Raw genomic sequence first — 54,756 nt, forward strand, 5'->3', positions numbered from 1 at the left:
CCCGGGCGGTGTTTTATCCCCCGTCCCCGGGGCGGGCCCCCCCCCCCCCCCCCCCGGGGGGGCGGGGGGCCCGCCCCGCGCCCGGAGAGGGGGCCTTCATAGAGCGCGGTTCCCCTCTCCGTCTCGGCTTCGCCGAGCCACCTCTCCCCACTTCGTGGGGCGAGGAACCCAAGCTGGAATGAAGCCGCGCTCCACCCCTCTGCCCTGCCGGCCATCTCCCCCGCAAGGGGGGAGATCGGCAAATCGTCGAGGGTGCCACATTTTGTTCTTGCTTTGTGCCGGCAGCTATGCTTCTAATTTGGGTATGGTGCTAATTGGCTCCAACGACCCGCCCGCCGAGGCGGGTTTTTCATTTCCGGCTTCCGCCACCTCCCACCGACCAGCCTCAGCGTTTCCTGCCGACGCAGCCCTTCACATTAAGGCCGGAATTCGGCCTATAAGCGGTCGCACAGGGACATGCCAGACCGGAGCGCCCGTCCGGTCGACAATCAAGGACCCGCCATGCCTCGTTCTTTCCTCCATGCCCTGGTCGTGCTGTTGGCCGTCGCGCTGCCGACAACGGCTTCGGCCGATCCGCAATCCTTCACGGGCGAGTATTCGGTGTCGTTCCTCGGCCTCTCCGTGGCCAAGGCGAAATTCTCCAGCCATTACGAGGGCGACACCTATTCTATCGAGGGCAGTGTTTCCGCCGCCGGGCTCGCCACTTTGTTCGACGATACGAAAGGCACGATCTCGTCGAAGGGCAAGATTTCGGGCAAGAAGTTGCAGCCGCAGGCGTTCCACGCCGACTACACGTCCGGCAAGAAGGCATCGATGATCGACATCCAGTTTGCCAACGGCGTCGTCACCTCGACCAAGGTCGTGCCTGCGCCGAAGAAGCGCAATCCCGAGAATTGGATACCGCTGGTCGGCAGCCATCTCGTATCGGTCCTCGATCCGATGGCCGCGACCGTTATCCATGCCGACAGCCTCGACCAGGTCTGCGGGCGCACGGTGAAGCTCTATGACGGCGAAATGCGTGCCGATCTGAAACTGACCTACGAGTCCAAAGGCTCGATCTCCGTGGCCGGCTACCAGGGCGATACGGTCACCTGCAGGCTGGGCTTCGAGCCGGTGGCCGGCTACCGCAAGAATCGCAAGGCGCTGAATTACCTCAGGAAACGCAGCCGCATCATGGTGACGTTTGCACCGGTCGGCCAAAGCGGCGTATATGCGCCGATCCGCGCCACGGTCAGCACGCAAATCGGCCCGTTGACGATCAGCGCGGAGCGGTTCGAAGCGAACGAATAGGCGTGATGGTGCGCCGCCAACGGGCATGGGGGCGACGGGTATGGCGCGCGCAACACTGATCGGCTTCTCCGCAGTCGCCATGTGGGCGCTGCTGGCGCTGCTTACCGATGCTTCGGGCGCCGTGCCGCCGTTCCTGCTTTCGGCAATCACCTTCACGATCGGCACCTGCGTGGGGCTGGTTGCCCGGCTGTTCATGCCGGCAGCCGGCGGGGCCGCGAAGATACCGCGCCAGGTCAAAATACCACGCAAAGTCTGGGTGATCGGCATTGCCGGCCTGTTCGGCTACCACTTCTTCTATTTCACCGCGCTGCGCAATGCGCCGGCCGTCGAGGCCAGCCTGATCGCCTACCTGTGGCCGCTGCTGATCGTGCTGGGGTCGGCGCTGATGCCGGGCGAGCGGCTGGCCTGGAACCACGTCGCCGGCGCGCTGCTCGGCCTTGCCGGCACGGTCCTGATCGTCACCAAGGGCGGCGGGCTTGCCTTCGATGCGCGTTATGCCTTCGGCTACGCCATGGCCGGCGTCTGTGCGTTGCTGTGGTCGTCCTATTCGCTGTTGTCGCGGCGTTTCCCGTCGGTGCCGACCAGCATCGTCACCTGGTTCTGCGCCGCCACCGCGGCCCTTTCGCTGGTCTGCCATCTGTTGCTTGAACAGACGGTGCTGCCCGCCGGCGCCGGCCAGTGGCTGGCCGTGCTCGGCCTCGGTCTGATGCCGGTGGGGGCGGCGTTCTATGCCTGGGACATCGGCGTCAAGCGCGGCAACATCCAGGTGCTGGGGGCGGCGAGCTATGCCGCGCCGCTGCTGTCCACCCTGGTGCTGATCGCCGCCGGCTTCGCCGAGCCGTCATGGCGCATCCTCGCCGCCTGCGTGCTGATCACCGGCGGCGCGGCACTGGCGGCGAAATCGCTGTTCCTGGGCAAGAGGGCCACGAGCGAGGCAAACGCATGATGCCGTTTCCCGGCGGCATCGATGCCAATGCCAATGCGACGCTGGTATTTTCGCTGGCGGCGGCGGTGATTTACGCGTTCAGCCTCGGCATGCCGCCGCGCCTTTCGCGGTCGGCTGCAAGGACATTGGCGGTTGCGATGTTGGCGGTGCTGGTCGTGCAGCAGGGCGGCCCATGGCTGCTCGTCGCCGCGCTCGGCGCAAGTGCCATCGGAGACGCCTTCCTGTCGCGCGACGGCGAGAAGGCATTTCTTGGCGGCACGGCAAGTTTTCTTGCCGCGCATGTGCTTTACGTCGTGCTGTTCCTGCGTGCCGGCGGCGGCCCCGGGCTGCTTTCGGCCGAGCCGTGGCGGGCAACGATCGTGCTGGCGATGGTCGTGTCGGTGCTGGCCATGCTTTTAGGGCTCCGGCGCCGCGTCGGCCCCGCCTTGCGTTTGCCGATCGGTGTGCATGCCGCGGCACTGCTTGCCATGGGCGGTGCCGCGCTCACCTTGAACAATGCCGCGGTTATCGGCGGCGTCGTCCTGCTCATGGTGTCCGACGGGCTGCACGCCGCGGAAAATTTCATGCTGCCCGCCATCTCGCCGCACCGCATCTGGGTGCGCCATGCGGTCTGGGCGGTGTATTACGTCGGCCAGCTGGCGATCACGCTGGGTTTCCTGTTGGGCTAGGTGCCTAGGGCGTTCCCGGCAGCCAGCCTGGTTCGGCAAGTTCGAAGGCGGCGAAATCGAAACCCGGCGCCACGGTGCAGCCGACCAGGGTCCATTCGCCGAGGCTGCGTGCCGACTGCCACCAGCCTGCCGGCACGACGATCTGCGGCCGCTCGCCTGCGGCAAGCGCGGTACCGAGGATCTCCTCGATGACGGGACCGCCTTCTCGATGTATCGATAGCGCCAGCGGCGCACCGTCATAGAAATGCCAGACCTCGGCCGCGTCCTTGACCCGGTGCCAGGCCGACAATTGGTCCTTCTCGAGGAGAAAATAGATCGCCGTCGAATGGCCGCGGGCGCCTTCCGCCCCGTCGCGAAAGGTCTCGGCGTACCAGCCGCCTTCCGGATGCGGCTTCAGGCCGAGCAGGGCGATGATTTCGGCGGAACTGGTCATGGCCCTAGCTCCTGGCGCCGCTCAGAAATTGTCCTTGCGCTTGCGGATCTCGGCGAACACTTCGGCGTCCGAGGCCTTCTCCAGGCCGAGATGCCTGCGGATCGCCGGATCGTGCCAGCGCAGGAACGGATTGGTCGACAGTTCCTCGCCGATCGTCGTCGGCAGCGTCGGTTTGCCGTCGGCGCGCAGCGCCTCGACCTTGGCGGCGCGCTCTTTCAGCGCCGAATTGGTCGGGTCGACGGTCAGCGCGAAACGGGCGTTGGCCAGCGTATACTCATGGCCGCAATAGACGACCGTCTCGGCCGGCAGCGCCGCGAGCTTCTTCAGGGATTCGTACATCACCGGCGGCTTGCATTCGAGCAGCCGCCCGCAGCCGAGCGCAAACAGCGTGTCGGCGGCGAATGCCACTTTCGACGCCGGCAGATGATAGGTGACGTGGCCCGCCGTGTGGCCGGGTGTGGCGATGACCTCGATCCGCTCGTCGCCGAGGTGGACGACCGAGCCTTGCTCGACAGTTTCGTCGATGCCGGGAATCTTTGCCTTTTCGGCTTCCGGCCCGACGATGCGCAGCTTGAAACGCTCCTTCAGCGCCAGATTGGCCTCGACATGGTCGAAATGGTGGTGGGTGGTCAGGATCATCGTCGGGGTCCAGCCGGTGCGCTTGATCGCCGCCAGGATCGGCGCCTCCTCGGGCGCATCGATGAGCGCCGTCTGGCCGCTTTTCGGGTCATGCACCAGCACGCCGAAATTGTCGCTGCGGCACATGAATTGTTCGATCTCGACCGGCATCATATCTCTCCGTTTATAGGCGCAGACATAGGGCGCCTGCCAGCCGATGTCATCCGCCTTTGTTGAACTTGGACTGCTTCGAAGCTACCGTTCCGCCCATGCATTCAGACATTGTCGATCTCCGTTCGTTTTATTCGACCACGCTCGGCCGCCTGGCCGAACGCTCGATCACCATGGCGCTGTCCTCGATATGGGCCGTCGTGCCCAACGAGCGGCTGGTCGGCCTCGGCTACACCTTGCCGTGGCTGGAGCGCTTCGGCAGCGATGCCGAGCGTGTCTTTGCCTTCATGCCGGCAACGCAGGGCGCGGTGGTCTGGCCGGCGACCGGGCCGACGGCGACCGCCCTGGTCTTCGACGAGGAACTGCCGCTGGTTGATTCCTGCATCGACCGCATGCTGCTCGTCCATTCGCTCGAACATGTCGAGAACCCGCGCGAGACGCTGAACGAGATCTGGCGGGTGCTGTCGCCGGCCGGCCGTGTCGTCATCGTCGTGCCCAACCGGCGCGGCGTCTGGGCGCGCTTCGAGCACACGCCTTTCGGCAATGGCCGGCCGTTCTCGCGCGGCCAGCTGACCGAATTGCTGCGCGAAGCGAATTTCACGCCGGCGGCGTGGTCCGATGCGCTGTTCTTCCCGCCATCGCCGCGACGCTTCATGATGCAGTTCCACAATGTGCTGGAACGCGCCGGCCGGCGCTTCTGGCCGATCTTTTCGGGCGTTATCGTCGTCGAGGCGCAGAAGCGGCTCTATCAGGGCGTGCCGGTTGCCCAGCGCGCGTCCCGCCGCGTCTTCGTGCCGGTTCTCTCGCCGCATGGCGCGCCGACGCTTGGCCGGCTGTCGCGGACCGAACGTCCGGCGCCGCCAAGATGACGCGTTCGTGATCCGACGCAGGTTTTTTCTCACCTATCTGTCGCGAACGGGTTGGCTGCCCGATTGAAGGCATACGCGGTCGATTCTATGACCGGGTTTCAGCACCGCCTCCGAATGCAAGGATCCACCCATGGCTGATCTTCCGGATGTCGAGGCCAGCACCCAGAAGCTTGCCACCTCGATCGAAGCCAGCAGCCTGCGTGAGCAGTTGGCAACAATCAAATTGGCGCTGACCACCTCGCCAGTGCGAAAACAATTGTTTTGGGCCGCGATCGGCATCGTCGCCGTCATCGTGGCGAGCTCGATCGGGCAGGTTCTGCTCAATCGCTGGAACCAGCCTTTCTACGACGCGCTGGCGCGGCGCGACATGCCGGCTTTCCTGCATCAGCTTCTGATCTTTGCCGGCATCGCCGGCGGGCTTGTGGTGCTCAATGTCGGCCAGACCTGGCTCGACCAGATGCTCCGCCTGAAGCTGCGCGAGGCGCTGACGCTCGACCTGATCGACGAATGGATGCGGCCGGCGCGTGCCTTCCGGCTGACCCATGCCGGCGCCATCGGCGTCAATCCCGACCAGCGCCTGCAGCAGGATGCCGGGCATCTCTCCGATCTTTCCACCGGTCTCGGCATCGGCCTGCTGCAGTCCTGCATCCTGCTAGCCTCCTTTGTTGGGGTCCTGTGGTCGCTGTCTTCCGGCTTCGTCTTCCACATAGGTGGCCATTCGCTGGCCATACCCGGCTACATGGTCTGGGCGGCGATCCTTTATGCCGGCACAGCCTCCTGGTTGAGCTGGCTGGTCGGACGGCCGCTGATCCGCTTCAACAACGATCGCTATACGCGTGAAGCGGAGCTGCGCTCCTCGGTGGTTCGCGTTAACGAGAATGTCGATGCCATCGCGCTTGCGCATGGCGAGGCCGATGCCAGGCGCCGGCTCGAATTCGATCTCGGCATGGTGCTGGGCGCCATGCGGCGCATCTACAGCGCCCAGATCAATCTTTCCTGGGTTACCGACACCTATGGCTGGATCACTGTCGTCGCACCGATCCTGGTCGCCTCACCGGTCTATTTTGCCGGCGATATCAGCTTTGGCGGCTTGATGATGGCAGTCGGCGCCTTCAACCAGGTCCATTCCTCGCTGCGCTGGTTCATCAACAATATCGGCGGCATCGCCGATTGGCGCGCTACGCTGATGCGGGTCGCCGACTTCCGCATCGCGCTTGGCGACACCGACGCGCTGCACCACACGGAAAGGCGCATTTCGTTCGGCGAAAACCCGGACGGCAGCCTGACCTTCGAGAAACTCGAGATCGCCTCGCCGGAGGGATGCACCAAGCTTGCCGAGCCGCATGTCGAAATCCGCGCCGGCGACCGGGTGATGATCACCGGAGATCCGGGCGCCGGCAAGACGCTGTTCTTCCGGGCCATTGCCGGTCTGTGGCCATGGGGCAGCGGACGGATCGGCATTCCGGCCGGAGAAGCGCCGATCTTTGTTCCGCGTACCCCCTATTTCCCGCTCGGCAAGCTGCGCGAGGTGCTCAACCATTCAGACGGCGCGGCGGAGGCGAGCGATGCCGAGATCTCGGAGGTGCTGGCCGATGTCGGGCTGCAACGCCTGTCGTCCTCGCTCGATCGCTCGGCGCGCTGGGAGCGTGAGCTCAGCGACGACGAGCAGCGTCTGCTGGCCTTTGCCAGGCTGGCCTTGCGACGGCCGAAATGGGTGATCATCGACGAAGCGTTGGACGCGTTCGACGGCCCAACGCTGAGGCAAGTGCTGTCGATGCTGGAGAAGCGCCTTCCCGACGCCGCGATCCTCAATATCGGCCGCGGCCAGCACAATGCCCGCTTCTTCCGCCGGGCGTTGACCATCGTCAAGGATGCCGGCCAACCGCCCCTCAAGCCGGCCCGAATCAGGGCAGGTGCCATCGAACCGCCCCCGGCTTTCGCCTCGGGCGGCCGAAAGAAATAGAAGGTAAGCTTTATTTCGCCGCGATCGCGGCGAAAAACTGTCGCGATCGTTTCAGATGGGAACGTTCCGATCGGCCATGCTTGACGCTCTCGCCCTGCTCGCCTGGCTTGCCTGCACCCCGGCGGCACCTGCGGCCGCGCCGGCCAATGCAATTGTCGTCGATGTCGAGCTGGTGCTGGCCGTCGACATCTCGCAGTCGATGGATGAAAGGGAGTTTGCCCTGCAGCGCGCCGGCTATGTCGCGGCGCTGCGCCACCCCGACTTCATCAACGCCGTGCGTGCCGGCACCTCCGGCCGCATCGCCATCGCCTATTTCGAATGGGCCGGCACCATCCGCGACGATGCGGTCATTGCCTGGCAGGTCGTCGACAGCAAGGAGAGCGCCAACGCTTTCGCCGACAAGATCGCGGCCCGCCCGTTCAGGAGCTTTCGCGGCACCTCGATTTCCGGTGCAGTGGCCTTCGGCGCCGAGCTTTTCAACGGCACGGCCTTCGCCGGCAAACGCCGCGTCATCGACGTCTCGGGCGACGGCCCAAACAACACTGGCCTGCCGGTCACAACGGCACGCGATGCGGCGCTGGCTAAGGGCATCATCATCAACGGGCTGCCGATCCTGATCAGCCCGTCACCCACCTTTAGCCATCTCGACCGGTATTATGCCGAATGCGTCACCGGCGGGCCGGGCTCGTTCGTGCTGCCGATCTACGCGGCTTCCGAATTCGCCACCGCCACTCGCCGCAAACTGATCCTCGAGGTCAGCGGCATCGAGTATCCCGAGGTGGATCCGAGGACGATCCGCATCGACGCACCGATCGACTGCCTGCAAGGCGAGCGCGACCGGCGGTTTTTCTCGGACCCGTATTTCCCGGAACTTGACCGATAAGGCTGGCCAAGGGGTAAGCTAGGCTGGTGGCAGGCCGAAGGCCGGGAACAGAGATGGCCCGAGCGGCCCTATGAAGATCGTCAAGGAAGCGATCCCGCCCTCGGCTGCGTCGAACACATGCAGGGAATGGGCCCGCCATCCAGGACCATCGTGGCTGCGGGAATAAACCCCGACCGCCGGTTGGGCATTGGCCCGAGTGGCCAGCGTGCGGAAGCCGCCAAACTTCGGCCAGACGGTCTCGAAGAAACCGCGGATCGCTTCGCGGCCTTGATACCATTCGCGCCAGGGCGGCATGGTATAGATGGCGTCCTCACGCAGCAGCTCGATCAAGCTGTCGAGATTGGCGGCCTGCCAGGCATGCATGTAGCGTTCGAGCAGCAGGCCTTCTTCGGGGCTGGGCCGTGATCGGCTGGCCGGCCGTCCCTGAGGATAGCGCGCCGCCAGCGTTGCGCGGGCGCGCTGCAACGCGCTGTTGATCGAAGCCGTCGATCCACCCAGCAAACGCGCCGTCTCGACAGCAGACCATCCGAGGACGTCGGCAAGCAGCAGCGCGGCGCGCTGCCTGGGCGGCAGATCCTGGATGGCGGCGACGAAGGCGAGCTGGACGGCCTCGCGGCTCTCGTAACGGGCTTCCGGACCTGGCTCGCTGCCGGCAATGTCTGGAAGCTCGGCGTCGGGGTAGGGCTCCAGCCAGGCGATGTCGGCTACCGGCCCGCCTGTGGCCGCCCCGTGCGACGGCGGCCGTCCGGGTTCCCGGAGAATGCGGCGCGCCCTCGACCTCGCCTTGATGGCGTTGAGGCAAGCGTTCGTGGCAATCATGTAGAGCCAACCGCGAACCGAACCCCGCCCGTCGAATTCCGACCTGGCGCGCCAGGCGCGAAGCAACGTGTCCTGGACGAGGTCGTCGGCCTCGTGCAGCGAACCCATCATGCGATAGCAATGCAGCTTGAGCTCGCGGCGATGGGCGGCCGTGACCTTCTCGAAGGCCAGCCGATCGAGGATCGGTTGGCCGGCTGGTTCCAGAGGTGGCTGAGCGTCTGTCATGCGGCTTGTGCGGTTACGAGTGAGCGTTGCATTACGCGCGCCTCAGGCGGCCGGGGCAAGCCCGCTACCGCTCACCATGAAGGAACTGCCTTGCGGCTGACCGGTGGCAAGCGCGACCACCGCCCGTCCGACATCGGCCGGCGTTTGCATGTCGGTCATGGCGGCGATGAAGTCCGCCGGCTGGATGCCCATATAGGCCGCGATGCTGTCGATGCCGGCCTTGCCGACGCCGGTCTCCGGCATGATGCGCATCGGCGCGAGCGCCATGAAGCGCAGGCCGAGGCCAAGCCGGTCGGCCTCCTTCTGGCTATGACCGGCCAGGAACATCTGCATGCGTTTTGCGCCGGCATAGCCGCCGGCGTTCGGTGGTCCGCCGGTCAAGGCCGCGCCGCTGGAGATCAGAACGATCCGGGTTCCCGGCTTGAGCGGACGCCGCAGAGCGGCCCGGCAAAACAGAAACGACGCCTTGACGTCCGTGTCCCAATTTGCGGAGAAGGCCTTCCAGTTCTGTTCATGCACCGGCGCGGAAGGGGCCAGGGCGCCTGCGCAGATCACCAGCACGTCCGGCTCCAGCGCGGCGAAGACCTTGTCGGGGGCGGAGTCCACCGTCGCATCGACCGCGAGCGTCTTCACGCCCGAGACCTCCCAGGCAAATTGCGCCAGGGCCTGTTTTCCGCGGGCGACGGCCAGCACCGTCGCTTTCTCTTTGAGGGCGGCCTCCGCGATGGAGCGGCCGACACCACGGCTGCCTCCGACGACGACGACATTCTGATTTTGCAACGATCCCATGGATCACCTCTCTGTTCCCGGCCGCCGGACCATCCAGGCGCGCTCATCGATAAGGACAGCGCAGGTGGGTGGAAATCATCGGTGCCAGGCGGAAATATCTTTCAGCTGAGGGCAGCGGCGCGCCAGTTTTGTATTCAGTGTCATTACCTCGGGGGTAATCGACCTGTGCGCTACGTCTCGGCAAAACTGCGCCCATCAAGCCGGTTGTCCGGCCTTCGACCACAAGGAGTTACGCCATGACCGCCTACGCCGTCGCCCATATGCGCCAGGTCACGCCGGGGCCGCAGATCGTCGAGTACCTGCACAAGATCGATGCCACGCTGGAGCCGTTTGGCGGGCGCTTCATCGTGCATGGCAGCGAGGTGGAAGTCGTTGAAAACACCTGGCCGGGCTACCTCATAATCATCGAGTTTCCAGACAGGCAGCAGGCGCGCGCATGGTACGACTCGCCCGCCTATCAGGAGATCTTGCCGCTGCGCACCGGCAATTCCCAATCCGACGTGATCTTGGTCGACGGCGTCCAGCACCCGCACAGGGCCACCGACGTTCTCGAATAAGGGGGCGATCTGCTACGATTGGCTCTTATCGTTTCAACAGGAACACCGCCTGCTGGCCGAAAAAGTTCCAGAACCACCACGGCATCGAGAAGCCGATCCGCTGGCCGTTGGCGTCGAGCGCGGTCGCCTTTTCCACCGTCGCGCCAAGCTCGTCGCATAGATTGACGAAATCGCGAATGGTGCAGAAATGGATGTTGGGCGTGTCGTACCAGGAATAGGGCAGGTCCTTGGTCACCGGCATGCGGCCGTTGAAGAGCAGCGAAAAGCGCACCCGCCAATGGCCGAAATTGGGGAAGGAGACGATGGCGCGATTGCCGATCCGGAGTAACTCGTCGAGCACCAGCTTCGGATTGCGGGTCGCCTGCAAGGTCTGCGACAAGACGACGAAATCAAAACCCTTGTCGGGATAGAATTGGAGATCCTTGTCGGCATCGCCCTGGATGACCGACAGGCCCCGCGCCACGCATTCGTTGACGCCGCGCTGCGACAGTTCCAGCCCGCGGCCGTCGACCTTCTTGGTCTCCTGCAGCAATTCGAGCAGCAGGCCGTCGCCGGAACCGACGTCCAGCACCCGCGACTGCGGCGGGATGAGGTCGGCGACGACTTCGAGGTCGACGCGCTGGGCGCGGTTGACGCTCATGCGTTCGGCTCTTGCCTGGCGCATGGTCCTGATCCGAAAAGTCTGCAACTTTTCGGGGCCATGCTCTGATGCCTGGCGCATGGTCCTGATCCGAAAAGTCTGCAACTTGTCGGGGTCATGCGCTGATGCCTGGCGCATGGTCCTGATCCGAACAGCCCGCAACTTTTCGGGGTCATGCGCCGAGCCCTCTCGCCCGCGCGGCCGAGGCGATGAAGCCTCTGATGGCGGCGAACAGTTCCGGCTCGTCGAGCAGGAAGGCGTCGTGGCCGCGGTCGGTCTCGATCTCGACGAACGAGACCGAGGCGCCGGCCGCGTTCAGCGCGTGCACGACCGAGCGGCTCTCCTCGGTCGGGAACAGCCAGTCGCTGGTGAACGAAACCAGGCAGAAGCGCGTCTTGGTGCCGGCGAAGGCATCGGCCAGCCGGCCGCCATGGTCGGCGGCGAGATCGAAATAGTCCATCGCCCGGGTCATGTAGAGATAGGAGTTGGCATCGAAGCGATCGACGAAGGTCATGCCCTGATGGCGCAGATAGCTCTCGATCTGGAAGTCGGCATCGAAGCCGAAGGTCAGCGCTTCGCGGTCCTGCAGGTTGCGGCCGAACTTGCGGTGCAGCGCGGCTTCCGACAGATAGGTGATGTGGGCGGCCATGCGCGCCACCGCCAGGCCCTTTTCCGGCCGCTTGCCATGCTCGAAATATTTGCCGCCATGCCAGTCCGGGTCGGCCATCACTGCCTGCCTGCCGACCTCGTGGAAAGCGATGTTCTGCGAGGAATGGCGGGCACCGGTGGCGATCGGCAACGCCGAGAAGACGCGCTCGGGATAGCTAGAGGCCCATTGCAGCACCTGCATGCCGCCCATCGAACCGCCAAGCACGCTGAACAGCTGTTCGATGCCGAAATGCTCGACCAGCATCAGCTGCGCCCGCACCATGTCGCGGATGGTGATGATCGGCAAGTCGAGCCCGTAGGGCCTGGCGGTGGCGGGATTGGTCGAGGCGGGGCCGGTGGAGCCGAGACAGCCGCCGATGACGTTTGACGAGATGACGAAGAAACGGTCGGTATCGATGATCTTGCCGGGGCCGATCAGCACTTCCCACCAGCCCGGCTTTCCGGTCACCGGATTGGTGTTGGCGACATGTTGGTCGCCGGTCAGCGCATGGCAGACGAGGATGGCGTTGGAGCGGGCGTCGTTGAGCGTGCCATAGGTCTGGTAGGCGATCTGGAACGGCGACAGCAGCGTGCCGGCGTCGAGCTTGAGCGGCTTGTCGGCGCCGAAACGCAACACCGGGCTCGACGGCTGGTCGGCCTCGTTGTTGGTTTTTCGCGCGCGCAAAGCGACCATCACATCTCCTTGCCCGGCCTTCAGTTGTCCACCGGTCTGGGCAACAGCCAGTCAGGGCAACAAAAAACCGGCCATGCCTTCGCAAAGCCGGTTACAAGATGCAAACGGCCCTTTAGCAAGTTGTTTAACGTGGCTGCAAGCCGACCGGCCAAATCACCACGGAACTTTCGCTGCTCTTCTAGGACCGACGCATGGCTTCGTCAACGGCAAGTTCTTGATCCCGAATTGCCGGCCCTCGACATTCCGGGCCACGGCTTGTATTTCCGCTGCGGCTTCCGGATGGAGGCACTCTCGACGGATTTCATGAAATGAGCCAGACACCGGATCAGACACGTCCAAGGCCCCGCGCCGGCATCATGGACATCGAAGCCTATGTGCCCGGCAAGAGCGCGGCGCCTGAAGGTGTCGCCAAGGTCCACAAATTGTCGGCGAATGAGAACCCGCTCGGTCCTTCGCCAAAGGCGATAGAGGCCGCGCGCGCGGTCGCCGACAAGCTCGCGGTCTACCCCGACGGCAGCGCCAGGCGCCTGAGGGAAGCGATCGCCGAGGTGCACGGGCTCAACCCGGCGAACATCGTCTGCTCCAACGGCTCCGACGAGATTCTGGGCCTGCTCGCGCAGACCTATCTCGCGCCCGGCGACGAAGCCATCATCACCGAACACGGCTTCATGGTCTACAAGATCTACATACAGTCGGCCGGTGCCGTCCCGGTAACGGTCAGGGAGACCGATGAACGCGCCGATATCGATGCGATCCTCGCCGCGGTGACGCCGCGCACCAGGGCCATCTTCCTTGCCAATCCAAACAATCCAACCGGCACCTACGTGCCGTTCCAGGAGGTGCGCCGCCTGCATGCCGGCCTGCCGCGAAACGTGCTTCTGGTGCTGGACGCAGCTTACGCCGAATATGTCCGGCGCAACGACTATGAAGCCGGCGTCGAGTTGGTGGGCAGCGCGGAAAACGTGGTCATGACCCGCACTTTCTCGAAATTGGGCCTGGGCGGCGCGCGGATCGGCTGGATGTATGCGCCAATGCACGTGATCGACGCGATCAACCGCGTGCGGGGACCCTTCAACGTCAATGCGACGGCGATCGAGGCGGGCATCGCGGCGATCCGCGACCGCGCCCACATCGAACGCAGCGTCGCGCATAACGAGACCTGGCTGGCTTGGCTGAGCGAGCAATTGGAGGGGCTTGGGCTGCGGGTGACGCCGAGCGTCGGCAATTTCATCCTCATCCACTTTCCCGAGGACAAAAAGCATTCGGCGGCGGCGGCCGACGACTACCTCAGCCAGCGCGGCTACATATTGCGGCGCGTTTCCGGCTACGGTTTTCCCAACGCGCTGCGCATGAGCATCGGCACCGAAGAGGCCAATCGCGGCGTTGTCGCAGCACTCGCGACATTCCTGAAAAGCTAGACACCATGGCCTCACCTATGTTCGAAAAGATCGCGCTGGTCGGCATCGGCCTGATAGGCTCGTCGCTGGCCCGCGTCATCCGCCGCGAGGGGCTCGCCGGCCAAGTCGCGATTTCGACGCGCAGCGACGCGACGCTGGCACGGGCGAGCCAACTCGGCCTCGGCGACACCTACACGACGGATGCGAAAGAGGCGGTTCGCGACGCTGATCTGGTTATCGTTTCGGTGCCGGTCGGCTCTTCGGGTGCCATCGCAGCGGAGATCGCACCGGCGCTGAAAAAGGGCGCCATCCTCACCGATGTCGGCTCAACGAAGGCCTCGGTCATCGCGCAGATGCAGCCGCATGTGCCTGATGGCGTGCACTTCATCCCCGGCCATCCTTTGGCCGGCACCGAAAAATCGGGACCGGATGCCGGTTTTGCCGAACTGTTCGAGAACCGCTGGTGCATCTTCACGCCGCTGCCCGGCACCGATCCCGCGGCACTGGAAAAGCTCTCGGAATTCTGGCGCCGCTGCGGCTCCAACATCGACACGATGGACCCGCAGCATCACGACATGACGCTGGCCATCGTTTCGCACCTGCCGCATATCATCGCTTACAACATCGTCGGTACCGCCGATGATCTGGAGTCGGTGACCAAGTCCGAGGTCATCAAATACTCGGCTTCCGGCTTTCGCGACTTCACCCGTCTCGCGGCGTCCGACCCGACCATGTGGCGGGACGTCTGCCTGCACAACAAGGACGCCATCCTCGAAATGCTGGCGCGGTTCTCGGAAGATCTGTCCTCGCTGCAGCGGGCGATCCGCTGGGGCGACGGCGAAAAACTGTTCGACCTGTTCACCCGCACCCGCGCCGTCCGCCGCTCGATCATCGAGGCCGGCCAGGATATCGACGTACCGGATTTCGGCCGCCAGGCAGTCGAACACCCGCCGAAGGGATAAGCCGCGGCAGGCCGGTTGCAGGCCAGACCTCTAGTCGAGCGGCTTGATCTTGCCGAGCGGGATGAAGCCGAGCGAGGCCTTGCCCCTGACGATCTTCAGCGGCATCGACGGCTGGTTGCCGAGCAGCGCCAGTCCGGCAAAGCCGGTTTGGATCTCTTTCTTCTGCTCGGGGATGGCGGTGGCGAGGATTGCCGCCACGGCCTTTGGATCATCGAGCCTGATCGTCAGGTCGGCATTTATGAGACCGTCGTCATCGACCGACAGCGGTCCCGAAACGGTGATGCGCGCAGTTCCGGACGACAGATCGAGCTCGTGGATTTCGGCCGCCTGGCCACGCAGGCTCTTCGGATTTGCCTTGATCAGCGTCACGCCGTTCTTCAGCGTCACGTCGCCGCTGCCGTCGAGCGGCGGCAAGACGCGCCCGTCGATGGCCGCCGCGTCGATTTCAAGATCGGTGAAATTGCCGGCATAGTCGACGTCCGGGCCGTTTGGGCGCAATTGCCCTGTGGCGGTTCCGGCGCTGAACAGCGAGACGGGATCGGTGTCGTCTGCCGGATCGGTCTGGCCGGACAGGCCTTCTGCCTGCAGCGAGAGGCGCCTCGGCAGCGGCCAGGACAGCTTCATGTCGGCCCGCAGATCATCCCAGTCGATCCACAGCGGGGTCATGCCGGGAACAGAGGTCCTGAGCGGCCCCCTGAGCTCGGCGGCAGGCGACAAAAGCCGCGTGATCTGCGTGGCGGCGTTGATCTTGCCTGTCGATGCCGCGACGTTGCGGCTGTCGTCCTCGTAAGCCAGGCTGTCGCAGGAAAGGGTGAAGCTGAAGGGATAGCCGCTGACCGCGAGATTGGCGCAGTCGGCCTTGATGCCTTTGCCGTCGAGATCGGCAACCGCCTTTTCGGTTGCGCTCTCGACGAGGTCCGCCAGGTAAAACCAGCCCGCGCTGTAGATGCCGAACAGCACGAGAACGAAAGCGGCAAGCCACAACAGGCGGCGACGTTGGCTGGGCGGCGGGCGCTCGTCACTTGACGTCATGCTGCGGCTTTCGTTAACGCGGGTGGCACGGGCGGGCTGTCGCTTGCGGCAATAACAGGTAGACGGACTGAAACACCACCGGTGGGATGGTTCGTCACAATCAGGCTTGGCGATATGGGCGATTTTTGGGTTTTTGGCTACGGCTCACTGATCTGGCGGCCGGGTTTCGCGCATGTCGAGACGCGGCGCGCCCGCCTGCATGGCTACCGCCGTTCGCTCTGCGTCTATTCTTTCGTGCATCGCGGCACGCGCGAACGGCCGGGCCTGGTGCTCGGCCTCGACCGCGGCGGCTCCTGCATCGGGCTGGCGTTCCGGGTTCCAGGCGAGCTGCGCAACGAGGTCATCACCTATCTGCGCGAGCGCGAACTGGTGACCAACGTCTATCTCGAACGTGTGCTCAGTGTTCGCCTCGACAAGAGTGAAACGGATGGGGGCGAGACGGTCGAAGCCGTCGCCTATGTCGTGGACCGCAGTCATGAGCAATATGCCGGTGCGCTCGACCCGGCCGAGGCGGCGGCCGTCGTTCGCGGCGCCGTCGGCCAGTCGGGGAGGAATGAGGATTATGTGTTCAGCACGCTGGAGCACCTCGAGGCGCTGGGTATAAGCGATCACTGGCTGGAAGACGTGACGAGACGGATCGCGACGTAGCTTCGGTGTCGTGATGCGGACTACATCCTGAAAATCTGTTTACCAAGATCGGCGCGATCCAGGCTGTTTGCCACGGCAAGCTTGAACTCGGTCAGCGCGTGGAGACCGCCGACAGGAACGTGGAAGCCGGGCTGGCCGAAGGTGTCGATGATCTCGCGTAGGACAGGCCGGTCGGCTTCGACAGGCGGCGAAAAGAAATAGCGATAGATATTCGCCCTGATCTCGACGCCGCTCAGCAAGACATCGAAATTGTGCAGTTCGAAGCGCTCGGTACTCATGCCGCCATTGATCACCATCTGTCCGCCAAGCGCCAGGGTGCGGATCAATTCGCCGCTGACATGTCCGCCGACATTGTCGATAATCCCGTTCAATCCGGCGCCGCCAGTGATATCCATCACCGCTTCCCGGATACTTGCCTTCAAGTCCGAAAGGTCAAGAATGGCGGCGGCGCCAAGCGTCTTCAGATCGAAGCTTTGGTGCGAGCGCCGCACCAGCGCGATGACGTTGATGCCCCGTCGTTGGGCGAACTGCATCACCATTGTCGAAATCGACGAATAGCCGGCCGTGACAGCCAGCCACTGGCCGGGCCGCACGCGGGAATCCACCATCAGATCCCACGCCGTAATGGGGTTCACCATCTGCCCGGCGCGTTCGACTGGATAGCCGGCAGGCAACGGGATCAGCCATTCGGCGGGAATGGCCGCGTACTCGGCCCAACTGCCATAATAGCTGAACGCGACAAGCGTGCCCGGTTCCAGCAAGACGTTTGCGCCAACGGCTTCGACGATGCCGGCGCCGTGGTTTCCGGCGATCTGCCGGGGAAAATGCGGCTTCTTCGGTTCGGGGTAGAGGTTCTGGATAAACAGGAAGTCGCCCGGATTGATCGAGGCCGAGACCATCCTGACCAGCACATCGCCGTCGCCGATCCGCGGCATCGGCAGGTCATCCACGTAGAGCACGTCGCGCGGCGAACCGATGGCGTCAAATACAATTGCCTTCATGCCGTTCTCCATAACAAACGATCCGAGGCCAACAGTCTGAGCCCAGCCGACGTGCCGAGACTTGCGTCGGCGCGGCGGAACCTACGGCCGGCCGGCAAAAGTCAGAATTGGCAGATTTGACAATCTATATGCTAAATTTGCCAGATCGTTTCTTCAGAGGCTGCTGGTTTGGATATCCCGGACGTGGCGCGGCGGGTCGCGGTTTTGTGAAGCGCCGGCGGGTTGGAAAGGAGGCTATGCGTTTGACGTCGTCGCGGCGCGACATAGGTTAGCCCGGTCGGCGGCTCCCACCCGCCCCAGCATGAATCATCATGGAGATCAGCCTTGCAGAAACGTCGTCTCGGTCGCACCGACCTATCCATCGCGCCGTTGGTTCTGGGCGGCAATGTGTTCGGCTGGACCGCCGATGAGAAAACCTCGTTCGACTTGCTCGACCGCTTTGTCGACGCCGGTTTCAACGCCATCGATACGGCCGATTCCTATTCGCGCTGGATTGCCGGCCACCAGGGCGGCGAATCCGAAACCATCATCGGCAGATGGATGAAGAGCCGCGGCAACCGCGACAAGGTCGTCGTCATCACCAAGGTCGGCTCGGATATGGGGCAGGGCAAAAGGGACCTGTCCGCCGCCTATATCGAAAAGGCCATCGACGCCTCGTTGAAGCGGCTGCAGGTCGACAGCGTCGATCTCTATCTGTCGCACTGGCCCGACCCGGCGACCCCTTATGAGGAAACGCTCGGCGCTTACCAGAAACTGCTCGACAAGGGCAAAATCAGCTATGCCGGCGCTTCAAACCTCGACGCCGCCCAGTTGCGGGCTGCACTCGACGTAGCAAGCCTGCGCGGCCTGCCGCGCTACGAGGTGCTGCAGCCGGAATACAACCTCTACGACCGCTCGTCCTTCGATGGTCCGCTGCGCGATCTGTGCGTGGCCGAGGACATCGGCGTCATCACTTATTTCAGCCTCGCCAAGGGATTTTTGAGCGGCAAGTACCGCAGCGAAGCCGACCTCGGCAAAAGCCCGCGCGGCGGCGGTGTGAAAGCGTACCTCAATTCGCGCGGCATGCGCATCCTCTCAGCGCTCGATGCCGTGTCGGCCAGACATTCGGCCAAGCCGGCGGAAGTGGCGCTTGCCTGGGTAATGGCGCGGCCCGGCGTCACCGCTCCGATCGCCAGCGCGACGACGCTCGACCAGCTCGACAGCCTGGTGCGGGCCGCGTCGTTGCAGCTCAGCCCGGACGATATCGCCGAGCTCGACAAAGCCAGCGCATAGCCACGCACGATCGTTCAAGACCGGCGCGCTGCCTTGCCCTACCGTCCCTGCATCGTCGCAGGATGCAGGGACGCCGCATGGCCGGACAGGTTCTTCTCGATCAGCGGCTATGGCAGCAATTGCTGGCGCTCGTGCTGGCATCGGCCATCGTTATGGGCAGCCCGGGGCCGGCGACGATAAGCGTCACAGCGGTCGGCGCCGCGTTCGGTCTGCGCGATTCGCTCCGCTATGCCTCGGGGATCGTTGTCGGCACGGTCCTCGTGCTTTTGGTGGTGGCGACGGGCATCATGGCCGTTCTCATCGCGCTGCCGAAGCTCGCAGCGCTGTTGGCGGTCGCGTCAGCAGCCTACATCCTCTATCTGGCGTTCAAGATAGCGACGGCGCCGCCACTGGCGGCACGCGTCGGTGGGGCGGCGCTTCCCACTTTCCTGGGTGGATTCCTTCTGGCCGTTGCCAATCCGAAAGCCTATGTGGCGATTGCCGCCGTGTTCGCCGGCGCGTCTTCCGGCGCCGGCGGTCTTGGTATTTCAGCCAAGCTGGCGGTTCTCGCCTTGATGATCGTTGCTATTCATCTCTTGTGGCTTCTGGCCGGCGCGGCTTTTGCACGTTTGCTGCGCAAACCGCTGGCGTCGCGGATCATCAATCTGGTGTTTGCCGCGACGCTGATTGCAACAGCCGCCCTGGCTGCCTTACCCTGAGTCCTTCTGGCATCCGCGGCCGTTGCCTCAGCCTTTCAATTCAGGTTTCGCGTCCAGCTCACCAAGCCTTTTCACCGCCGTCGGCGGCATCGGCGGCGGGTTCGGCGTCTGCGACGCCTCGACGAGGAGCTGGTCGCAGGCGGCTTCCGTCTCGCCGATCAGCCGTTGCATGAATTCGTCCTTGCCGAGGCCGGGCGGGATCGGTGGCAGGAAGCGCGCCTTGATCGTGCCGGGATAGCGCAGGAATTTGCGGCGCGGCCAATAGAGGCCGGCGACGTGAGCGACGGGCACCACCGGAATGCCAAGTTGCGCATAGAGTTCGACGATGCCGTATTTGTAGACCGGTTCGTCGCCCGGCGCCCGGCGCGTGCCCTCGGGATAGATGATCAGCTGGCGCGGATTGCGCGCCAATTCCTGTTTGGTCGCGGCGATCACCGTCTTCAATGCCTTCGAGCGGCTGCCGCGGTCGACAGGAATCATCCGCATCTTCAAAATGTACCAACCGAAGAACGGGATCCAGGTCAGCTCCCGCTTCAATATGTAAACGGGATCGTCGAGATACGGCAGGAAAGCGATCGTGTCCCAGAAGGACTGGTGCTTCGGCGCCAGGATGAAGGAACCTTCAGGCAGGTTTTCCTGGCCGGTGATCTCACTTCTGGTGCCCGCGATCTTGTCGTAGAGCCACATGCTGGTGCGCGACCAGAATTTCGGCACGAACCAGGCGCGATGGCGCGGCGACAGGAAATAATACGGGGTCCAGAGAATCATCTGGACGATCAAATTGAGGTAGAAGGCGAGATTGAACGCCAGCGAGCGGAAATAGAGCATACAGCAAGTGCCCGGTGAGGAGGTGTGCGTTGGTTACACCAAGCGCCGGCAAAAAGGAAACGCTGCGAGGCGGGCGATCGGCCCGGTCTTGCGATGGGCCGTCTTCGTCACGTTTGCCACGCCGCCTGAAGCAGGCGCTGTCTCAGGCGCGGGGCGGCGAAGTCGAGGAATGCGCGCAGCTTCACCGGCAGTAGCCCCTGGCCGGCATGGACGAGGCTCACCGGCCATGGGTCTGGCTCAAACTCTTGCAGCACCGGGCGCAGCGTACCCGACCGGACTGCGGTGGCGATCTGGTAAGAAAGCAGCCTCGTCACGCCGACGCCGGCAATCGCCGCATCGATTGCTGCCTCAGCCGTGTTGACCCGTAACCTGGAGCGGACCGGCACGCTGAATTCGGTCTTGCCGGTGGCGAAGCTCCAGGCTGCGGCGGTGAGCCCTTCGAAGGTGATGGCACTGTGTCCTGCAAGCTCTTGCGGCGTTTTCGGTGTGCCGTGCTCGGCGAGATAGGCCGGGCTCGCGCAAACGACGCGGCGGATCGAACCCAGGCGGGTGGCGATCAGGCTCGAATCGGCAAGCTCGCCGATGCGGATGGCGAGATCGATGTGCTCTTCGACCAACTGGGTTATCCGGTCGGCGAGTGTCAGCCGCACACTTACCTCAGGATAGACGGAGAGGAAGCCGGTGACGACCGGCAGCACATGCAGGCGGCCGAAGACGATCGGCGCAGTGACGATCAGTTCGCCGGTCGGGGCGCTGTATTCCCCGGCGGCTATTCGCTCGGCCTCGCCGACCTCATCGAGAATGCGACGACAGGCGGCGAGATAGGCGTGGCCTGCATCGGTCAGCGACATCTGCCGCGCCGAGCGGTTCAACAGCCGTGTCTTCAGGTGCTTTTCCAGGTCCGAAACCTTACGGCTGACCGTCGTCAGCGGAATGCCGAAGCGGCGCCCGGCAGCCGAGAGGCTGCCTGTCTCCGCTGCGGCAACGAAAAGCGACATGGACTGGAGGCGATCCATAGTTCTCCCGAAAATTTTCTTTCCGAAAAATGGAAGGATAGCTTGCAGATATGGCATCTGCATCTCGAAGACGGAAGGCCCTATTTCGGGTCTGAACAATGCAGCGCGCGTCGGCGCGTAAGGAGAGTTTTCATGAACGCTCACACCAGCGATGTCGCCTTTACCCCGACGGTAAAGGCGATCCAGGCCCGCAAGGGCTCGCGCCAGGCCTATGCCCGTGTCGAGGAGCGTGGCGGCTGGCAGGCGGCAATCACGCCCGATCTCGCTGCCTTCATCGAGGCGCAGACCAGCGTCTTTCTGTCGACCGCCAATACGGACGGGCAGCCTTACATTCAGCATCGCGGTGGGCCGGCCGGTTTCCTCAAGGTACTCGACCAGCGGACGATCGGCTTTGCCGATTTTTCCGGAAACAGGCAGTTCATCACCCAAGGCAACCTCAGCGACAACCCGCAGGCTTTCCTGTTCCTGATCGATTATGCGCACCGGCAGCGCATCAAGATCTGGGGCAAGGCGCAAGTCGTCGAGGGCGATGCCGAGCTGACGGCAAAGCTGATGCCGCAAGACTATAAGGCGCGACCCGAGCAGGTCATCCTGTTTACGATTTCGGCTTGGGATTCAAATTGCTCGCAGCACATCCCGCAGCGTTTCGAAGCGGCCGACGTGGCGGCGGCGCTGGCCGAACGCGACAAGCGCATCGAACGGCTCGAACAGGAGATCGCACGCTTGCGATCGGATGCAGCAGCCAGGGAATAAGAGCCAGGGAATAAAAAGTGCCGGTGCCGTTCAGCTTCCGCCTGCGGCGTCGGCCAGCGTCACGCTGTCGGTTCGCTTCATCGGCATGATACCGCGCGCCAGCGCCAGCAGGTATTTGTTGTATTCGGTGAACAGCACGCGCAGCGCTTCGGGCTTGGTCAGCCAGCCGCCATTCTCGAGGTTGGTGTTGACCACCGGATAGGGCTCGAGCCTGGCGCCGTGCAGCAGCCGGCCCATTTCCAGCAGGCTGCGCGGCATGTGATAATTGTTGGTGACGAGAATGACGGTGCCGTAGGCATGGTCCTCGACCCATTTGGCGCTTTCCTCGGCATTGCCGATCGTGTCGAGCGCGGCGCGATCGATGTCGACGCAGCAGGAAAACAGCCTCTTGTCGCCGCCGGTCGCGGCCTGAAGCTGGCGCCGGCTGGCGGAAGGATGGACGCCGCTGATCAGCAGCCGCTCGCCCTTGCCTGATGCAAGCAGGCCCATTGCGGCGTCGAGGCGCGACTGGCCGCCGGTCAGCACGATGATAGCGTCGGCCCTTGCCGGATTGGCGGGCGTAGTCAGACGGCTGACGGTATTGGCGAACCAGCCGAAGCCGGCGACAAACAGCGCCATAGAGGCGAGCAGAAGGAGAGCCGAGATGCGCAACGAGCGGGCTGCCAGCAGCCGCCCGTGTTTGGCGAACTGATCCGGCTTGGCAAATTCATCAGGCTCGGCGAATACAGGCGGACGCGCAACCAGCACTGGCATGCACCCACCGGTATCGGTCGAGTCCCGAACGTCCATCATGAAATGGTTAATCCCGAAATACAGCCTTTGGTAGGAAAAAAATGCAATTTTCGTGACGATGCGTTTTCATCCGTGATCGATCTTTCCTTTAGCCGGCGTCCGGCTGGCGAATGTCGATGTCGCTGAGATAGGTAACCACGGTGAAATGGGAGGTTGCCGCCGTCAGCGCGCCGATCACCAGCACCATGACAGCGACCCCGAGATAACCCGCCGAGCCGATGGCGAAATTGCCGAACAGGGCGGTCGCCTGGTCGGCCTGCGGCGTTGCCATGTTGCGTGACGACCACCAGGAGAAGACGATGAAGACGAGGATCGCCGCGGCGCCGCCTGCCGCGGCGCCCTTCATGCCGGTGACCAGAAAATGCCGGCGGAATTCGCGCGCGATGAAGCGCGCCTCGGCGCCGACAAAATGCAGCACCTCGATGATGTGACCATTGCCGGCCATGGCGCCGCGCGTTGCGAACACCACGGTCAGCACCGTCGCAGACAGCATCAGCGCCAGCACTGCGATACCGATTGTTACCGTGGTGCGGGCCATGGCAACCAGCCGGTCGACCCAGGTGCGATGATCATCGAGCGAGGCACTCGGCAGCTTCGGCGTGATCGCCGCGCGCAGTGCGGCGAAATCGGGCGGGTTGTTCTCATCGATGGTGATGATGATCAGGCGCGGCACCGGCAGCTCATCGATGTTCAGGCCCGAGCCCAGCCAAGGCTCGAGCAGCCGGACCGTTGCTTCGCGATCGACGATCCTGGCGCTTTTCACGCCAGGGAATTCGCCGGCGATCTGCGAGGCCAACGCAAGTGCGGCCTCCATGTCGAGGCCGTCGACCGGCTTGATCTGGATGGTCGCTTCGCGCGAGATCTGGTTCTCCCAGACGGAGGCGGTGTCACGCACCAGCGTGACTGCGCCAAACGTCAGGCAGGACAGAAACGTCATGATGGCGATGACCAGCACCAGCGCCCGGCCGGCGATGTTCTGCGCCGGCACGATCGGCGCCATTTTGCGCTGGACGCGGGGCTTTGCCGCCGCGGCGTCCTGACCCTCGAAATGTTCGACGGAGAGCTCAGTCATAGATGTCCAGCCTTCCGCCGGCCAGGATCATTCGCCGTGCGTCGACCTGTTCCATCAGGCCGAGGTCGTGTGTGGCGATCACCACGGCGGTGCCTAGCCGGTTGAGCTCGATGAACAACCGCAGCAAGCGTCGCGCCAGCGGCGGGTCGACATTGCCGGTCGGCTCGTCGGCGAGCAGGATCTCGGGCTGCTCGATCAACGCCCGGGCGATGGCGGCGCGCTGCTTCTCGCCGCCAGACAGCACCGGCGGCAGCACATGCATGCGCTCGCCGAGGCCAACCCATTTCAGCAGCTCGGTGACGTCGGTGCGGTAGGTCGCCTCCTCGCGGCCGCGCACGCGCAGCGGCAAGGCCACGTTCTCGTAGGTGGTCATATGGTCGAGCAGGCGAAAATCCTGGAATACCACGCCGATGCGTCGTCTCAGATGCGGCAATTCGGTTCGCGAGATGCGCGAGCGGTCCTTGCCGAAAATGGTGATCAGGCCGCGCGTCGGCTTCAGCGACATGAACAAAAGCCGCAGCAACGTCGTCTTGCCAGCGCCTGAAGGTCCGCTCAGGAACTGAAAGGAGCGCTCCGGAATGTGCAAGGAGATGTCGCGGAGAATCTCCGGACCCATGCCATAGCGGAGGCCAACATTTTCGAAGCGGATCACTTTCGACGACCTGAAATTCTCGGCGGCAAGATGCCAGCCCTTTCTGTGGAAAGACCATCGGCCGGCATGGTTAACCGACGGTTAATTTGGGGGCTCTTCGAGCGAGTCACAGGGGTTCCGGTGGGGAAGCGTTAACCATTTCCGTTTACCCAAAAGAAACGAACAGCGAACAGGTGCGGTAGTGTTGGGCCATGATGGCTGAGGATCGAACCGCGCGCCCGGTTTCCGGCGAAATCATGACCGATCCGGCCGCCGAGCCGGAACGCATCGTGCGCGACGTGACCGCCGACGTCATCGATGCCGATTATGAGGTGCTGCCCCGCCATTTTATACATCCAGACTTTGCGCCGCCGCCTGCGCGCATGATTTCCACGCCTTCGATCGAAGGCATGGACATGTTGCGCAAGCCCGAAACCGCCGTCGACCGGCCGTTGTGGGTGCATGGTGGGCCGATCTTCTGGATTGTCGGCGTCGGTGCCGCCTTTGCCGCCTTCTGGATATCGGGCGGCCATGCGCTGGTTCGTTAGAGCGGCGCCAGAAAATCAACGGTCACCAGATAAGCGATTCGCGACGCGCTGGGATATCCGACCGTTCGCGGGCGCCCTGCGAAAGATTGGCCTTGCCAGATGGAACGACAGGCCTAGAAACGGGTTGAAGACCGTTTCGGTCGGCTTCGCCTGCAAAGGCGATCATTTCTGGAAAGGCAGCCAATGCCAGTTGTGCGCGGCAAGGACATCGAAGTCCTGTTTTCGGCGTCCGCCATCGCGCGGCGGAACCTGGAACTTGCCAAGGAGATCGCCGGGCACGACTATCACGACCTTCTGGTAATCTCGGTGCTGAAGGGATCGTTCATCTTCGCCGCCGATCTTATCCGTGCCATGCACGATGTCGGCCTGTCGCCGGAGGTCGAGTTCATCTTCATCTCCAGCTATGGCGCCGGCACGACCAGCGGTGAGGTGAGAGTGCTGCGCGACATCGACAACGAGGTCGCCGGTCGCGACGTGCTTCTCATCGACGACATTCTGGAATCCGGCAAGACGCTGAGTTTCACCCGCGACCTCATGCTGTCGCGCGGCGCGCGGAGCTGTGCCATCGCCGTGCTGCTCGACAAGCGCATGCGCCGCCAGACCACGCTCAACGCCGACTATGTCGGCTTCGACTGCCCCGATTATTTCGTCGTCGGCTATGGCATGGACGTCGCCCACGCGTTTCGCGAATTGCCCTTCGTCGGCATCGTCAAGGGCGACGCCTAGTTGGGTTGTCGCCGCTCGCGGTTCAGGAAACATCAACTTTTCCCCGCCAAATATCCTGCCCATGGCAAAGCTCCTGATCGTCGAGGACGATGAATCCGTCCGCACTCTCGCCGCCCGTGCGCTCGAACGCGCCGGGCATAACGTCACTGTTGCTGCCGACGGCGCGCACGGTCTTTCTCTGATCCGTGCGGCGCAAGGGAGCTACGACGTTGTGCTGTCCGATATCCGCATGCCGGAAATGGACGGCATCGAGATGGCCAAGGCGGCAGCGGCGCTGTTCCCGGTGATGAAGATCATGCTGATGACCGGCTATGCCGACCAGCGCGAGCGCGCAGAGGAATTGGACGGCATTATTCTCGACGTCGTGCAAAAGCCGTTCACGCTGGCTGAAATCCGCGCCCGCGTCGAACAGGCGCTCGCCTGCTTCGCCTAAATTAAAGCCCAAGGCCGGCCGCCTTCAGGCAGGGTCGCAGGTCGCCGCAATGGCTGGCGCGCCGCTCCGGCGCCGGCTGGCATTGAGGGCAAACAGGCCGGCGCCGATGATGAGGGCTGCGCCGGTCGCCGTCGCCGGCCGCGGCACTTCGGCAAAGAACAGAAAACCCCATAGCGGGGACCAGATGATACCGGTGTATTCGAAGGTGGCGACGCTGTTGGCGGGCGCCAGCCGATAGGCCTGCGACAACAGGATCATTCCGGCCGAGGCAACGAAGCCGCATGCCCCCATCTTGAGGAGATCCAGCGTCGTCGGCCAGACCCATGGCCGGACGAGGAATTCGAGGCTCGGATGCACAGCATGGTCAATGCCTGCCAGCCAAAACAATGCCGCCACCAAGGCGGCGCCGACCAGATAGGCGCCGTTCTGATAGAACGCCATGACAGTCGAGGATTCGGTGTCGCCGATCTTGCGTGCCATCAGCTGCGAGAAACCGTAGAGCAGAGCCGAGCCTAGCGACAGCAGCGCTGCCCAGTCGAACAAGCCGGCGCCCGGGCGCACCATCACCAGCACGCCGAGCATGCCGACCAGGACGGTGGCGAGCGCCTGCCAGGACACGCGTTCGCCGAGATAGGGGCCGGCCAACGCCATGATGAACAGCGGCGCCATGAAATAGAGCGCCACCGCGTCAGCCAGCGGCAGGGCGGCGATTGCCAGATAGTAGGCCGTATAGGAGGTGAACTGGATGAAGGCGCGCATCGTCAGCATGCCGAACCGCTTCGACAGGATCGCCTGCAATCCGACATCGGCGTGGACAAGGAAAACCAGGATCGGCAGGGCGACGATCGAGCGGATCGCCATCACCTCGGTGACCGGATAGTGGCTCGACACCGCCTTGACCAGCGGGTCCTGCAGCGAAAAGACCAGCACGCCGAGACAGAGGCTGAGGATGCCGAGCACAAGCCGATTCTGCATAGGCGCTCCTGTCTCCCGCGTGCGCGGCCGAAAGCAGGCCTGCATCCGGGTAAAAAGAACCCGCCACCGTTTCGGGCAGCGGGTACGAGTGAGGACTTTTGATTGGTCCGCAGCCGATTTCGCGGCCGCATATCCAATGGGTAAGGCGACTATCGTCCGCCGTTTGACATGTTGCAAACGAATTGGAATGATGCCAGCAATCAGATTTCGTTATGGTGGGCACATGCGACCCAATCTCGACAGCGACCTGTTGCGCACCTTCGTGGCGGTCGCCGACACCGGCAATTTCACCAAGGCGGCGGAGCGGGCCGGCCGCACCCAGTCGGCGGTCTCGATGCAGATGAAGAAGCTCGAAGGCATGGTCGGCGACAGTCTGTTCGAGCGCGGCTCGCGCGGTGTGGCGCTGACGCGGCGCGGCGGCGAGCTCGTCGCCAACGCCAGGCGCATCGTTTCACTGCTCGACGAGACGGCGGCATCGATGGTCGCGGCGCCGCTTGGCGGGCCGGTGCGCATCGGTATCCCGGAGGAATATGGCCACGCGATCCTGTCGCGCGCGCTCGGCGCCTTTGCCAAGCGCCATCCTCAGGTCGACATCACCGTTCGCTACGCGCATTCCGGTGCGCAGATCGCGGCGCTCGCCGCCGGCGATCTCGATTTGGCGGTGGTGTTCGAATGGCAGGATCTGTCGGGCGGTGAAGTGCTGATGCGTGACCCGACCGTATGGGTGACGTCGGAGCTGCATCACATGCATGAGGAGCGGCCGGTGCCGATCGCGCTCTACAACCGTGCCGGCTGGTGCAAGGATTTCGCGATAAAGTCGCTGGAACAGCGCGATCTCGCCTATCGTGTCGCCTACACCAGCGATACCAATGGCGGCCTGCGGCTCGCCGTCACCTCCGGGCTGGCGATTGCGCCGATCTCGCGCAGCAACATCCCGGCCGGCTGCCGCGAGCTTACGGCCGCCGACGGGTTCGGTGACATCGATTCCTCGAACGTAGTGCTGCGGCGCAATCCGAATGCTTCCGGCGAGGCCATTGACGGCATGGAAGAGGCGATCCGCGAAGCGTTCACCAACCGTTAAAACGTGCCGCTCAGTCCGGCGGTGGCGGCCACCCCGGACCGCGCGCAGCGATCTTCCGAATAGGCAGCCTTACTTCAGCTCCAGCAACCGCTCCAGATAGCTGCGCTCGATATCGGGGCTGAGCGCATTGCCGAGCCGCTTGCGGATCGCTTCGAGGATCTGGCGGGCACGCTGCACGTCGATCTCGTCAGGCACTCTCACCGAACTTCCGTCATCGGGACCCTCGCTGGTGCGGGGCCGCCCGAGCGGGTCACGGTCGGCATTCTGCTGGCGCCCGCCTTGCCCGTTGCCACCCTGGTCGCCTTGCATCGCCTGCAATTGTTTCATCATGTCCTTGGCGCCCCTGCGCAAGGCTTCCAATGCGCGGCCCTGGTGACCGACCGCCTGGTCGCCTTCGCCCTCGCCGAGCGCCTGTTCGGCATTGCCCATGGATTTACCGGCCTCGCCAAACCCTTCATTGGGGTCGAGGCCCATGCCTTCGAGGCTCTTCCTCAATTGATCGAGCTCGCTCTGCAGCTTGCCCTGGCCTTCCTGCAATTGCTTCAGCGCATCAGCAAATTCCTGCGGCGTCATCGGCTTCGGCCGGCCGAGCGGATCGCGGTCGTCACCCGGGCCGGGTTTGCCCTCTTCGCCCATCGGGCCTGGCTCACCGTTCTCGCCGAGCTGCTCGTCGCGGTTCTGCCCGCGCTGTTGCTGGCCGCGCTGCATCTGGTCCATACGGAAAGTGTCGTTCATCATCTCCTGCTGGCGCCGCATGATCTCGCCCAGCTTGTCCATTTGCTGGCGCATCTCGCTGTCTTGCTGGCCGCCTTGCTGCTGACGGCCTGCCTGCAGATTGTTCATCATGTCCTGCAACTCGGACAGCAATTGCTGCGCCTGGTCGCGATTGCCGGATTTCGCCAGGTTCTCGATCTGGTCCATCATGCGGTCGATGTCGCTCTGGCGCAGTTCCTGGCCGTTCTGCTGCATCTGTGGCGCATTCGGATTCTGCTGCGCCCGCGCCGCGAATTCCTGCAGGAACTGGTTCATCGCCTCGCGCAGTTCCTTCATCGCCTTCTCGATCTCTTGGTCGCTGGCGCCGTTCTTGATCGCGTCCTGCAGCGCCTGCTGCGCCTGGCGCAGCCGCTTCTCGGCCGCCGAAAGATTGCCTTCCTCGATGCCAAGCGCGATCTCCCAGAGGTAAGCGACCTCGTCGCGCAGCTGGTCGTCGCTGTCTGCCATCTTCAATCGGGTGCGGGCGCTCATGATGGCCAGGTAGTGCGCCATGTTGTCGAACGTGTCTTCGGGCCTGAGCGTGATCGCATCCATCAGGTCGAGCACGCGGTCCTTGGCATAAGCGTCGAGCGCCAGCAGGCGGCGCTGCTCGACCACAGCCCGCGCCAACGGGTTGGAGAATGGCCGCTCCGGCATCACCAGCGTCTTGGTTTCGCTGGTCGCCGTGTGTCCGGCACCGTCGGTGGCGACAAGCGACAGCTTGACATTGCCACCGGCCCAGACATGGTCGGTCAGGTCCTTCGTCGTCTTGGCAGCATTGGCCTTGCCGCCGCGGCGCGGCAATGTCAGCGGCATTTCCGGCGGGCCATAGAGCGGATGCACGTTGGGCACTTGCGGATCGGCCAGTGCGAAAACTGCCTTTGCGGAGGCCGCGCCATAGTCGTCGTCGATCTGGTAGTTGAGTTCGAAGGCGCCGTTGACGGCGCGTTTCGGCTCGCCGACAAAGCGGATCTGCGGCGGCTTGTCGGGAATTATGGCGAAGGCCCAGCGGCCGAGCTCGCCGTCGCCGGACTGCAGCGTCAGCGTGCCGTCGGCCGTCAACTTGCCGCTGAACTGGCGCACGGTGGAAGGCGTTGCCGGACTTGCATCAGTCTTGGCGGCTTGCGGCCCGGTCGGATCGATGGCGCGGGTGTTGCCGCCGGTGTCGGCGTAGCTCAGCGTTTCCTCGCCCGAACCGCCGGTGACGCGCAGCGACACATCGCTGCCTTCCGGAACGGTGAAGGTCGGCGCCGCTTGATTGGCGTTGTCGGCAAGGACCGGGGCGTTGAGGAATACCGGCGGCCTGCCGGTATAGGCCGGCGGCGTCACCCAGGCATCAATGCGCGGCGGCACGACGTCGCGGGCGGCACGGGCAACAAAACCGTCGCTCAGCCTGCCGCCCGATGGTCCGAAGGAGAAGGCAAAGGCAGTGACCAACAAAAGCGCCGCGACGGCGCGCAGCGCCCACGGGTCGCGTTCCGGCACGCGTGTGCGCGGCACGTCGCCGCCAAGCTCGCCCAGCCGGTCCGCCATGCGCCGCTGATGCTCGCGCCACAGGGCCTGCGAAAAAATGCTTTCCTTGCCGCTCGGGCGATCGGTCTGGACCTGCACCGGGCTGTGCAGCAATCGGTTGGCCGCCTCGATGCGGCGGTCGACCTCGGCACTGGATGGCGTGCGGAAGAAACGCAGCGGGTAGAGTGCGGCAAGCGCTGCGATGCCGAATGCCGCGATAAGACCGATCCGAGCCAGATCGGGCAAAAATGGGAACAGGCCGAGCCACGAAATGCTGAGGAACAGGCTGGCGACGATGATCAGTGGCAGCAGCAATGGCCAGCCGCGTTCGACGATTATCGAGACCTGCGTCCCCAGCCGGCTCAAGGCAAGGCGCCTGGCCAGACTGCGATTGCTGGTGAAGATGGGTCGTTGTGTCATCGGCCCTTCCTGGCCGGGCGGAATAGCCCGGGCCTCACGAGTCTATCGCACGGGCCCGAAAAGTCGATTTTCGGGAAGCACGATGCGAAGACCTAAAATCTAAGCGCGTACTTCGTGCGTCCAAGCGGATGCACATCGCCCTAAGGATACCAACAAACACGGCGAAGGCGAGGCGGTTCCCCAAAACGTGAACAATAATGCCCCGGATATTGTCAGAATTTCGCCGGATTGGCGTTTGCGCCGCAGACCAGTACGGCAACGCGCTCGCCTGCAGCCGGTGCGTAGCGGCCGGACAGTAGCGCCGCGAAGGCGGCCGCACCACCCGGCTCGGAGATGATTCGCACTCGGTCCCAGAGCGCGGCCTGGGCGGCGATAATGTCGTCGTCGCCGACCAGGATCGAGCGCTCGACGAATGCCTCGGCGATAGGAAACATCATTTCGCCGACACGCTTCGGCGCGAGCGAATCGGCGGCGATGCCCTCCGCCGGCGCGTCGACGGGCCGGCCCGCCTCGAAGGCGCGATGAAGCGTCGGCGCACCCTCCGGCTCGACAGCGATGATCCTGATGCGGCCGGCAAACCAGGCGGCGATGCCGCCGATCAGGCCGCCGCCGCCGACGGCGACCAGCAGGGTGTCGAGCTCCGGCAGGTCGGCCTCGATTTCGAGGCCGAGCGTGCCTTGCCCGATCAGCGTCTCCTCCTGGTTGAAGGCGTGGATTTGCAGCGCGCCGGATTTTTCGGCGAAGCTCTCGCTGGCGGCCAGCGCCTCGGCATAACGGGCGCCGCCGACGATCAGCTCGGCGCCGTAGCCGCGGATGCGGTCCAGCTTGGCCTGCGGGCTCACTTCGGGAACAAAGATGGTCGCCTTGTGGCCGAGCCGCATGGCGGCATAGGCGACGGCGGCACCGTGATTGCCGCCCGACGCGGCGACGACGCCGGCCGCAGGAACCGGCCGTTCGAGGAGATTGGTGAACGCACCACGCGCCTTGAACGAGCCGGAATGCTGCAAGCACTCAAGCTTCAGGTCGACAGGTAGAGGCGGGCGGCCGAAATCGGCCATGTCGACGCGCAGCACCGGCGTGTGGCGCACGTAGGACCGGATGCGCGGCTCCATTGCAGCGATGCGCTCGCGTGTGATCGTGTGGCCGTGCAGCATGCTTTCACTCCCCAGAGCTGACATTCAGAGTTGACATTACTTAGTAACTTGGCAAAGTACCTAAATGCAAGAGGTCGACGTCTTCAAAGCGATTGCCAACGAGCGCAGGCTGCAGATCCTCGATTGGCTCAAGGACCCGCGCGCGCATTTTCCGCCGCAGACGGACGGCGATCTGGTCGAGGACGGCGTCTGCGCGCTGCTGATCGCGGAAAAGCTGGGGATCACCCAGGCAACGCTCAGCGAGCATATGCGCGTGCTCACCCAGGCAGGGCTTTTGCGCAGCAAGCGCATCAAGCAGTGGATATTCTATCGCCGGAACGAGGACAGAATCGCCGAGACCAGGGCGCTCATTCAGCACCGGCTGTAGCTGCAGAGTTCTACTTCAACCAGTCCGGCACCGAATCCAGTCCGATCAGCTCGTCATAGGTCTGGCGCGGGCGCACAACGTGGAAGCGGTCGCCGTCGACCAGCACTTCCGGTACCAGCAGCCTGGTATTGTAGGTGCCGGCCTGGACGGCGCCATAGGCGCCGGCGGTGGAGACAGCGATCAGGTCGCCGGATTTCAGCCGGGGCAGGTCACGGTCGAGCCCGAGATAGTCGCCGGTCTCGCAGACCGGGCCAACGACGTCGACCTTCATGCGTGGTGCTGCGGCCGGCTGCTGCGCCACCGGCCTGATGTCGTGGAAAGCGTCGTAAAGCGTCGGCCGGATCAGGTCGTTCATCGCGGCGTCGACGACGAGGAAGCTCTTGGCGTCGCCCTCCTTCACGAAGATCACCTCCGAGACCAGGATGCCGGCATTGCCGACGATCAGCCGGCCTGGCTCGAACATCACTTTCAGCCCAAGTTTGGCAACATGCTTCCTGACGATCTGGGCATAGGCATCGGGCAAAGGCGGCGGGTTGTTGTCGACGCGGTAGGGAATACCAAGGCCGCCGCCGACATCGATGTGCTCGATGGCATGACCGTCGGAGCGCAAGGCGCCGACCAGTTCCACCAGCAGCGCGAAGGCGTCGTCGAAGGGCTGCAATTCGGTGATCTGGCTGCCGATATGGGTATCTATGCCGGTGATCTTGATGCCCGGCAACTCAGCCGCGCGGGCATAAACCTTCCGCGCCTGCTGCCAGGGAATGCCGAACTTGTTCTCGGCCTTCCCAGTCGAAATCTTCTTGTGCGTCCTGGCGTCGACATCCGGATTGATGCGCAGCGAGATCGGCGCGATCTTGCCCAGCGCGGTGGCGCGGGCCGACAGCAGCTCCAGCTCCGGTTCGGATTCGACGTTGAAACAGAGAATACCGGCCGAGAGCGCAAAATCCATTTCACGCGCGGTCTTGCCGACGCCCGAAAACAGGATCTTGCTTGCCGGGATGCCGGCCGCCAAAGCACGGCGCAATTCGCCCTCCGAGACCACGTCGGCGCCGGCGCCGAGCCTTGCCAACACCCTCAGAACGGCCTGGTTTGAATTCGCTTTCATGGCATAGCAGACGAGAGCGTCGAGCCCGGCAAAGGCCTCTGTGAAGACGCGAAAATGCCTGGTCAGCGTCGCCGTCGAATAACAATAGAACGGCGTGCCGACGCTGGCGGCGATGTCTGATATCGCCACGTCCTCGGCATGCAGCGCGCCGTCGCGGTAGTCGAAATGGTTCACGAGATTTGGTCCGAAAAATCAGAGCAGCGGGTCGAGGATGAATTTCTTGTCCTCGACAGGTTTTTCCGGCTCCGGCGGCAAAGGTTGCTTGGCCTTCTCGGCGTCCTTGCGGGCCTGCACGGCTGCCGCGTAGGGCGTATCGAGCGCAGCCTTCCTGCCGCAAGCCGCAACGGTGGCCATTGCTGCCAGCAGCGTCAGCGTCACCAAAATCCTGCTTCCGGTCATCGTGCCATCCGTCCGAAACTGTTGCCCGCAGCCGCTTCTAGCCGAGTTTTGCGGCCATTGCACCCCGCGTCTTACGCCTTGGCGAGCCGCTTTTTCCAGTAGCGGATCTGCTTGCGCACCTCGGACGGCGCGGTGCCGCCGAAGCTCGTGCGGCTCATTACAGAATTCTGCACGGCGAGAACCGAAAATACGTCGGCGCTGATACCGGGGTGAATGGACTGCAGGTCCTCCAGCGAAAGCCTGTCGAGCCCGATCTTCCTGTCCTCGGCCAGCGCCACCGCCCGGCCAGTGATATGGTGCGCCTCGCGGAACGGCAGGCCGAGCGTGCGCACCAGCCAGTCGGCGAGGTCGGTCGCAGTCGAATAGCCGGCGCCGGCCGCCTTCTTCATCGCCGCGGTGTTCACTGTCATGTCGCGCACCATGCCGGTCATCGCCGCCAGCATCAGGTCGAGCGTCTCTGCCGCGTCGAAGACGGATTCCTTGTCTTCCTGCATGTCCTTGCCATAGGTCAGCGGCATGCCCTTCATCACCGTCAGCAGACCGACCAGATGGCCGGTGACGCGGCCGGTCTTGCCGCGCACCAGTTCGGCAGCGTCGGGGTTCTTCTTCTGCGGCATGATCGACGAACCCGTCGAGAAACTATCCGACAGCCTGACGAAGCCGAATTGCGGCGTCGACCAGATGATGATCTCTTCGGCCAGCCGCGACAGATGCGTCGCGGAGATCGCCGCCAAGCCGAGGAACTCGAGCGCGAAATCGCGGTCCGAAACGCTGTCGAGCGAATTGCGCATCGGCTCGCGGAAGCCAAGCGCCTTCGCCGTCTGGTGCCGGTCGATGGGAAAGCTGGTGCCGGCGAGGGCGGCAGCGCCGAGCGGGCTTTCATCCATCCGCTCGATCGCGTCGCGAACACGTGACAGGTCGCGCGCAAACATCTCGACATAGGCCATGCAGTGGTGGCCGAAGGTCACCGGCTGCGCTGCCTGCATGTGGGTGAAGCCCGGCATGACCGTTGCCGCATGCTCCTCGGCCCGTTCCAGGAACGCCGTGATCAGGCCCTTCAGCGCCTCGGCGACGCGAAAGCACTCGTCCTTGACCCACAGCCTGAGGTCGACCGCCACCTGGTCGTTGCGCGAGCGGGCGGTATGCAGGCGGCCGGCGGCGGGGCCGATCAAATCGGCCAGACGGGCCTCGACATTCATGTGGATGTCTTCCAGCCTAGTCGAGAACTCGAATGTGCCGGCCTCGATCTCTGCCAGGATCGTGTTCAGCCCGTGAGTGATTTTTTCTTGATCGGCCGCCGAAATAATGCCCGTTTGCGCCAGCATCTGGCTATGGGCGATCGAGCCGCGAATATCCTGCGCATAGAGTTTGCGGTCGAACGAGATCGACGCGTTGATCGCTTCCATGATTGCGGCCGGACCCGAGGCAAAACGTCCGCCCCACATCTGGTTGCTGGCCTTCTTGTCGTTCATCGCTATAACCCGTGCTCCGGAGCAGTTTTTGAAAAATGGCAGACGGTAATAGATTTTTCCCGGCTTTGCGTCTCATCCTCGCCGCTTTGGTTGCGGGCGTGCTGGCCGGCGCGGTCGCGGTATATGTCAGGGAAAGCGGTTCTGGCAACAAGGCGCCCGCGCAAGTGGCCGCCGGCGGCGGCAAGGACGACGTCGACTGCGCCGCCAAGACCGACCGTGCCAAGAAGATCGCCGCCGCTGCTACCGGCCAGGTTGCCGCGCTTTTGCCGGCGGATCCGCCGCAATCGCTGAAAAGCCTTGCCTTCAACGGCCCTGACGGCAAGCCGACGACGATCGCCGATCATGCCGGCAAGACGGTGCTGCTCAATCTGTGGGCGACATGGTGCGCACCTTGCCGCGCCGAAATGCCGGCGCTCGATGCGCTGCAGAAGGAGATGGGCAGCGATGCGTTTCAGGTTGTTGCCGTCAACGTCGATGCCGGCGACGATGCCAAACCGAAGAAGTTCCTGGAAGATACCGGCGTCAAGTCGCTCGGCTATTATCGCGATGCCACCATGGCGCTGTTCAACGACGTCAAGACGCGCGGCCTGGCGCTGGGTCTGCCGGTCACCATGCTGATCGATGGGCAAGGCTGCCTGATCGCCCATATGAACGGCCCGGCCGAATGGTCGGGGCCGGATGCCAAGCGTCTGGTCGAGGCGGCGCTTCAGCCGGGATAGGCTCAGACCGTGCGCAGGCGCGGCTTGAGCACGGCAATGCTTGCGCCGCGTCGGCTGGCGGTGCGGATTGCCGGAGCGGCCACGCCCGTCAGTTCGCCGAATGTCTCGATCGGAGCCGGTTTGCCGAGGTAATAGCCTTGCCCGATCTCGCAAGCCTCGGCGTCAAGGAACTGCAATTCACCCGGCGTCTCGATGCCCTCCGCAAGGACCGGTAGGCCGAGACCGCGTCCAAGCCCCAGCACGGCGCGAACGATCGCCGCGAACTGGCCGTTCTTGTCGACCGACTTGATGAACGACCCGTCGATCTTAATCTTGTCGAAGGGAAAGGCGCTAAGGTTGGACAGCGAAGAATAGCCGGTGCCAAAATCGTCCATCGCCACATGCACGCCAAGCGCCTTGACCTGCCTCAAGGTTGCGAGCGCGCGCGGCATGTCCTTCACCAGGGCCGTTTCGGTGATCTCCAGTTCGAGCCTGCCGGGGGCCAGGCCGGATCTCGACAATGCGTCGTGCACCTTGCGGCTGAAGTTCGGATTGTGAAGTTGCACGGCGGAGACGTTGACGGCGACCATCAGCGGGTTTGTCCAGCGAGCGGCATCGTTACAGGCTGTCGTCAGCACCCAGTCGCCGATCTGCGCGATCGCGCCACTGTCCTCTGCCACGGGGATGAAAACAGCCGGAGAAATGTCACCCCGCTCCGGATGCTGCCAACGGACCAGGGCTTCGAAGCCGATCATCCTGCCGCCGCGGATCTCCTTCTGTGGCTGGTAGACGAGGTGGAACTCCTTGCGGGCGATCGCCTGGCGCAATTCATGCTCCATCACGCGTTTGTCGCGGGCCGCCGTGCCCATGGCTATCTCGAAAAACCGATAGGTGTCACGGCCCTCCGTCTTGGCGCGATGGAGTGCCGTATCGGCATGGCTGATCAGGCCGGCCTGGTCTTCCGCATCCAGCGGAAAGAATGCGATGCCGATGCTGGCCGAGACAAGGCCGGAGCCGACCGAAACCCTGTTTTCCTCCCGAATCGCCGCCAGCAAATCCTCGGCTATCCGGCCTGCGGCCAGGGGGTCGGGGAGGTTCGGAGCTATGATGGCAAATTCGTCGCCGCCGAGACGCGCGAGCAACTGCCCTTGGCGCGGGATGCCGGCAATGCAGTGCGCCAACTTCTGCAGCATGGCGTCTCCGGCGGCGTGGCCGTAGAGGTCGTTGACCTGCTTGAACCGGTCAAGATCAAGCAGCAGGAGCGCCAGATATCCATCCTTGCCGCCACGATCCATCGAGGCGAATTCTGCTTCCAGCCGGGAAGAAAAGCTCCGCCGGTTGGCAAGCCCGGTAAGTGGATCGAAATGCGCGAGGCGGAGGATCTCTTCTTCCGCCTTCTTGCGCTCACGGATGTCGCGAACGGCAAGCACCGTATGCGACCTGCCGCAGTAGGTGATCTTCCTGGTGATCAGCTCGACAGGAATTCTCGCGCCGTCGCTGCCCCTTAATTTCGCTTCCTGCGCCTGTTCGCCGAAGCCGGACATATCGGCTGCGCCCTGTCCGTCGAAAAGCTCGCCGAGTTGCATCGTGTTGAGGGTGGCTGTCGCTGTTCCGGTCAGCTTCGCCATACTGTCATTGGCGCTGACGATCCGGGTGCCATCGCAAACGATCAGACCTTCCACCGCGGCATTGGCGAGATCGTGCATGCGATCGGCCTCGAGCTTCTGGCGGCGAAAGCGCAGGTCGATCCACAGCGCGGCACCCGACAGCACAAGGATTACCAGGCTGGCGACCGCCGCTGCAAAGGCCTGGGAAATGGGCTCGATGGAATGTTGGGATATTTCAATCGAGGAATCCGGAATGATCGACACCGCGGCCATCGCGATGAAATGCAGGCTGCAAATCGCCAGCGTCAAAAGCGCGGCGCCGCCGAGAGTGGCGAGCGCTGACGGGCGGCGCAAGACGACAAGGAGGGCCAGTGCCGCGAGGATCACGCCGGCCAGAAGCGATATCGCGACAAGGAGCAGGTTCCATACGACCCGGCCTTCGACCTCGAAAGCGGCCATGCCGATGTAGTGCATCGTCGCGATGGCGCCGCCCAGGATGGCGCCACCGACGAGGAAATGGTCGATGCCGCGGCGCAAAGTGGCGACCCACATCCCAAGCGCGGTCAGGACGACGGCGGCGGCAAGCGAAAAGGCGGATAATCCCGGATTGTATGCGTTCGGTATTCCCGGCGTAAACGCGGTCATGGCGATGAAATGCGTCGCCCATATGCCGAACCCGGTCGAGGCCGCGGCAATCATCAGCCAGGCAAGCCGGTTTCGCTCGGTCGATCGGCCGACATGCTTAAGGAGATTAACCGCTGAGAAGCAAGAAATTCCACAGACGAGTGCGGCAAGCGCAACCAGTCTCGGATCGTGCTGACTTACAATACAATTATAGACCGTCAGCATCCTGGTTCACTCGGTCTGCCAAAACTAACAGGGGAGGTGTGACTGATTAGCTCTTGGAGATTTTAACGAATGGTTAACCCGCGGGCCATGAGGCGGGTCTTTTCGGGGGAAAACCGACGCTGCTGCGCCGAAAAGGCGGTGATGTAGTTTCTGACGCCGCGTTTCGGGGACTGCAGTTTAGTAGGAAATGATGTTCATTGATCCGCAACAAAACCGTTGTCCGATTGTCATCAGCGCCACATATTGGCTTTGCGGAAGTGCCCCTTTCGCCAATGACAAACGGGAGATGAAACATGAAGTTCCTCGGCTTCGCGGCCGGTATCGCCGCCACCTTGACCCTGCTTTCCACCACCTCCGCCTTCGCCGTCACGCAGATCAGCTGGTGGCACGCCATGACCGGCGCCAACGCCGAGGTCGTCGACAAGATCTTCAAGGATTTCAATGCCAGCCAGAGCGACTATGAGCTCGTTCCGGTGTTCAAGGGCACCTATCCGGAGACGCTGAATGCGGGCATCGCTGCCTTCCGCGCCGGCCAAGCGCCCGATATCCTCCAGGTGTTCGATGTCGGCACCGGCGTGATGATGGCGGCCGAGGGTGCGATCAAGCCGGTGGCCGATGTGATGACCGGTGCCGGGATGACCTTCGACAAGAGCCAGTATCTGCCCGGCATCGTCGGCTATTATTCGAAGCCGGACGGCACCATGCTGTCGTTCCCCTACAACTCCTCCTCGCCGATCCTTTACTACAACAAGGACATCTTCCAGAAGGCTGGCCTCGACGTGAACAATCCGCCCAAGACCTGGAACGAGGTTTGGGAGGCTGCCAAGAAGATCAAGACGAGCGGCGCCGCCTCTTGCGGCTATACCTCGACCTGGCTGACCTGGATCCACCTGGAGAATTTCGCGGCGTGGAATGACGTGCCTTGGGCCAGCCAACAGAATGGCCTGGCCGGCGGTGACGTCGAACTCAAGATCAATGCGCCGATTTTCGTCAACCACTTCCAGGCGCTCGCTGACCTGGCCAAGGACGGCACATTCAAATATGGCGGACGCACCTCCGAAGCCAAGCAGATATTCCTCGCCGGCGAATGCGGCATCTTCACCGAGTCGTCGGGCGGCCTCGGCGATATCGTCAAGTCCGGCATGAACTATGGCATCGGCCAGCTTCCTTACGACAGTGACGCCAAGGGTGCCCCGCAGAACACGACGCCGGGCGGTGCCAGCCTCTGGGTGTTCGGCAACAAGTCGGACGAGGAATACAAGGGCGTCGCCGCCTTCTTTGCCTATCTGTCCAAGACCGAGGTGCAGGAATATCTGCACCAGAAATCGGGATACCTGCCGGTGACGCTCGCCGCATACGAGGCGACCAAGAAATCAGGCTTCTATGACAAGAACCCCGGCCGCGAGACACCCATCCTGCAGATGATCGGCAAGTCGCCGACCGACAATTCGAAGGGCGTGCGCCTGCCGAATCTGCCGCAGGTGCGCGATATCCAGAACGAGGAGCTGGAGAAGATGCTGGCCGGCCAGCAAACCGCCCAGCAGGCGCTCGACAATGCGGTCGCGCGCGGCAACGCCGCGATCAAGGAAGCCCTGGACAACTAACGAGATCATCGCGGTTAAAGCGCGTCGCGTTTGAACGGCTACATGCTACGCGCTTTAAGCTCTTGTTCTTATGAATGTCGTTATCCCAAAACCGCTGCGCACTTTTGGGCGACATGCATTAGTCGGTTGGAATATCGCCCACGCGAGCGCGCGTGGGCGATGCCTGGATAGCGAGGGAAATCAGCCTGTCTGCACGCATTGTCTTTCCCAACAAGATACTGCCCTACCTGCTGGTGGCACCACAACTCGCCATCACCCTGGTTTTCTTCTACTGGCCGGCCGGTCAGGCGCTTTACCAGTCGATGCTCAGACAAGACCCGTTCGGGCTGAAGAGCAGGTTCGTCTGGTTTGCCAATTTCCGGAAGGTGCTGGCCGATCCGGCCTACCTCAACTCGATCAAGGTCACAGTGGTGTTCTCGCTTGCAACCGCGATCGTTGCCATGGTTGTGGCCCTGCTGCTCGCGGTCATGGCCGAGAAGGCCGTGCGCGGCAAAGGCCTCTACCGCACACTGTTGATATGGCCTTATGCCGTGGCGCCGGCGATTGCCGGCATGCTTTGGCTTTTCCTGTTCAATCCTTCGATCGGCTCGTTGGCCTATTTGCTGAGGAGCCTCGGCATCGCATGGGACCCGCTGCTCAACGGCACCCACGCCATGATCCTGCTGGTGTCGGCTGCTGCCTGGAAGCAGATCAGCTACAACTTCCTGTTCTTCGTCGCCGGCCTGCAGGCGGTGCCGAAAACGCTGATCGAAGCGGCGGCCATGGACGGCGCCGGCGAAACCAAGCGCTTCTGGACCATCGTCTTCCCGCTGCTTGCGCCGACAACCTTTTTCCTGCTGGTCGTCAACACCGTCTATGCCCTGTTCGACACGTTCGGCATCGTTCATGCCGTCACCGGCGGCGGGCCGGGCAAGACGACCGAGACGCTGGTCTACAAGGTCTACAATGACGGCTTCGTCAATCTGATCCTGGGCGACTCGGCGGCGCAGTCGGTCATCCTGATGGCCATCGTCATCGCGCTCACAGCGATCCAGTTCCGCTATGTGGAACGCAAAGTCCACTACGGCTGAGGGCAGCGATGATCGGCCAGTCCCCGCTCCGCACCTTCATCGCCCATGCCGTGCTCATCCTCGGCATATTGATCGTGGCTTTTCCGATCTACTACACCTTCGTGGCATCGACACACACGCTGCAAACGATCCTCAGGCCGCCGCTGCCGCTCTTGCCCGGCGGCCAGCTATTGAACAATTACAGCGAGGCGTTGTTCGGCGGCATTGGTCGTATCGGCGGGGTCAGCGTCGGCAGGCTGCTCCTCAACACCACGATCATGGCGCTCGGCGTCGCGGTGGGAAAGATCTTCATCTCGATCCTGTCGGCCTACGCGATCGTGTTCTTCCGCTTTCCGCTGCGCATGACCTTCTTCTGGCTGATCTTCATCACTTTGATGCTTCCAGTCGAGGTGCGCATCCTGCCGACCTACAAGGTGATGGTCGACCTCGGCATGATCGACACCTATGCCGGCCTGATCATCCCGCTGATCGCCTCGGCCACCGCAACGCTGCTGTTTCGCCAGTTCTTCATGACCATACCGGGCGAGTTGGTCGAGGCGGCGCGTGTCGACGGTGCCGGGCCATGGCGCTTCTTCTTTGATATCCTCCTGCCGCTGTCGCGGACTAACATCGCGGCGCTGTTCGTGATCCTCTTCATCTATGGCTGGACGCAGTACCTTTGGCCGCTTCTCGTCACCAACAGCAACGACATGAACACCATCGTCATCGCGCTGAGAAAGATGGTTTCCTTCGCCGATGCCGACACCCAATGGCACCTGGTCATGGTTACCGCGATGCTTGCCATCGTACCGCCGATCCTGGTTGTCGTGCTGATGCAACGCTGGTTCGTGCGCGGCCTGGTCGAATCCGAAAAGTGAGAAGCCGATGGCGACCGTGGATCTGAAGGATGTCAAGAAGATCTATCCCAGCGGCGTCGAGGCCGTGAAGGGCGTTTCCATCGCCATTCCCGACAAGGAGCTTTGCGTGCTGGTCGGCCCCTCCGGCTGCGGCAAGTCCACGCTGCTGAGGATGATCGCCGGGCTGGAGACGATTTCTGCCGGTACAGTCGCAATCGACGGCAAGGTGGTCAACGCCATTGGCCCGACCGAGCGCGACATCGCCATGGTGTTCCAGAACTATGCGCTCTACCCGCATATGAAGGTCTATGACAACATGGCCTATGGCCTGCGCAACCGCGGCACGCCGAAGGACGAGATCGACAGCAGGGTACGCTCGACTGCCAAGGTGCTGGAGCTTTCCGCGCTGCTCGATCGGCGCCCGCGCGAGCTTTCCGGCGGTCAGCGCCAGCGCGTCGCCATGGGTCGCGCCATCGTGCGCAACCCGAAGGTCTTCCTGTTCGACGAACCACTGTCCAACCTCGATGCGAAATTGCGCGGGCAGATGCGCATCGAGATCAAGAATCTGCAGCGCTCGCTTGGCGTAACCTCGGTTTATGTCACGCACGACCAGCTTGAGGCGATGACGCTGGCCGACATCCTCGTCGTCATGAACGCCGGACTGGTCGAGCAGACCGGCGCGCCGCTTGATGTGTACGAGAAGCCGGCCTCGACCTTCGTCGCTTCGTTCATAGGCGCACCGCCGATGAATCTGCTGGCGCTCACAGGGGCCTTCCCAAGCTTGGTATTGGCGGACGGTACTGTGATTGGCTTGGCGCCTCGACAGGGCAAGGCGGTGACACTCGGCTTTCGTCCGGAGGACGCCGACATCACCTTCGCGGCAGAGGCGCCGGCCGGCGCGCTCGCGCTGCCGGCGACAGTGGAAGCGGTCGAACCGGTCGGTGCCGAAAGCTTTCTCCATTGCGTGGCAGCCGGCAGCCGCATCGTGGTGCGCGTCTCGGGCCGCGCCAGCGCCAAGCCAGGCGACCAATTGCGCGTCGTGGCCAGGTCCGAAAAGCTGCATTGGTTCGATCTGGCGGGTAAACGGGTCGATTGAGACTGGTCTTTCATCCTGCCGAGTGGTGCTATGCGTGCCCAAAATCGTTCACGCAAACACATGCGCCTTGCCCGACACGGTCAGCCGCACGATCTCGCCGATCGCCGGCGCGTCCATGCCCGGCTTGCGCAGGATCAACGGCGTGTTGCCGATGGCCGCGGCGTCGGGCGGATCGGGGCTGTTCAACAGACGCACCGCGATGGTGCACATCGAGCCGGCGAACTCTGATTCCGTCACCTCGCCGAACAGCATGTCCGGCGTGCCCGACATGCCTTCACGCGATGTGCGTTTCAGCAACACCTGCTCCGGCCGCAGCATGATGCGGGCGACGTCGCGCCGCTCCGAGCTGTCGACGGCGATGCGGCCGAGCGGCGAGATGGCGAAGCCATCGGCGATCCTTGCCGGCAGGACGATGGCGTCGCCGAGGAACTCGGCGACCATCCTGTCCTTCGGCTTGAAATAGAGCTCGCGCGGCGTGCCTACCTGCGAGAAGTTGCCGTCGCGCATCACCGCGACCTGGCTGGCGAATGACAGCGCCTCGGCCTGGTCGTGGGTGACCAGGATGGTGGTGATGCCGGCTGTTTCGAGGAGCTCGGCCACGGCCTTGCGCATCGAGGCGCGCAGGCCGGTGTCGAGCGCCGAGAACGGCTCGTCGAGCAACATCAGCCGCGGCTTCATGGCCATGGCGCGGGCGAGCGCGACGCGCTGCTGCTGGCCACCGGAGAGTTCGTGCGGGCGGCGCTTCAGGATCCCTTTGTCCAGCCCGACGACATAGGCGAGCTCGGCGATGCGCTCGCTGCGCTTTTCCTCGTGACGCCCCATGCCGAAGCCGATATTGGCGGCGATGCTCAGATGCGGGAATAGAGCGCCGTCCTGCGCCACTAGCCCGATGCCGCGGCGATGCGCCGGCACGGCCGTGTCGCCATCGGCCAGCACCTCGCCATCGAGCACGATGCGGCCCCGGTCCGGCGCCTCGAAGCCGGCGATCAGCCTCAGCAACGTGGTCTTGCCGCAACCGGACGGCCCGACGATTGCCGTACGGCTGCCGCTGGCCACGCTGAGGTCGACGCCGGCAAGTGCTGCGACGGGCCCGTAGTGCTTGTGGATGCCACTCAGCTCGAGAAAGCTCATCGCCCGGCCATCCGCTTCGACTGGACGTAGAGCAGCCAGGTCAAAGGCAGCGACATCGCCACCATGATCAGGGCATAAGGCGCCGCCGACGCATAGTCGATCTCGCCGCTATAGGACCAGAACGCCATGGCCAGCGTGCGGGTGCCGTTGGGCGCCAGCATCTGGGTTGCGGTCAATTCGTTCATGATACCCAGGGCGACCAACGCCATGCCGGCTGCGGCGCCCGGCGCCGACAGGCGGATGGTCGTCGACCACAGCGCCTTGAGCGGCGACCGGCCGAGGCTGGAGGCGGCGCGCTCGAGCTCGACCGGCGCCTGTGCGATCGACGCCCTGAGGCTAATCAGGGCGCGCGGCAGGAACATCAGCGCATAAGCGACCAGGATGGTGAACAGGGTCTGGTAGAGCGGCATGGCGATACGCACGGCGATGGTGACCAGCGCCAGCGCGATGACAACGCCGGGCAACGCGCCGACGATATAGTTGCAACCCTCCAGGACGCGTTGCAGCCGCCCCGGCGCGCGGATCGAAATCCACGCCATCGGCATTGCCGCGACGGTGGCGAGCAGCGCGCCGGCAATCGCCAGGAACAGCGTCTGGCCAAGCGCCAGGCCGATCTCGTCGAGCCGCCAGACATCGGCGCCGCCGGCCACAAGCCAACGGCCGATAGTGACGAACGGCACGCCGAGCGCCAGCAGCGTGGTAATGGCGGGCAGCAGCAGGCAAGGAATGGTGGCGCGCCCTAGGTTCGTGCGCTGCTGGTGGCGCGCGGCACCCGAGCCGACGCGGGCATAGCGCTCCTCGCCGCGCACCAGCACCTCCAGCCCGAGCAGCACAAGGCAGCAGGTCACCAGCACGCCGGCCAGCATGTTGGCGGCGGGACCGTTGAAGGTCGACTGAAACTGGTCGACGATCGCGGTGGTGAAGGTGTCGAAGCGGATGAAGACATAGAGCCCGTATTCGGCCAGGAGATGCAGGCCGACCAGCAGGGAGCCGCCGCAAATGGCGAGCCGGAGCTGCGGCAGCACGACACGCCTGAACACACGCCACGGGCCGAGACCGAGGGCTGCCGCTGCATCCTCGAGAGCGGGATCGAGCCGGCGCAATGCCGCCGCCACCGGCAGATAGAGGAATGGGAAATAGGCGATGACCGACACAAGCACGCCGGCCCACAGGCCGTGCAGTCTGGGCACCATGGTGATCCAGGCGTAACTGTGGACGAAGGCGGGAATGGCGAGCGGCGCGACCGACAGCCAGGCCCACAAGCGGGCACCCGGCAGATCGCTGCGCTCGGTCAGCCAGGCCAGCGTGACCGACAGCACGATTGAGATCGGCACCGCCAGCACCACCAGCAGGCTGGTGTTGACCAGAAGTTCGCCGACACGCGGCCTGAACACCAGCGCCGCCACAGTTTCCCAGCCGGTCTGCACCGCCACCCAGACGATGAAGGCAAGCGGCAGCAGCGCGAACAGCGAGACAAAGACGGCGGCCAGCGAAATCCATGAGACCGACCAACGACGTGCCCGCACGGCCGTGGTATCGGCCGGCAAGCCTGAAGGCGCGAGATCGATCGCCGACTGCATCAGATCAGACGTTGTGCCGTTTCCGCCCGGAGGCGGAAACGATCGTCGGCCAATGCGGCGAGCAGCTTGCGGTCATGGACAGATGCCATCTTGAAAGCAGAGCGCTCCCGCGGAAAGCGAATTCCCACAGGAGCGCAGTCGGTTGCCCTTTTAGGACGAACGCCGGCTAAAGCAAGCCGGCCGCCGTCATCAGGTCAGTCACCTTTTTCGAGTTCAGTGCCGTCGCGTCGACTTTCGGCGCCTGCAAATCGGCCAGCGGCACCAGCTTCGGATTGGACTCGGCGCCCTTGCCGACGGCGTATTCGAACGAATCGCCTGTTTTCAGCACGTCCTGGCCGCCCTTGCCGGTGACCCATTTCAGGAAAGCCCGCGCTTCCTTCGGGTGCTTGCTCGAGGCGAGCACGCCACCGCCGGAAACTGAGACGAAAGCGCCGGGGTCCTGGTGCTTGAAATAGTGCAACTCGATGTTCTTGCTGTTCTCGCCGGTCTTGGCCTGATCACCGTAGTAATAATAGTGATAGATCACGCCGCCTTCGACCTCGCCGGCATTGACCGCTTTCATCACTGTGCTGTTGCCCTTATAGGCGGTAAAATTCTCCTTCATCGCCTTCAGCCAGTCGGCCGTCGCTGCCTCACCCTTTAGCTGCAGAAGCGCGCTGACGATCGCCTGGAAATCGGCGCCGGAGGGCGAAGCGGCCCAACGGCCCTTCCAGCTCGGATCGGCGAGATCGAGCAGCGATTTGGGCAGCTGGTCGCCGGTCAGCTTGGTCTTGTTGTAGGCAAAGACGGTGCTGCGCGCGGCGACGCCGACCCATTTGCCGCTCGCCGGCTGGTACTCCTGTGGAACCTGGGCCAGCGTCCCGGCGTCGACCGGTGCGAACAGGCCGGCCGCCTCGACTAATGCCATGGCCGGCGAATTCTCAGTCAGGAATACATCGGCGGGCGAAGCGGCGCCTTCCGCAACGATCTGATTGGAGAAATCGCTGTCGCCGCCATTGCGGACGGTAACCTTGATGCCGGTTTCCTTGGTGAATCCCTCCGCCCAGGCCTTGGTCAGGTTTTCGTGCTGGGCGTTGTAGACGACGATGCCCTCGTCCTCTGCTATTGCCGGGCCGGCGATCAGGCTGATTGCAAGTGCTGTCGCACCGGCAAGGGCGGAAAGAGCATACTTCATGGCGTCGTCCTCGATTTCGATGGTCTTTGGCTTGGCACGCTGCACCTATCAATACATGACTAGCGCAGTCAACATTGCTGGCCCACTCAATTGCTCAAAAGGAGCAAACTTTCGTGATGCTCAGCTAATTTGCCTTGGACATTATTTCGCCGGCCCCGTAACAAATCAGCGCCGAGACGCGAATATCGGGGAGTGAACTCTTGTGAGCGGCAAGGACGAGGCCGAGCTTTCACGGCTGCTGCGGGCCGCGATCGCCGGAGACGAAAGGGCCTATGCCGACTTTCTGCACCGGATCGCCGCGCTCGTTCGTGGCTTTGCCCGGCGTAAGATCGTGCAGGGCGGGGTGGATCCCGAGGATGTCGTGCAGGAAACCTTGCTGGCCATTCATGTGAAACGACACACCTGGCGCCGTGATGCGCCGGTGCTGCCTTGGGTCTATGCAATAGCCCGTTTCAAGCTGATCGATGCGTTCCGGCGGCGCGGCCGGCGGATCGAGGTCGAGATCGACGAAATCGCCGAGACCTTTGCCGAGCCGGAATCAGAGACGGTGAGCGAGCGCGACGTCAACCGGGCGCTCGACAGCCTGTCGCCGGCACAACGTTCCGTCGTCTCGGCCGTATCGGTCGAAGGCCGGTCAATCGGTGAGACCGCGGCCAAATTCGGCATCAGCGAGACGGCTGTGCGGGTGTCACTGCACCGCGGCCTTGCCGCCATTGCCAAACGGTTCAGGGCGGGGCGGGAATAACATGAGGACCGAAGATCTCATCAAGGCGCTCGACGCCGATGCCCGCAGCGAGGCGCTGCCGCTGGGCGCCGCCTGGTGGCTTGCCGCCGGCGCGGCCATCGTGATCGCGGCCGCGGTTTTCTGGTCGACGATCGGCCCGCGCCCCGACATTGCGATCGCCATGCACACGATGCGGTTCCTGTCCAAATTCGTCTTCACGATCGCTCTTGCCGCCAGCGCCTTTGCCCTGGTGCGTGCGCTGTCGATGCCTGGTGCATCGACCGGCCGGGTGGCGAGCTGGATGGTCGCCGCGCCGCTGCTGGTGATTGTGGCCGTGATTCTCGAACTCTTCGCCGTGCCTGCGTCCGACTGGGGCACACGCCTGGTCGGGACGAACATGGTCATCTGCCTGACCTTTATTCCGTTGATCGGCATCGGCCCGCTTGCCGTCTTTCTCGCGGTGCTGCGTCATGGCGCGCCGACACGGCCGGTGCTTGCCGGTGCGGCGGCAGGCCTGCTTGCCGGCGGGCTGGCGGCGACCTTCTATGCAGCGCATTGCTTCGACGATTCGCCGCTTTTTGTCGGCACCTGGTATACGATCGCGAGCGCCGGCCTTGCCGTGCTCGGGGCGGTCGGCGGACGACTTTTCGTGCGCTGGTAGTGACGCCGATCAACGCGTCGGAACGGGGTGCTCGCCGCGATAGTCGTAGAAGCCGCGCCCGGTCTTGCGGCCGAGCCAGCCGGCCTCGACATATTTGACCAGCAGCGGGCAAGGGCGGTATTTCGAATCCGACAGCCCGTCATGCAGCACCTGCATGATCGACAGGCAAGTATCGAGCCCGATGAAATCGGCAAGCTGCAGCGGCCCCATCGGATGGTTGGCGCCGAGCTTCATGGCGGTGTCGATGGCGTCGACCGAGCCGACACCTTCATAGAGCGTGTAGATCGCTTCGTTGATCATCGGCAGCAGGATGCGGTTGACGATGAAGGCCGGGAAATCCTCCGAGACGGTGATCGTCTTGTCGAGTTGCTTCACATATGTTTTTGCCGCTTCGAAGGTCTGGTCCTCGGTGGCGATGCCGCGCACCAGTTCGACCAGCTTCATCACAGGAACCGGATTCATGAAATGTATGCCGATGAAGCGTTCAGGGCGGTCGGTCTGCGAAGCCAGCCGCGTGATCGAAATCGATGACGTGTTCGTCGCCAGGATAGCCTCGGGGTTGAGCTGCGGGCAGAGCTGGGCATAGATCTTGCGCTTGACCGTCTCGTCCTCTGTCGCTGCTTCGATCACCAGATCGGCGCCAGCAAGGTCGGCCATGGCCGGTGCCGCCGAAATGCGCGCCATCGCCTCATTGCGCAGCTTTTCCTCGAGTTTGCCGGAACCGACCTGACGGGCCATGTTGCCGCTGATCGTAGCGATGCCCTTTTCGATGCGGTCGGGCGAAATATCGTAAACCAGCACCTTATAGCCCGCCAGCGCCGACACATGGGCGATGCCGCCACCCATCTGGCCCGCGCCGATGATGCCGATCGTCTCGATCTTACTCATTACCCGATCCCGTCGAGGCCTTTGCGGCCCGTTTTTTGTGCAGTGCAAACTAAAAGGGCGGGGCGACTTCGTCTACCCCACCCCTCAGAATTTAATACGCTTTGGCAGAAGGCGTCAAAGCGCCTTTTGCAGTTCCGGCAGAATGACGAAGAGATCGCCGACGAGACCGTAGTCGGCGACCTGGAAGATCGGCGCTTCCTCGTCCTTGTTGATGGCAACGATCACCTTCGAATCCTTCATGCCGGCAAGGTGCTGGATGGCACCGGAGATGCCGACGGCAATATAAAGGTCGGGCGCTACCACCTTGCCGGTCTGGCCGACCTGCCAGTCGTTCGGCGCATAGCCGGCATCGACGGCGGCGCGAGATGCGCCAACCGCCGCACCGAGCTTGTCGGCGACCGGCAGGATGACCTCCTGGAACTTCTCGGAGGAGCCCAGCGCACGGCCGCCCGAGATGATGATCCTGGCCGAGGTCAGCTCTGGACGGTCGGTCTCGGAGAGCTTGTTCTCGACAAAGCTCGACAGGCCGGGATTGGCCGCCGCCTGAACCGTCTCGACCGGCGCGGAACCGCCCTCGGGTGCTGCCTGGAAGGAAGCAGTGCGCACCGTGATGACCTTCTTGGCGTCACTCGACTGCACCGTCTGGATGGCGTTGCCGGCATAGATCGGCCGCTTGAAGGTGTCGGGCGACACGACTTCGATGATTTCCGATATCTGAGCGACATCGAGCAGCGCCGCCACGCGGGGCGCGACGTTCTTGCCCGACGAGGTCGCCGGCGCGATGATCGTCTCGTATGGCTCAGCAAGCGAAACGACGAGTGCCGCCAGCGGTTCGGCGAGACGCTCGGTCAGTTCGTCAGCGTCGGCGAGCAGCACCTTGGTGACGCCCTTGAGCTTGGCGGCGGCGTCCGCTGCCGGCTTGGCAGCTTTGCCGGCAACCAGCACATGCACGTCCGAACCGATCTGCAGCGCCGCCGAAAGTGCCTTGGCAGTCTGGTCGGAAAGCGCAGCGTTGTCGTGTTCGGCAATCAGAAGAATTGTCATCTCTTTATTCCTTGATCCACTTCAGTGGCGACGTTCGAATTCATGTCAGGCCGAGTCGAAAACGGTTGGGTTCGAGAACCGGAGCGGAGCGTACTTCAGTACGTGAGCACCGGAAGCGGAGAACCCTGCCGTTTGCAGGCCGGCATCACATGAATTCCTACAGCACGCCGGCTTCGTTTTTCAGCTTGTCGACCAGTTCGGCGACGCTCTTGACCTTGACGCCCGCCTTGCGGCCGCCCGGCTCCTCGGTCTTGATCACCTTCAGCCGTGGCTTGACGTCGGCGCCGTAGTCGGCAGGGCTCTTCTCATCGAGCGGCTTCTTCTTGGCCTTCATAATGTTGGGCAGCGACGCGTAGCGTGGCTGGTTCAGCCGCAAATCGGCCGTGACGATTGCCGGCATCTTCAGTTCCAGCGTCTGCAGGCCGCCATCGACCTCGCGCGTCACCGTGGCCTTGTCACCGTCGAGCACGATCTTGGAGGCGAAGGTGCCCTGAGCCCAGCCGAGAAGTGCGGCCAGCATCTGGCCAGTCTGGTTGGAATCGTCGTCGATCGCCTGCTTGCCGAGAATGACCAGGCCGGGCTGTTCTGCCTCTACGACGCCCTTCAGCACCTTGGCGACGCCGAGCGGCTCGGTCTGCTCGTCGGTCTTGACCAGGATGGCGCGGTCTGCGCCCATGGCGAGCGCCGTGCGCAAGGTCTCCTGTGCCTGCTGCGGCCCGATCGACACGACGATGATCTCTTCGGCCTTGCCAGCTTCCTTCAGCCGGATCGCCTCTTCCACCGCGATCTCGTCGAACGGGTTCATCGCCATCTTGACGTTGGCGAGTTCCACCGCCGAACCGTCCGCCTTCACCCGGACCTTGACGTTCGCATCCACAACCCGCTTCACGGGCACAAGGATCTTCATTTGCCTGTCACCTCTTTCACGATAGTCTCTTCACGCTCGTCGGGCGCGCTATAGCAGCGTGCACCTCTTCAGAGTTGTCGAAAGCCGACATTCCGGACGGAATTCTGGTCTTCGCCACGCCACTAGGGTGGCGCTTCCGTAGTTGCGGCGACCCCGCGCGTCAATATCCGGGCGCACTCGGATCCTCGGCGAAGCACTCAAATCGGTTCAGTCCGGACCGGAAACGCTTCCCCGGCCCCAGCGCGGCGCCGGCTGCGCAGGTTGTGGTTCGCTTGGCGCCGGCTCTGCGGCAGCAGGCACCTGGCCGGCGACCACCACAGCCTCTTCATCCGCAGCGGCGAGCAACGGTACGCCGCGGCTGCGCAAGATAAGCACCAGCACGGCTCCGGCGATGATGCCGCCGATATGGCAGGCCCAGGAAACCTGGTCCTCGCCACCCTGCGCGAACATGAAGATTTGGAACAGGATCCACAGGATGAGCGGGATGAAGGCCGGGATGCGCAACGGGATGCGGGCGAAGACCAGTACCCATACCTTCACCCGCGGATAAAGGATCAGATAGGCGGCGACCACACCGGCGATGGCGCCCGACGCGCCGATCAGCGGCACTTGCGAATCCCAGGCCACCAGACCCTGGAAGAAAGCGCCGGCGATGGCGCAAAGCAGGTAGAAGACGAGATAGCGGACATGGCCGAGTGCATCCTCGACATTGTCGCCGAACACCCACAGGAACAGCATGTTGCCGCCGAGGTGGAAGATATCCGCGTGCAGGAAGGAATAGGTCAGATAGCTCAGGCTCTCCGGAATGACGACAAATTGCGGAGCGAGCTCGACGCTGTCATGCACAACAGACGGGATGAAGCCGAGGCCCAGTACCGCGGCGTTGGCGAAGTCCTCCCCGCCAAGCGTTGTGACAAAGTAGATCAACACGTTTAGCGCGATCAGGCTGATCGTCACATATTGCAGCTTGATGTGCCGCAGCCGGTTGGTGTCGTAAAGCGGGATGAACATCGGACCTCTCCCGCTTCCGGCGGATTCAGCGGTTCTTGCCGGGAACCCATAGCACGTCGGCATTTCCATTGTCATTGACCGCGCGTGCGGCGACGAACAGAAAGTCCGAGACACGGTTGATGTATCTTATCGCCTCGCGGTTGACGTGCTCGTCTGGAGCTTGCGACAGTGCCACCATGATGCGCTCGGCGCGGCGGGCCACCGTGCGGGCGAGGTGAAGGGCAGCCGCTGCCGGCGTACCGCCGTTGAGCACGAAAGATTTGAGCGGCTCAAGGTCCTTGTTGAGGAGGTCGATGTCCTGTTCGACGCGGTCGGTCTGCGAGGCGATGATGCGCAGCGGCTCGTAGTCGAGCGGCTTGCCATTGTCGGGGACTGCCAGATCGGCGCCGAGGTCGAAAAGATCGTTCTGGATGCGGCCAAGCATCGCATCGATCGCCGGATTTACTGCCGCTGTATGGACGCGGGCCATGCCGATGCAGGCATTGGCCTCGTCGACGGTGCCGTAGGCGTCGATGCGAAGGTCGGATTTCAGCCGCCGCTCACCAGAGCCGAGGCCGGTGGTGCCATCGTCGCCAGTGCGGGTGTAGATCTTGTTGAGCTTGACCACGGGTTACCTCCCGGCTGGTGGCTGCTGCGTCACTTACGGGTGAAATACACCGCCAGCATGATCAGCACCAAGGCCACGAACTGCAAGAGCACGCGCGTCTGCATCAGCTTGTTGGAGGTCATGCTGGAGCCGCCGCGCATCATGTTGATGAGGCCGCGGATCAGCACGATCACCACGGCGACCATGACGAGAACGGCGAGGATGTTGAAGACGGTTGCCATGGTGTGTTCCAGGTTGGATTGCGTTCAGGCGCGTTTGGCGAGCAGACGATAGAGTACCGATGACGGCAGGATGCGTTTAAGGATCGCGCCGATCCTGGCAGGCACCGTTACCACATAATGCGGGCGCGGGCGCCGCGACAGAAGCGCATGGCGCAAGGCGGCATAAACCACCTCCGGCCCGGGCTTCAGCCGCGACGTGCTGCCGCCGGCCCGCAGCCGTTTGAGTTGCGCCGCATAGGCGACGCGATGAACCGAATTCTCGTGATCGATATTCGCCAGGAACCATGCGAGGCTGTTGCTGGCGATCTTCGATTTCACCGGCCCCGGCTCGATCAGCGAAACATTGATGCCGCTGCCGAGGAGTTCTTGATAGAGCGACAGCATCAGCCCTTCGATAGCGTGCTTCGATGCCGAGTAGGCGCCGCGGAAAGGCACCGGCGCAAGGCCGAGGATCGATGAGCAATGAACGAGACGGCCATGGCCCTGGCGGCGCATCACCGGTACGACGCGGCGAGTTAGATCATGCCAGCCAAAGACATTGGCCTCGAACTGCTGCCGCAACGCCTCGACCGGCAGGTCCTCGACGGCGCCGGGCTGTCCATAGGCGCCGTTGTTGAAGAGCGCATCGAGCCGACCGCCGGTCCGTTCCAGCACCGACGCCAGCACCGCCTCGATCGATCCGGGCTCGGTGTAGTCCAGATAAAAGGCCTCGATGCCGTCGGCCTCGAGCGCGGCGATATCCTCGGGCTTTCGGGCCGTTGCGAACACCCGCCAGCCTTCCTTCTTAAGAGCATGGGCGCAATAGGCGCCTATACCGGAAGAGGCACCTGTGACAATGATGGTGCGCAACTCTTCTCCGGAAGGAATGGTGGTTTGACCTAGGGTTGTCATTTACCGCAAACCCTTCCCATATTCGCGGCGTCGGGACAATCGAAGGGAACGCGGTTCTTGTTGCGGAAGATCGTAGCCCTCAAACGCGTCCTCTACGACGCGCTCGGCCATTTCAACACCGACGACGGCTGGGCAATGGCCAGCCATCTGGCAATCACCGCGCTGATGGCGCTTTTTCCTTTCCTGATCTTTGCCACGACGCTGGCGAGTTTTTTCGGCGCGCAGGCTTTCGCCGACACCGCCGTGCACCTTGTGTTCGACACATGGCCCGAGCAGATCGCCAAACCGATCGCGCGCGAAGTGCTCAACGTGCTTACCGTCCGGCGCAGCGACCTGTTGACCTACGGTATCGTGCTTGCCGGATACTTCGCCTCGAACGGCATCGAGGCGCTGCGCACCTCGCTCAACCGGGCCTATCGTGTCTCGGAAACGCGCGGCATCATCTACCGGCGGGTGCAGAGCATCATCTTCGTGCTGATCGCGACGGCCGGGTTTTTGGCGATCAGCGTGCTGCTGGTCTTCGCGCCATTGCTGGCACGGCTGGCCGAGTCGCATTTCGAATGGATAAAACCCTATATGGGCACGATCACGCTGTGGCGTTACGTCATCGCCTCGGTCGTCATCATCGGCGGTCTGTTCGCCGTGCATTTCTGGCTGCCGGCCGGCAAGCGCCGCTTGGTTTCGATCGTGCCGGGCATCATCTTCACGCTGGTAGGCTGGCTCATCGGGTCGACCATCTTCGCCGCCTATCTCGATCATTTCTCGTCCTATGTGACGACCTATGCCGGCCTCGCCTCGATCATGATCGCGGTCGTATTCCTGTATATCGTCTCGGCGATCTTCATCCTCGGTGGCGAGCTCAACGCCGCGATCAGCCGCTATTTAGAGGCACGTGCG

At 63.5% G+C, this 54,756-nt stretch carries 57 protein-coding genes and 1 riboswitch (2 of these 58 running past the window's edge); of the genes, 26 read left to right on the forward strand and 31 right to left on the reverse strand.

The genetic code is table 11. The annotated features are described in order from the left end of the window. Window positions 1-501: 501 nt before the first annotated feature. Genes AC0L2Y_RS08000 through AC0L2Y_RS08010 form a run of 3 tightly spaced genes read left to right on the forward strand, consistent with a single transcriptional unit; the run spans window position 502 to window position 2,904 of the window. Window positions 502-1,290, forward strand: a complete 789-nt coding sequence (locus AC0L2Y_RS08000) for a DUF3108 domain-containing protein (RefSeq protein WP_473555128.1) — start codon at window positions 502-504, stop codon at window positions 1,288-1,290. Between the two features lie 40 nt (window positions 1,291-1,330). Beyond that, on the forward strand, window positions 1,331-2,236 hold the full coding sequence (gene yddG, locus AC0L2Y_RS08005) for an aromatic amino acid exporter YddG (RefSeq protein ID WP_473555130.1): 906 nt from the start codon (window positions 1,331-1,333) through the stop codon (window positions 2,234-2,236). After that, complete coding sequence (locus AC0L2Y_RS08010; protein WP_473555132.1) at window positions 2,233-2,904, forward strand: lysoplasmalogenase family protein; 672 nt, start codon at window positions 2,233-2,235, stop codon at window positions 2,902-2,904. The genes yddG and AC0L2Y_RS08010 overlap by 4 nt, the downstream gene beginning before the upstream one ends. Before the next feature lie 4 nt (window positions 2,905-2,908). On the opposite strand, the gene AC0L2Y_RS08015 is transcribed toward AC0L2Y_RS08010, so the two are convergent. Both AC0L2Y_RS08015 and gloB read right to left on the reverse strand, forming a co-directional pair. After that, window positions 2,909-3,337 carry a cupin domain-containing protein gene (locus AC0L2Y_RS08015; RefSeq protein ID WP_473555134.1) on the reverse strand — a complete coding sequence of 143 codons (429 nt, stop codon included), beginning with the start codon at window positions 3,335-3,337 and terminating at the stop codon, window positions 2,909-2,911. Window positions 3,338-3,358: 21 nt separating this feature from the next. Then, window positions 3,359-4,126 (reverse strand): hydroxyacylglutathione hydrolase, encoded by a 768-nt coding sequence (gloB, locus tag AC0L2Y_RS08020; RefSeq protein WP_473555136.1) that lies wholly within the window; start codon window positions 4,124-4,126, stop codon window positions 3,359-3,361. A gap of 98 nt (window positions 4,127-4,224) precedes the next feature. Here gloB and AC0L2Y_RS08025 point away from each other — a divergent pair, with 98 nt between their 5' ends. The 3 genes from AC0L2Y_RS08025 to AC0L2Y_RS08035 all read left to right on the forward strand — a co-directional run bounded on the left by AC0L2Y_RS08025 (window position 4,225) and on the right by AC0L2Y_RS08035 (window position 7,841). Then, window positions 4,225-4,995, forward strand: coding sequence for a class I SAM-dependent methyltransferase (locus AC0L2Y_RS08025; RefSeq protein ID WP_473555138.1), 771 nt, complete (start codon window positions 4,225-4,227; stop codon window positions 4,993-4,995). Window positions 4,996-5,125: 130 nt separating this feature from the next. Then, the gene (locus AC0L2Y_RS08030) at window positions 5,126-6,958 is read left to right on the forward strand and encodes an ABC transporter ATP-binding protein/permease (protein WP_473555139.1); all 1,833 of its coding nucleotides are present in this window, start codon (window positions 5,126-5,128) and stop codon (window positions 6,956-6,958) included. A gap of 76 nt (window positions 6,959-7,034) precedes the next feature. Continuing rightward, window positions 7,035-7,841 carry a DUF1194 domain-containing protein gene (locus AC0L2Y_RS08035; protein ID WP_473555142.1) on the forward strand — a complete coding sequence of 269 codons (807 nt, stop codon included), beginning with the start codon at window positions 7,035-7,037 and terminating at the stop codon, window positions 7,839-7,841. Between the two features lie 18 nt (window positions 7,842-7,859). Here the strand turns inward: AC0L2Y_RS08035 and AC0L2Y_RS08040 are convergent, their stop codons facing one another. Both AC0L2Y_RS08040 and AC0L2Y_RS08045 read right to left on the reverse strand, forming a co-directional pair. Next, the gene (locus AC0L2Y_RS08040) at window positions 7,860-8,885 is read right to left on the reverse strand and encodes an RNA polymerase subunit sigma-70 (protein ID WP_473555144.1); all 1,026 of its coding nucleotides are present in this window, start codon (window positions 8,883-8,885) and stop codon (window positions 7,860-7,862) included. 42 nt (window positions 8,886-8,927) lie between these two features. Further along, entirely contained in the window at window positions 8,928-9,674 is a 747-nt protein-coding gene (locus tag AC0L2Y_RS08045) for an SDR family NAD(P)-dependent oxidoreductase (protein WP_473555147.1), read from the reverse strand. Between the two features lie 236 nt (window positions 9,675-9,910). On the opposite strand from AC0L2Y_RS08045, the gene AC0L2Y_RS08050 reads away from it, so the two are divergent. Further along, window positions 9,911-10,231, forward strand: a complete 321-nt coding sequence (locus AC0L2Y_RS08050; protein ID WP_473555148.1) for a DUF1330 domain-containing protein — start codon at window positions 9,911-9,913, stop codon at window positions 10,229-10,231. 25 nt (window positions 10,232-10,256) lie between these two features. On the opposite strand, the gene metW is transcribed toward AC0L2Y_RS08050, so the two are convergent. Both metW and metX read right to left on the reverse strand, forming a co-directional pair. After that, on the reverse strand, window positions 10,257-10,871 hold the full coding sequence (metW, locus tag AC0L2Y_RS08055) for a methionine biosynthesis protein MetW (RefSeq protein WP_352489406.1): 615 nt from the start codon (window positions 10,869-10,871) through the stop codon (window positions 10,257-10,259). A gap of 172 nt (window positions 10,872-11,043) precedes the next feature. Then, the gene (gene metX / locus AC0L2Y_RS08060) at window positions 11,044-12,213 is read right to left on the reverse strand and encodes a homoserine O-acetyltransferase MetX (protein WP_473555151.1); all 1,170 of its coding nucleotides are present in this window, start codon (window positions 12,211-12,213) and stop codon (window positions 11,044-11,046) included. A gap of 92 nt (window positions 12,214-12,305) precedes the next feature. Beyond that, window positions 12,306-12,383: riboswitch (SAM riboswitch) on the reverse strand. Window positions 12,384-12,521: 138 nt separating this feature from the next. On the opposite strand from metX, the gene hisC reads away from it, so the two are divergent. Both hisC and AC0L2Y_RS08070 read left to right on the forward strand, forming a co-directional pair. Continuing rightward, window positions 12,522-13,631: a histidinol-phosphate transaminase gene (hisC, locus tag AC0L2Y_RS08065; RefSeq protein WP_473555153.1), complete on the forward strand. Its 1,110-nt coding sequence runs from the start codon at window positions 12,522-12,524 to the stop codon at window positions 13,629-13,631. A gap of 5 nt (window positions 13,632-13,636) precedes the next feature. Further along, window positions 13,637-14,572, forward strand: coding sequence for a prephenate/arogenate dehydrogenase family protein (locus AC0L2Y_RS08070; protein WP_473555155.1), 936 nt, complete (start codon window positions 13,637-13,639; stop codon window positions 14,570-14,572). Window positions 14,573-14,602: 30 nt separating this feature from the next. Here AC0L2Y_RS08070 and AC0L2Y_RS08075 read toward each other — a convergent pair whose 3' ends face one another. After that, on the reverse strand, window positions 14,603-15,604 hold the full coding sequence (locus AC0L2Y_RS08075; RefSeq protein WP_473555158.1) for a DUF2125 domain-containing protein: 1,002 nt from the start codon (window positions 15,602-15,604) through the stop codon (window positions 14,603-14,605). Between the two features lie 114 nt (window positions 15,605-15,718). On the opposite strand from AC0L2Y_RS08075, the gene AC0L2Y_RS08080 reads away from it, so the two are divergent. Then, window positions 15,719-16,252: a gamma-glutamylcyclotransferase gene (locus AC0L2Y_RS08080; RefSeq protein WP_473555342.1), complete on the forward strand. Its 534-nt coding sequence runs from the start codon at window positions 15,719-15,721 to the stop codon at window positions 16,250-16,252. Window positions 16,253-16,272: 20 nt separating this feature from the next. Here the strand turns inward: AC0L2Y_RS08080 and AC0L2Y_RS08085 are convergent, their stop codons facing one another. Further along, window positions 16,273-17,253 (reverse strand): quinone oxidoreductase family protein, encoded by a 981-nt coding sequence (locus tag AC0L2Y_RS08085; protein WP_473555161.1) that lies wholly within the window; start codon window positions 17,251-17,253, stop codon window positions 16,273-16,275. A gap of 324 nt (window positions 17,254-17,577) precedes the next feature. On the opposite strand from AC0L2Y_RS08085, the gene AC0L2Y_RS08090 reads away from it, so the two are divergent. Then, entirely contained in the window at window positions 17,578-18,525 is a 948-nt protein-coding gene (locus AC0L2Y_RS08090; protein ID WP_473555164.1) for an aldo/keto reductase, read from the forward strand. 77 nt (window positions 18,526-18,602) lie between these two features. Then, window positions 18,603-19,223: a LysE family translocator gene (locus AC0L2Y_RS08095; RefSeq protein ID WP_473555166.1), complete on the forward strand. Its 621-nt coding sequence runs from the start codon at window positions 18,603-18,605 to the stop codon at window positions 19,221-19,223. Between the two features lie 27 nt (window positions 19,224-19,250). Here AC0L2Y_RS08095 and AC0L2Y_RS08100 read toward each other — a convergent pair whose 3' ends face one another. Further along, entirely contained in the window at window positions 19,251-20,051 is an 801-nt protein-coding gene (locus AC0L2Y_RS08100; protein ID WP_473555169.1) for a lysophospholipid acyltransferase family protein, read from the reverse strand. Window positions 20,052-20,158: 107 nt separating this feature from the next. After that, the gene (locus AC0L2Y_RS08105) at window positions 20,159-21,067 is read right to left on the reverse strand and encodes a LysR family transcriptional regulator (RefSeq protein ID WP_352489415.1); all 909 of its coding nucleotides are present in this window, start codon (window positions 21,065-21,067) and stop codon (window positions 20,159-20,161) included. Between the two features lie 132 nt (window positions 21,068-21,199). On the opposite strand from AC0L2Y_RS08105, the gene AC0L2Y_RS08110 reads away from it, so the two are divergent. Then, window positions 21,200-21,820, forward strand: coding sequence for a pyridoxamine 5'-phosphate oxidase family protein (locus AC0L2Y_RS08110; protein ID WP_352489416.1), 621 nt, complete (start codon window positions 21,200-21,202; stop codon window positions 21,818-21,820). A gap of 30 nt (window positions 21,821-21,850) precedes the next feature. On the opposite strand, the gene AC0L2Y_RS08115 is transcribed toward AC0L2Y_RS08110, so the two are convergent. The 3 genes from AC0L2Y_RS08115 to ftsE form a co-directional block, all read right to left on the reverse strand. Continuing rightward, a complete protein-coding gene (locus AC0L2Y_RS08115; protein ID WP_473555344.1) occupies window positions 21,851-22,438 on the reverse strand; it encodes a YdcF family protein in 588 nt (195 codons plus the stop codon). A gap of 262 nt (window positions 22,439-22,700) precedes the next feature. Continuing rightward, the gene (locus AC0L2Y_RS08120; RefSeq protein WP_473555172.1) at window positions 22,701-23,684 is read right to left on the reverse strand and encodes a cell division protein FtsX; all 984 of its coding nucleotides are present in this window, start codon (window positions 23,682-23,684) and stop codon (window positions 22,701-22,703) included. Further along, a complete protein-coding gene (ftsE, locus tag AC0L2Y_RS08125) occupies window positions 23,677-24,336 on the reverse strand; it encodes a cell division ATP-binding protein FtsE (protein ID WP_023677923.1) in 660 nt (219 codons plus the stop codon). Before ftsE ends, AC0L2Y_RS08120 begins: the two co-directional genes overlap by 8 nt. A gap of 236 nt (window positions 24,337-24,572) precedes the next feature. Between ftsE and AC0L2Y_RS08130 the strand changes: the two genes are divergently transcribed. The 3 genes from AC0L2Y_RS08130 to AC0L2Y_RS08140 all read left to right on the forward strand — a co-directional run bounded on the left by AC0L2Y_RS08130 (window position 24,573) and on the right by AC0L2Y_RS08140 (window position 26,022). Continuing rightward, window positions 24,573-24,863: a hypothetical protein gene (locus tag AC0L2Y_RS08130; protein ID WP_352489419.1), complete on the forward strand. Its 291-nt coding sequence runs from the start codon at window positions 24,573-24,575 to the stop codon at window positions 24,861-24,863. Between the two features lie 183 nt (window positions 24,864-25,046). Beyond that, a complete protein-coding gene (hpt, locus tag AC0L2Y_RS08135; protein ID WP_254816654.1) occupies window positions 25,047-25,589 on the forward strand; it encodes a hypoxanthine phosphoribosyltransferase in 543 nt (180 codons plus the stop codon). A gap of 61 nt (window positions 25,590-25,650) precedes the next feature. Next, window positions 25,651-26,022 (forward strand): response regulator, encoded by a 372-nt coding sequence (locus AC0L2Y_RS08140; RefSeq protein ID WP_473555174.1) that lies wholly within the window; start codon window positions 25,651-25,653, stop codon window positions 26,020-26,022. A gap of 24 nt (window positions 26,023-26,046) precedes the next feature. Here the strand turns inward: AC0L2Y_RS08140 and AC0L2Y_RS08145 are convergent, their stop codons facing one another. Further along, window positions 26,047-26,997, reverse strand: a complete 951-nt coding sequence (locus tag AC0L2Y_RS08145; protein WP_473555176.1) for a DMT family transporter — start codon at window positions 26,995-26,997, stop codon at window positions 26,047-26,049. Between the two features lie 223 nt (window positions 26,998-27,220). Between AC0L2Y_RS08145 and AC0L2Y_RS08150 the strand changes: the two genes are divergently transcribed. Then, on the forward strand, window positions 27,221-28,078 hold the full coding sequence (locus AC0L2Y_RS08150; RefSeq protein ID WP_473555178.1) for a LysR family transcriptional regulator: 858 nt from the start codon (window positions 27,221-27,223) through the stop codon (window positions 28,076-28,078). A 69-nt stretch (window positions 28,079-28,147) separates the two neighbouring features. Here the strand turns inward: AC0L2Y_RS08150 and AC0L2Y_RS08155 are convergent, their stop codons facing one another. Together AC0L2Y_RS08155 and AC0L2Y_RS08160 are read right to left on the reverse strand one after the other, a co-directional pair. After that, window positions 28,148-30,763 carry a TIGR02302 family protein gene (locus AC0L2Y_RS08155; protein WP_473555180.1) on the reverse strand — a complete coding sequence of 872 codons (2,616 nt, stop codon included), beginning with the start codon at window positions 30,761-30,763 and terminating at the stop codon, window positions 28,148-28,150. A gap of 212 nt (window positions 30,764-30,975) precedes the next feature. Beyond that, window positions 30,976-31,917 (reverse strand): threonine/serine dehydratase, encoded by a 942-nt coding sequence (locus tag AC0L2Y_RS08160; protein WP_473555183.1) that lies wholly within the window; start codon window positions 31,915-31,917, stop codon window positions 30,976-30,978. Between the two features lie 64 nt (window positions 31,918-31,981). Between AC0L2Y_RS08160 and AC0L2Y_RS08165 the strand changes: the two genes are divergently transcribed. After that, entirely contained in the window at window positions 31,982-32,284 is a 303-nt protein-coding gene (locus tag AC0L2Y_RS08165) for an ArsR/SmtB family transcription factor (RefSeq protein ID WP_023677929.1), read from the forward strand. Window positions 32,285-32,294: 10 nt separating this feature from the next. Here the strand turns inward: AC0L2Y_RS08165 and lysA are convergent, their stop codons facing one another. The 3 genes from lysA to argH form a co-directional block, all read right to left on the reverse strand. Further along, window positions 32,295-33,563 (reverse strand): diaminopimelate decarboxylase, encoded by a 1,269-nt coding sequence (gene lysA / locus AC0L2Y_RS08170; RefSeq protein WP_473555187.1) that lies wholly within the window; start codon window positions 33,561-33,563, stop codon window positions 32,295-32,297. A gap of 18 nt (window positions 33,564-33,581) precedes the next feature. Next, on the reverse strand, window positions 33,582-33,788 hold the full coding sequence (locus tag AC0L2Y_RS08175) for a hypothetical protein (protein WP_023677931.1): 207 nt from the start codon (window positions 33,786-33,788) through the stop codon (window positions 33,582-33,584). 71 nt (window positions 33,789-33,859) lie between these two features. Beyond that, on the reverse strand, window positions 33,860-35,260 hold the full coding sequence (argH, locus tag AC0L2Y_RS08180) for an argininosuccinate lyase (RefSeq protein ID WP_473555190.1): 1,401 nt from the start codon (window positions 35,258-35,260) through the stop codon (window positions 33,860-33,862). A 35-nt stretch (window positions 35,261-35,295) separates the two neighbouring features. Here argH and tlpA point away from each other — a divergent pair, with 35 nt between their 5' ends. Further along, entirely contained in the window at window positions 35,296-35,979 is a 684-nt protein-coding gene (gene tlpA, locus AC0L2Y_RS08185; protein WP_473555192.1) for a thiol:disulfide interchange protein TlpA, read from the forward strand. A 2-nt stretch (window positions 35,980-35,981) separates the two neighbouring features. Here tlpA and AC0L2Y_RS08190 read toward each other — a convergent pair whose 3' ends face one another. Then, window positions 35,982-38,414, reverse strand: a complete 2,433-nt coding sequence (locus tag AC0L2Y_RS08190; RefSeq protein WP_473555195.1) for a putative bifunctional diguanylate cyclase/phosphodiesterase — start codon at window positions 38,412-38,414, stop codon at window positions 35,982-35,984. Between the two features lie 293 nt (window positions 38,415-38,707). Between AC0L2Y_RS08190 and ugpB the strand changes: the two genes are divergently transcribed. From ugpB to ugpC, 4 genes are all read left to right on the forward strand, one after another. Continuing rightward, window positions 38,708-40,018 (forward strand): sn-glycerol-3-phosphate ABC transporter substrate-binding protein UgpB, encoded by a 1,311-nt coding sequence (ugpB, locus tag AC0L2Y_RS08195; RefSeq protein WP_473555197.1) that lies wholly within the window; start codon window positions 38,708-38,710, stop codon window positions 40,016-40,018. Window positions 40,019-40,203: 185 nt separating this feature from the next. Next, window positions 40,204-41,088, forward strand: a complete 885-nt coding sequence (gene ugpA, locus AC0L2Y_RS08200; RefSeq protein WP_292656843.1) for a sn-glycerol-3-phosphate ABC transporter permease UgpA — start codon at window positions 40,204-40,206, stop codon at window positions 41,086-41,088. A gap of 8 nt (window positions 41,089-41,096) precedes the next feature. Continuing rightward, window positions 41,097-41,945, forward strand: a complete 849-nt coding sequence (gene ugpE / locus AC0L2Y_RS08205; RefSeq protein ID WP_473555199.1) for a sn-glycerol-3-phosphate ABC transporter permease UgpE — start codon at window positions 41,097-41,099, stop codon at window positions 41,943-41,945. A gap of 7 nt (window positions 41,946-41,952) precedes the next feature. After that, on the forward strand, window positions 41,953-43,020 hold the full coding sequence (gene ugpC / locus AC0L2Y_RS08210; RefSeq protein WP_473555201.1) for a sn-glycerol-3-phosphate ABC transporter ATP-binding protein UgpC: 1,068 nt from the start codon (window positions 41,953-41,955) through the stop codon (window positions 43,018-43,020). A 48-nt stretch (window positions 43,021-43,068) separates the two neighbouring features. On the opposite strand, the gene AC0L2Y_RS08215 is transcribed toward ugpC, so the two are convergent. The 3 genes from AC0L2Y_RS08215 to AC0L2Y_RS08225 all read right to left on the reverse strand — a co-directional run bounded on the left by AC0L2Y_RS08215 (window position 43,069) and on the right by AC0L2Y_RS08225 (window position 46,905). Further along, window positions 43,069-44,151, reverse strand: a complete 1,083-nt coding sequence (locus tag AC0L2Y_RS08215; protein WP_473555204.1) for an ABC transporter ATP-binding protein — start codon at window positions 44,149-44,151, stop codon at window positions 43,069-43,071. After that, window positions 44,148-45,731, reverse strand: coding sequence for an ABC transporter permease (locus AC0L2Y_RS08220; RefSeq protein ID WP_473555207.1), 1,584 nt, complete (start codon window positions 45,729-45,731; stop codon window positions 44,148-44,150). The genes AC0L2Y_RS08215 and AC0L2Y_RS08220 overlap by 4 nt, the downstream gene beginning before the upstream one ends. A gap of 166 nt (window positions 45,732-45,897) precedes the next feature. Then, complete coding sequence (locus AC0L2Y_RS08225; RefSeq protein ID WP_473555209.1) at window positions 45,898-46,905, reverse strand: iron ABC transporter substrate-binding protein; 1,008 nt, start codon at window positions 46,903-46,905, stop codon at window positions 45,898-45,900. 202 nt (window positions 46,906-47,107) lie between these two features. On the opposite strand from AC0L2Y_RS08225, the gene AC0L2Y_RS08230 reads away from it, so the two are divergent. Further along, the gene (locus AC0L2Y_RS08230) at window positions 47,108-47,650 is read left to right on the forward strand and encodes a sigma-70 family RNA polymerase sigma factor (RefSeq protein WP_352467572.1); all 543 of its coding nucleotides are present in this window, start codon (window positions 47,108-47,110) and stop codon (window positions 47,648-47,650) included. 1 nt (window position 47,651) lies between these two features. Further along, window positions 47,652-48,290 (forward strand): NrsF family protein, encoded by a 639-nt coding sequence (locus tag AC0L2Y_RS08235; protein WP_473555211.1) that lies wholly within the window; start codon window positions 47,652-47,654, stop codon window positions 48,288-48,290. Between the two features lie 9 nt (window positions 48,291-48,299). Here AC0L2Y_RS08235 and AC0L2Y_RS08240 read toward each other — a convergent pair whose 3' ends face one another. The 7 genes from AC0L2Y_RS08240 to AC0L2Y_RS08270 form a co-directional block, all read right to left on the reverse strand. Beyond that, window positions 48,300-49,178 carry a 3-hydroxybutyryl-CoA dehydrogenase gene (locus AC0L2Y_RS08240; protein WP_023677945.1) on the reverse strand — a complete coding sequence of 293 codons (879 nt, stop codon included), beginning with the start codon at window positions 49,176-49,178 and terminating at the stop codon, window positions 48,300-48,302. A gap of 114 nt (window positions 49,179-49,292) precedes the next feature. Then, on the reverse strand, window positions 49,293-50,222 hold the full coding sequence (locus tag AC0L2Y_RS08245; protein ID WP_473555212.1) for an electron transfer flavoprotein subunit alpha/FixB family protein: 930 nt from the start codon (window positions 50,220-50,222) through the stop codon (window positions 49,293-49,295). Window positions 50,223-50,379: 157 nt separating this feature from the next. Beyond that, on the reverse strand, window positions 50,380-51,129 hold the full coding sequence (locus tag AC0L2Y_RS08250; protein ID WP_023677947.1) for an electron transfer flavoprotein subunit beta/FixA family protein: 750 nt from the start codon (window positions 51,127-51,129) through the stop codon (window positions 50,380-50,382). A gap of 207 nt (window positions 51,130-51,336) precedes the next feature. Then, window positions 51,337-52,140, reverse strand: a complete 804-nt coding sequence (locus AC0L2Y_RS08255) for a rhomboid family intramembrane serine protease (protein WP_473555215.1) — start codon at window positions 52,138-52,140, stop codon at window positions 51,337-51,339. A gap of 25 nt (window positions 52,141-52,165) precedes the next feature. Then, window positions 52,166-52,747, reverse strand: coding sequence for a cob(I)yrinic acid a,c-diamide adenosyltransferase (locus tag AC0L2Y_RS08260; RefSeq protein WP_473555217.1), 582 nt, complete (start codon window positions 52,745-52,747; stop codon window positions 52,166-52,168). Between the two features lie 29 nt (window positions 52,748-52,776). Continuing rightward, window positions 52,777-52,968, reverse strand: a complete 192-nt coding sequence (locus AC0L2Y_RS08265) for a twin transmembrane helix small protein (RefSeq protein WP_023677950.1) — start codon at window positions 52,966-52,968, stop codon at window positions 52,777-52,779. A 24-nt stretch (window positions 52,969-52,992) separates the two neighbouring features. Continuing rightward, window positions 52,993-53,859, reverse strand: coding sequence for an SDR family oxidoreductase (locus AC0L2Y_RS08270; RefSeq protein ID WP_473555220.1), 867 nt, complete (start codon window positions 53,857-53,859; stop codon window positions 52,993-52,995). 57 nt (window positions 53,860-53,916) lie between these two features. Here AC0L2Y_RS08270 and AC0L2Y_RS08275 point away from each other — a divergent pair, with 57 nt between their 5' ends. Beyond that, window positions 53,917-54,756, forward strand: partial view of a YihY/virulence factor BrkB family protein gene (locus tag AC0L2Y_RS08275; protein WP_031212039.1) — the 5' portion only. The gene runs 15 nt beyond the window's last position; the window shows 840 of its 855 coding nt (coding positions 1-840); the start codon lies at window positions 53,917-53,919; the stop codon falls past the right edge of the window. Continuing rightward, window positions 54,738-54,756, reverse strand: the 3' portion of a protein-coding gene (locus AC0L2Y_RS08280) for a DMT family transporter (protein ID WP_473555222.1). It continues 872 nt past the right edge of the window; only the last 19 of its 891 coding nucleotides appear in the window; its start codon lies beyond the right edge, outside the window; the stop codon is at window positions 54,738-54,740. The genes AC0L2Y_RS08275 and AC0L2Y_RS08280 overlap by 34 nt on opposite strands.

The organism is Mesorhizobium sp. WSM4830, from assembly GCF_055811495.1.

Coding starts and splice junctions, on each gene's coding strand:
- AC0L2Y_RS08240 (WP_023677945.1), bottom strand. CDS start 49,178: ATGAGTAAGATCGAGACGATCGGCATCATCGGCGCGGGCCAGATGGGT.
- tlpA (WP_473555192.1), top strand. CDS start 35,296: ATGGCAGACGGTAATAGATTTTTCCCGGCTTTGCGTCTCATCCTCGCC.
- AC0L2Y_RS08270 (WP_473555220.1), bottom strand. CDS start 53,859: ATGACAACCCTAGGTCAAACCACCATTCCTTCCGGAGAAGAGTTGCGC.
- AC0L2Y_RS08250 (WP_023677947.1), bottom strand. CDS start 51,129: ATGAAGATCCTTGTGCCCGTGAAGCGGGTTGTGGATGCGAACGTCAAG.
- AC0L2Y_RS08245 (WP_473555212.1), bottom strand. CDS start 50,222: ATGACAATTCTTCTGATTGCCGAACACGACAACGCTGCGCTTTCCGAC.
- hisC (WP_473555153.1), top strand. CDS start 12,522: ATGAGCCAGACACCGGATCAGACACGTCCAAGGCCCCGCGCCGGCATC.
- AC0L2Y_RS08145 (WP_473555176.1), bottom strand. CDS start 26,997: ATGCAGAATCGGCTTGTGCTCGGCATCCTCAGCCTCTGTCTCGGCGTG.
- AC0L2Y_RS08035 (WP_473555142.1), top strand. CDS start 7,035: ATGCTTGACGCTCTCGCCCTGCTCGCCTGGCTTGCCTGCACCCCGGCG.
- AC0L2Y_RS08105 (WP_352489415.1), bottom strand. CDS start 21,067: ATGGATCGCCTCCAGTCCATGTCGCTTTTCGTTGCCGCAGCGGAGACA.
- AC0L2Y_RS08120 (WP_473555172.1), bottom strand. CDS start 23,684: ATGACTGAGCTCTCCGTCGAACATTTCGAGGGTCAGGACGCCGCGGCG.
- gloB (WP_473555136.1), bottom strand. CDS start 4,126: ATGCCGGTCGAGATCGAACAATTCATGTGCCGCAGCGACAATTTCGGC.
- AC0L2Y_RS08010 (WP_473555132.1), top strand. CDS start 2,233: ATGATGCCGTTTCCCGGCGGCATCGATGCCAATGCCAATGCGACGCTG.
- metW (WP_352489406.1), bottom strand. CDS start 10,871: ATGAGCGTCAACCGCGCCCAGCGCGTCGACCTCGAAGTCGTCGCCGAC.
- ugpC (WP_473555201.1), top strand. CDS start 41,953: ATGGCGACCGTGGATCTGAAGGATGTCAAGAAGATCTATCCCAGCGGC.
- AC0L2Y_RS08160 (WP_473555183.1), bottom strand. CDS start 31,917: ATGCTGCACGGCCACACGATCACACGCGAGCGCATCGCTGCAATGGAG.
- AC0L2Y_RS08070 (WP_473555155.1), top strand. CDS start 13,637: ATGGCCTCACCTATGTTCGAAAAGATCGCGCTGGTCGGCATCGGCCTG.
- AC0L2Y_RS08235 (WP_473555211.1), top strand. CDS start 47,652: ATGAGGACCGAAGATCTCATCAAGGCGCTCGACGCCGATGCCCGCAGC.
- hpt (WP_254816654.1), top strand. CDS start 25,047: ATGCCAGTTGTGCGCGGCAAGGACATCGAAGTCCTGTTTTCGGCGTCC.
- AC0L2Y_RS08165 (WP_023677929.1), top strand. CDS start 31,982: ATGCAAGAGGTCGACGTCTTCAAAGCGATTGCCAACGAGCGCAGGCTG.
- AC0L2Y_RS08085 (WP_473555161.1), bottom strand. CDS start 17,253: ATGAAGGCAATTGTATTTGACGCCATCGGTTCGCCGCGCGACGTGCTC.
- AC0L2Y_RS08215 (WP_473555204.1), bottom strand. CDS start 44,151: ATGAGCTTTCTCGAGCTGAGTGGCATCCACAAGCACTACGGGCCCGTC.
- AC0L2Y_RS08025 (WP_473555138.1), top strand. CDS start 4,225: ATGCATTCAGACATTGTCGATCTCCGTTCGTTTTATTCGACCACGCTC.
- AC0L2Y_RS08115 (WP_473555344.1), bottom strand. CDS start 22,438: ATGGCGCTGTTTGTCGCCGGCTTCGGCTGGTTCGCCAATACCGTCAGC.
- argH (WP_473555190.1), bottom strand. CDS start 35,260: ATGAACGACAAGAAGGCCAGCAACCAGATGTGGGGCGGACGTTTTGCC.
- AC0L2Y_RS08130 (WP_352489419.1), top strand. CDS start 24,573: ATGACCGATCCGGCCGCCGAGCCGGAACGCATCGTGCGCGACGTGACC.
- AC0L2Y_RS08140 (WP_473555174.1), top strand. CDS start 25,651: ATGGCAAAGCTCCTGATCGTCGAGGACGATGAATCCGTCCGCACTCTC.
- AC0L2Y_RS08225 (WP_473555209.1), bottom strand. CDS start 46,905: ATGAAGTATGCTCTTTCCGCCCTTGCCGGTGCGACAGCACTTGCAATC.
- AC0L2Y_RS08000 (WP_473555128.1), top strand. CDS start 502: ATGCCTCGTTCTTTCCTCCATGCCCTGGTCGTGCTGTTGGCCGTCGCG.
- AC0L2Y_RS08045 (WP_473555147.1), bottom strand. CDS start 9,674: ATGGGATCGTTGCAAAATCAGAATGTCGTCGTCGTCGGAGGCAGCCGT.
- AC0L2Y_RS08075 (WP_473555158.1), bottom strand. CDS start 15,604: ATGACGTCAAGTGACGAGCGCCCGCCGCCCAGCCAACGTCGCCGCCTG.
- AC0L2Y_RS08050 (WP_473555148.1), top strand. CDS start 9,911: ATGACCGCCTACGCCGTCGCCCATATGCGCCAGGTCACGCCGGGGCCG.
- AC0L2Y_RS08030 (WP_473555139.1), top strand. CDS start 5,126: ATGGCTGATCTTCCGGATGTCGAGGCCAGCACCCAGAAGCTTGCCACC.
- AC0L2Y_RS08255 (WP_473555215.1), bottom strand. CDS start 52,140: ATGTTCATCCCGCTTTACGACACCAACCGGCTGCGGCACATCAAGCTG.
- AC0L2Y_RS08095 (WP_473555166.1), top strand. CDS start 18,603: ATGGCCGGACAGGTTCTTCTCGATCAGCGGCTATGGCAGCAATTGCTG.
- ugpB (WP_473555197.1), top strand. CDS start 38,708: ATGAAGTTCCTCGGCTTCGCGGCCGGTATCGCCGCCACCTTGACCCTG.
- AC0L2Y_RS08100 (WP_473555169.1), bottom strand. CDS start 20,051: ATGCTCTATTTCCGCTCGCTGGCGTTCAATCTCGCCTTCTACCTCAAT.
- AC0L2Y_RS08110 (WP_352489416.1), top strand. CDS start 21,200: ATGAACGCTCACACCAGCGATGTCGCCTTTACCCCGACGGTAAAGGCG.
- AC0L2Y_RS08265 (WP_023677950.1), bottom strand. CDS start 52,968: ATGGCAACCGTCTTCAACATCCTCGCCGTTCTCGTCATGGTCGCCGTG.
- AC0L2Y_RS08080 (WP_473555342.1), top strand. CDS start 15,719: ATGGGCGATTTTTGGGTTTTTGGCTACGGCTCACTGATCTGGCGGCCG.
- metX (WP_473555151.1), bottom strand. CDS start 12,213: ATGGTCGCTTTGCGCGCGCGAAAAACCAACAACGAGGCCGACCAGCCG.
- AC0L2Y_RS08040 (WP_473555144.1), bottom strand. CDS start 8,885: ATGACAGACGCTCAGCCACCTCTGGAACCAGCCGGCCAACCGATCCTC.
- ugpE (WP_473555199.1), top strand. CDS start 41,097: ATGATCGGCCAGTCCCCGCTCCGCACCTTCATCGCCCATGCCGTGCTC.
- AC0L2Y_RS08155 (WP_473555180.1), bottom strand. CDS start 30,763: ATGACACAACGACCCATCTTCACCAGCAATCGCAGTCTGGCCAGGCGC.
- yddG (WP_473555130.1), top strand. CDS start 1,331: ATGGCGCGCGCAACACTGATCGGCTTCTCCGCAGTCGCCATGTGGGCG.
- AC0L2Y_RS08190 (WP_473555195.1), bottom strand. CDS start 38,414: ATGCTGACGGTCTATAATTGTATTGTAAGTCAGCACGATCCGAGACTG.
- AC0L2Y_RS08175 (WP_023677931.1), bottom strand. CDS start 33,788: ATGACCGGAAGCAGGATTTTGGTGACGCTGACGCTGCTGGCAGCAATG.
- AC0L2Y_RS08220 (WP_473555207.1), bottom strand. CDS start 45,731: ATGCAGTCGGCGATCGATCTCGCGCCTTCAGGCTTGCCGGCCGATACC.
- AC0L2Y_RS08150 (WP_473555178.1), top strand. CDS start 27,221: ATGCGACCCAATCTCGACAGCGACCTGTTGCGCACCTTCGTGGCGGTC.
- AC0L2Y_RS08015 (WP_473555134.1), bottom strand. CDS start 3,337: ATGACCAGTTCCGCCGAAATCATCGCCCTGCTCGGCCTGAAGCCGCAT.